Genomic DNA, 41,352 nt, shown 5'->3' on the forward strand with positions numbered 1-41,352 from the left:
GCTACCTTGGAGGTGACTGATTGCGGCGTGAGCAAAAAGAGTGCAACCGCTATAAGTGATTCATACAATGTGGTCATGAGACCTGTTGACCCTTCCCCATACAGTGAAATGAGTAAGGAACCCACAATTAAGCCGATGGCCGCCCCTGCTTTCTTCCCTTCTTTCAGCAATCCGCCTAATAAACCTGAAAAGGCAAGAAGACTCATCTGATAAAGGTTTCCAATGTTGGCGAGACCGAGAATTAATCCTGTCACAACACCGACCGTACAACCAATACTGGCTCCGCCAATAAAAGCAAAGGTCAGCACTACATAACGTGACAAAATATGCTCTGCCTGCATCCCTTGAAATGAGATCCCAGCAAGTCCAGTTAAAACTGAGGCAATTAAAATCATAAAACAAATAATTTCTTCGACCTTTAAAGAGTGTTTAATTTTCCTAACTGTAAAAATCGGCAGGCTTTGAAGAAAAATCAGTGTCAAAATGAAGGCAAGTCCTGCTTCGACACCCGCCATGACGTAATCATAGCTTTGCACAGCACCTTGCTCTAGGTAAACAAACGCTCCTCGGGTAATCAGCATCGAAAGAACAATGACAACCGGTAATGTTTTCACTGGGTCTTTGATGATGAAAGAAACCACCTTTGACACAAGGAGAAACATAAGCAGCGATGCAAACACAAACAATGCATTTTGAGGTGATATCGTCATCGCCCCAGCGAGTAAAGCGAGACAAGCAAGCATTGCCTTATCTCTTTTAATAAACAGCATGGAACCAAAGAAAGGCAGAGCAAACGGCATAATTTCAGATAATATAAAGGCTCGTCCTAATAAAAAGCCTAGAACAACATAAATAAACCCTTTATAGAAAAAAAGAGAATGCGTGTGATGAAGAAACAGGTTTTTCATCTTTTTTAACCCCGCACTGATTCTTTCAAACCCCGCTCCTGTTAAATCAGTTCTTCTTTCTAGTTTTTCCATCTTCTCATCCCCCACCTGATATTCGTTGCTTGTCATTATAGCGAAGGTGAAAAAGAAATTTTGTCAAAAGAAGTTGTCGTTTCCATAAAACGTTCGACGCTTTATTCGTCAAAGAGGCATACTTTCTTGAAAGTCGATGTCTTTCATCAGAATTTTACGAAAGCACAAAAAAACAGCTTTCCTATAGAAAGCTGTTTCGAAGATGACCCGTACGGGATTCGAACCCGTGTTACCGCCGTGAAAGGGCGGTGTCTTAACCGCTTGACCAACGGGCCTTGCTTTATGTTCTAGTTAAAAGGATAGCGGCGGAGGGGATCGAACCCCCGACCTCACGGGTATGAACCGTACGCTCTAGCCAGCTGAGCTACACCGCCATAATAATAATGCGCTAAGAAGCACAAGAACTATAATACAAAGGATTCGCTTGTCCGTCAATAGAAAGTTTTAAATTAAATGACGAAATCTCAAAAAATGTAGGATAGGTCATGAAAATAAGCACCTGCTGAACAGCAGATGCTTTGTTGTGAAAATATATAGAAAGCAGCAACAAGTTAACCTCTTCTTGCTCCGCGCCCCCCACGTTTTGATTCCGTGTTACGTTTTAAAGATGTTAAGCGATCTTCGCTATCTTTTAAGAATTTGTTCATTTTTTGTTCAAACGATTCCTTCGGACGGAAATCATTTCTGCTTGGTCTTGATTGTTGTTGAGGACGATCTTTTGCTTTTTTAATGGACAAGCCGATTTTACCGTCTTTTTCAACGTTAATCACTTTCACTTCAACTTGTTCACCGACTTTTAAATGCTCATTAATATCTTTTACATAGTTATCGGCTACCTCACTGATATGAACGAGACCAGTTGAACCGCCTGGCAACTCCACAAAAGCTCCAAAATTTGTAATGCCCGTAACTTTCCCTTGTAACTTGCTGCCAACTTCAATCGACATAAAAAAAGTGCTCCTCCTTAGACTTATAAAAAAATCTCATTTGTTCAATTATACATAAACTGAATTTTAAGTGTCAACAAGGCTAATCGCTCTTATTGCCCACATCAAAGATTTTTTCGCCTTTTTTGGACATATAATAGTCCCGTCGTGCCAGTTCGAGTACGTATTCCTTGCTTTTCAGCTTCTTAATTTCATCAGAAATATCTTCCTGCTTTGTTTGTAATTGCTTCAACTCTTTTTCGAGCGCAACCTTCTTCTCTTCTTTTTCCTTTAGGGAAGACGATTGCGACCAGAGGGCACTTGTCACCAAGACAGCAAACATGAGCACGATCACACCAAACACGGTAAGCCTTCTAAGGAGTCCGCGACGTTTGCGTTTTAAGCGCTGTGCTTGCTGTTCCATTTGTTTTTGGTAATCATTTTGAATTTGTGCGATATTTCTTTTTCTCTTGTTCAAGGTTGAAGGCCTCCTCTCTTACTTTGTCCAGAATTGTTTCCATTTCGTTTTGATGGTACCAGATAATTTCTTGGCCCCTTGTAAAATTCCTGCTCCTTTTGAGAAAAACAATCTCATTGATGTTCGCCATTTTTCGGGAATCCGATGAATAATGGTCACATTGAGTAACCAGATGAGCGGATAACAAACAATCGACAGCACCTTCCACACGAGCTGAAACGTAAAACGAACTAGACGTAAGAGCGAGTGGAGCAAGAACAGAATAGCACTTATGACCAATGTGATCATCCAGCGGATCGGCTGGAAGACAATCGACATGACCAGCCTTTTCAGGAAGAGAACGGTCTGATATACACACATCATGATAAACTTGAGAATCTTGAGATACAGATGTTTCATCAATGCCTGATACATCGAGAAACCTAGTGCAACGGCTAGAAAAATATAAAGCCTGAATTCTCCCTCATTTGTCAGCAGCAGGACGTAAAAGAATAAGAGACCCTGCACCATCCAAAAAAGGAGATCGTGTATAGCCAAAAGCCATTTTGCTGTTTTATCCCGGTTCACAAACAGCTTGTACGTATCAAGCGATGCGCCCAGCCAGATGCCCATCGCCGCCATGGAAAGCATCGTATAAAACTGGACTGTCAGCGTCATTTAAACAGCTTGCTAAAAAATCCTTTAGCTTTCTCCCCGTGCTGCTCATCAACATAGATTAAATCAAAGACACGCCCTTTGATCGACACAACGCCCTTTTCGACGTCTAGGTTCTTCATTTGCAGATTTTCTCCGCGGATGGCGAGAATCCCCATGACCGTCTCCAGCAGAAATTCCTCACTATCAAAGCTTTCCACTTGTTTGACACCAGTGATATCTAAATGCTTTCTGTTTCGCATTGTGACATTGTGCTCCGCGTCTGATGACAGCTTCGTGCCTTGAGGTTGATTATAATATTGATTCATTTATACATCCCCCATATCTCATACTTGCATGTTACTGCATTGTATGTGATAAGAGGGTCATTTAGAACAAGCCCTATTCTGCTGTTTTTTCTTCTTTTAGCACAGTATACATGCCAGCCGCTTCTTCTTTTTTCGTCGTGTCCTTTAACTCGTTGACTTGAACAGTCACTAGCTTTTGACCAAAGCGGATTTGCAGCTCATCTCCTTCTTTCACGTCAGAGCTTGCTTTCGCCTGTGTTCCGTTAATAGAAATTCTGCCTTGATCAGCTACTTCCTTTGCCAATGTTCTTCTTTTAATTAAACGGGACACTTTTAAAAACTTATCTAGTCTCATGTATGTTCACCTCTTTCTATACGTTTCGCATCGTTCCAGAGATCGTCCATTTCCTCTAGCGTTAAGTCATCTAATGAACGGCCCATGTCCTTTGCTTTTTGTTCGATATGCTGAAAGCGCCGCATGAATTTTGTGTTGGCAGAAGCGAGCGCCGTTTCAGGCTCTAGGTGATAGAACCGTCCAATATTGACGAGAACAAACAAAAGATCTCCAAATTCATCTTTCATCTGCTTCGTTGCACCTTCGTCCGTCTTCTCTGCCACTTCAACGAGAAATTCCTGCTTTTCTTCTTCGTATTTGTTCCAAATATCTTGAACATCTGTCCAATCAAAGCCTACCTTGGCGGCTTTCTTTTGGAGCTTATATGCCTTTGTTAGTGCTGGAAGTGTCGCCGGAATCGATTGCAAAATAGAACCGGTCCGCTCTGGCTTCTCCTGCTGCTTGATTTTTTCCCAGTTGGCCACCACATCTGCTGCCTCAGAAACATTTGTGTCACCAAACACATGCGGGTGTCGCCGAATCATTTTTTCTGTGACATGCTGAATGACGTCATCGATTGAGAAATAACCGTCATCTTCGCCAATTTGAGCGTGGAGTAACACCTGCAGCAGCACATCGCCGAGCTCTTCCACCATATGATCTGGGTCATCTTCATCTATCGCTTCAAGCAGCTCATAGCATTCTTCAATTAAATATGGTTTGAGTGACTCATTGGTTTGTTTTTGATCCCATGGACAGCCGCCCGGACCTCTTAATGTACGTATGACGTCACGGAAAGTGTCAAATTGTTGATAAAGCAGCTGTTCATCTTGAATCGGAGGAACATAAACACTTGTTAAGTTATTTATCGACACATCTCGATCAAGTTCAAATAAAGGAACGGCAGTAATCTGTTCCTGACTGCTTCCGGCTGCAGTCACAATATAAACTTCATAATCGTCAGGGAGCTTTTCCATCAGCGTGAGCTTCACATTCGATGCTGTCATCTGATCATATACCTGACAAATTAAGACGTGCTGGGTTAATTTCAGATCATCCGCTCTCATATCCCCTGCATCAACGAATTGTAATCCTTCGATGGGGTCAATCTGCAAGGAGTTGAATGTCGCATCTAAAAAGCTTTGTCCACCAGCGACAGACACCTCGATCCCGCGCTCTTTCTGCCCGGCGACGAGCAGCTGTACGGTCTTTTCTGCCACAAATGGATGACCAGGTACTGCGTACACAATGTCTTTTTCCGCTGCCTCTGCAAATAATATTTCGGTAATTTCCTGATACACCTGATCAAACTGATCGTGCTTTTCATAAATTTCATCAAAAAAGGTGAGAGATGGGACCTCCTGCATTAACTCTGCGGTAAGCGGATGGTCCTGCGTTCTCATATATACTTCTTTCGCCTGCTTCAGTTGCTTATATACACCTAGCGTCAGCTGATCCATGTCGCCTGCCCCGAGACCGACGACGGTAATCTTACCTGCCATTTTGATTCCCTCTCATCTGTTTAAAATATAAAATCTTTTCTCCTAATGGAATGAGTCTCCATTCCTCGTCCGTAAATACTTCTAGCTTAAGAATACTATATAAAAAGGCGAAACCACCAATAAAAACTGATGTCAGGCTCTCTAAAACGGAAAACGGACGTTTTTCAAAGGGGATAACCCAGGAAAACAGAGCCTGATATCCCATTAAGACCACAGCCATGAAGGCGGCTGATAAAAGAATTTTCACTGGAAACAGCTCTCTCCATGAAATCCATCCTTTATGCTTCAAATAAACGGCATTGAGCAAGGCTGCTGTGAGAAAAGCACATACAGTTGACCATGCGGCACCGTGGATGCCAAATAACGGAACAAGCGTAATCGTTAGAATCCACTTCACCAGCACGCTGATGATCACCACAACAGCGGGATACACAGTATGTCCGAGCCCTTGCAGTAAAGCCGCCTGCGTAATGGCAATCGACGTAAATGCAATCGATATACAGAATATTTGCAGGGCATCTGTGCCTAAATCATTACGAAAAAGCATTGTATTTACTGGTGATAAAATACAAATCAGCCCAACAGCTGACCCAATCCCTAATACCGACGTGGTCTTAACCGATGACCGCACTTTTTGCCGTATCGTTTCATGCTCCCCATTTCTCATGGCTGCCGATAAAAATGGCACAAGAGAGGTTCCGATGCTGATGGCAAACACCGTCCCTAGCTGCAAGAACGGCTGACCTCGGTCATACACACCTTTTGCCGCCTTTGCCGCCGCTTCACTGAGACCCTCACTGCGCAGCAACGCATACAGATGAAAAGCATCAATCATTTGCATCCATAAAATGAGCAAACCGCTGACACAAATCGTCAATGTATACAGCACCAAACTCTTCAAAATATCTTTTTTTCGAAGTGTCGCCTGTTTGCCTGACATACTTGCAGCAGACTGTTTTCGATAGGTCAACCAAAGGAAAAGAAGTAAAATGAGCGACGCCGCACTTCCTGCGATAGAAGAGAACACCGCGCCCGCCCCTGTTTCATAAAGCGAATAGCCGTGCCTCACGAAATAGAAGGATAAAACAAGCAGGACGCCTACCCTGATGAGCTGCTCAATCAACTGAGAAACAGCCGTTGGAAGCATCAGCCCGTCACTCTGAAAAACTCCCCTCAGCATCACAGTGAGCGGCAGAAATAGAAACACAAAAGCGCTCATCTGGATGAGCAGAATTAATTGACTATCTGCCATAAGGCTCGCCATTGTGCCTGCTCCTATGTAAAGACAAAGAAATAAGACCAAGCTCAGTAACGTGATATATACCAAGGATACCCTTGTAATGATCCGTCGATTCTCTTCCCCATGCTCACTCAGAAGCTTGGACACCATGACAGGAAAACCCGTTGTACCAAGCATGATGGCAATACCAAGGAAAGGATATACCTGCTGATAAATATAAAACCCTGTGTCCCCTACGATGTTTTGAAACGGGACACGGTAAACGGCACTTAGTACCTTTGATAACAAGCCTGCGATGGTCAAAATCACCGCACCTTGGAAAAGCCAATGCGGCTGATTCACAGCATTTTTCATGGATGACTCCTTTAAAATAGATCTACAGTTAAACGAACTCATTATATCATACGTGAATGAAAAGCCGTTTCTTTCTAAGGAGTAGACGGCACATGGCCCGATTTGTTTCATCCCATATAAAAAACCGACAAAATCAAATGATTTCATCGGCATTTTTTCGTTTTATCAAAATGATATAGAGTTATTAGACCTAATGTTCCATTTGACGGGCTAAGAAGCCAGCTGCCGTTTCTGCCGCTTTATGCTCCACTTCTCCCATTGAACGCTCTTTAGAAAATAAGACGACGGCGCCAATCGGATCTCCGTTTGCAACAATAGGTGCAATGGTATAAGCAGATACGTCATCATCAATACCATCGACAAGTTGAATTTCTTTTTTGCTTTCTTCTAACACAGAATTACGCTGATCCATTGTTCGTTCAAGTAAATCACTGATGGATTTGTTTAAGTACTCTTTTTTCGAACTGCCGGATACAGCAATATACGTATCTCGATCACAGATCAGGATGGAATGACCCAAACTGTCGAATAATGCATCAGCATATTCCTTCGCAAAGTCTCCTAGCTCACTAATCGGCGAATACTTCTTCAAAATCACTTCTCCATCGCGGTCGACGAAAATCTCAAGCGGATCTCCTTCCCGGATGCGCAATGTTCTGCGAATCTCCTTCGGAATAACCACTCTACCTAGATCATCGATGCGGCGTACAATTCCAGTTGCTTTCATTCACTGCTGCCTCTCTTTCGTTTGATGATGTGTTGGGTGAATGGAACAAAAGCGTCCACTTTATGCAACATTCACCACTTGACCCTGAGTTTAGTATCCGTCACATCAAACGTAATATACACGAGAGACAAACAAAATTTTATGAAGATGGAATGGTTTCTTTTTTCACATCTTGAAGGCCTCGAAGCATATTAAGAACAACCTCAAGCCATTCCTCCGTTTTCTTGCCTTTCGTTTGGACAGAAATAATCAGCTTGCTGCCTTCCATTCCCAACCCAATTTCACGACCATATTTACTGCCAAGCTCAAATAATTTTTGACCGTCGATTTCGCTGCTTGCTTGCTCATCAAGGGTCATTCTGACAATGCCCTTCTCCATCTTGATCAGCTCGACACGTTCCTGGACAGCGTACACCTTCATTGTCGCAATCGTAAACAAGTCTGCCACTTCTTGCGGATATTCACCAAATCGGTCGATCATTTCATCCTGAAGCTCTTTTCGCTCTTCAATCGATCCAATTGCTCTGAACTGTTTATACATCTCAATCTTCTGCTTGCCATCCGAAATATAAGTGTCTGGGATGTACGCATCAATTTGCAGATCAATTTCTGGCTCGAATTTATCTTGAGCCGTTGTATCGCCTCTTCTTTCCTCAATGGCTTCTTTCAGCATTTGAGAATAGAGGTCGAATCCAACCGAATCAATGAAACCATGCTGCTGAGCCCCAAGTAAGTTCCCTGCTCCTCGAATCGTTAAATCACGCATCGCAATTTTAAACCCAGATCCAAGCTCTGTGAATTCTTTAATGGCTTGAAGTCTTTTCTCTGCAACTTCAGAAAGAACTTTATCTTTTCGATACGTGAAGTAAGCATAAGCGACACGGTTCGAACGCCCGACTCGTCCTCTTAGCTGGTACAGCTGAGAAAGCCCCATTTTATCTGCATCGTGGACGATGAGCGTGTTCACATTTGGAATATCGACTCCCGTTTCAATAATGGTGGTACTGACCAATACATCTGATTCACCTTCAAGGAAATTAATCATCACTGATTCCAGCTCGTTCTCACTCATTTTCCCGTGCGCATAACTAACTTTTGCGTCTGGGACTAGCATAGAGATTTCGTCTGCTTTTCGTTCGATATCTTCAACACGGTTGTAAAGGAAGTACACTTGACCGCCGCGTGCTAATTCTCGCTCAATTGCTTCTCTGACTAAAGCGCCGTTGTACTCAACCACATAGGTTTGAACAGGGAATCGGTTTTCAGGCGGTGTTTCAATAACCGATAAATCCCGCACGCCAAGCATGGACATATGAAGCGTACGCGGAATTGGCGTAGCCGTTAATGTCAGTACATCGATATTGGCTTTCATCTGCTTAATTTTCTCTTTATGCGTCACACCAAAACGCTGTTCCTCATCAATGATCAACAGCCCTAAATCCTTGTAGACGATGTCTTTTGAAAGAAGACGGTGTGTGCCGATGACCATATCGATCGTCCCGTTTTTCAGCCCTTTTAACGTTTCAGTTGTTTCTTTTCTTGTACGGAAACGGCTCAGCTGCGCGATTTTGACAGGGTAGTCTTGGAATCGGTCCATGATTGTGTCAAAATGCTGCTGCGCTAAGATAGTTGTCGGAACTAGCAGGGCTACCTGCTTCCCGTCAGCAATCGCTTTGAAGGCCGCACGAATAGCCACCTCTGTTTTTCCGTAACCCACATCTCCACAAAGCAAGCGGTCCATAGGACGTTCCCGCTCCATATCCTGCTTAATTTCGTGAATCGAACGGATTTGATCATCTGTTTCCTGGTAAGGGAATGCAGATTCAAACTGGCGCTGCATCTCATGGTCAGGCGAGAAGGCATATCCTTTGCTAGCCTCGCGTTCTGCGTACAGCTTAATCAGATCATCTGCGATGTCCTGTACGGATGTTTCAACTTTTTTCTTCACGCGTTTCCAATCGCTGCCGCCAAGTTTGTACAGCTTTGGTTCTTTACCTTCTGATCCTACATATTTCTGCACTTGATCAATTTGTTCAACCGGTACATAAAGCTTGTCGCTTCCTTGATAATGAATATTTAAATAATCTTTATGAATGCCGCCAATTTCAAGCGTTTCAATTCCTAAATATTTACCGATCCCGTGGTTAATGTGCACCACATAATCGCCGACTTGAAGCTCTGAATAGCTCTTGATTCGCTCTGCATTGGTCAGCTTTTGCTTACGTGCCTGCTTTTTCACACGTTTCTTGAAGAGTTCACCTTCTGTGATCACAGCAATTTTTGATAACGGCAGTTCAAAGCCTGTTTGCAGCTCACCTTGTAAAATATACACCTGTCCGCTCACAAGCTCAGCGTCCGGTTTAGCAAGAGCAGCTTCAATGTCATAATCATGCAGAACAGACGATAGCTTTTCTGTCCGCTCTTCATCCGCACCTAAGAAGACAACTGTGTACTGCTGTTTTTTATAGCGTTCAATTTCACTCGCCAGCACATTCATCTGCCCGTGGAAATTCTGCATTTGCTTACTAGATACATTGACGATATTTTGCGGATTTGTCTGCTGGACATGTCTCAGGAACAAGGAGTAGTACAGAATGGACCTTGATTGCTGATTGATCAGTTCTTGGAACGGGAAAGAAAGAGATAAATCATGAAGAATGTTCCCTTCTTCAAGCAGACTAATTGTCCAATCGGCTTCTTCCTGTTCAAGCTGTTCTTCCATCTCCTGAATTCTGCTGATTTCATCTAAAATAATAATCGTATCCTGCGATGTGTAATCTAGCAAACTAGCAGGCTTTTCATAGAAATAGGCTAGGTACTTCGTCATTTCCTGTGTCACGATGCCTTCTAGCAGCTTCTCGCGGTCAGCAGAAATATTTTGATGAAGCAGCTCTTTTTGCTGATCTGAGTTGAATTTCTTTAAGCTCTTTGCCAGCCCTTGATCAAGCTGTTCAATGGCTCTCACTCGTTCAGGACCTCTCACAATCAGCTCTTTTGCAGGACCTATTTTGATTTCTTGAAGGGTTTCTAATGAACGCTGTGTATCTGAATGAAACGTTCGAATCGAGTCTACTTCTGTATCAAACAGTTCAATACGGATTGGATGATCTTCCGTTAACGCATAGATGTCGATGATTCCTCCGCGCACACTAAAATCTCCGGGCGCTGCAACCATCGACGTCCGGTCATAACCAATTTGTACGAGCTGTTTTGAAAACGCCTCCAAATCAATTTCTTCACCGATCTTTAAATGGATCTGACTCTCCTTCCAGAGCTCAACTGGCGGAAGCATCCTGCGCACCGCAGCAGCGGGAGTGACGATAATGGGATTTTCTCCATTCGCAAGCCGGTTCAGGACATCTAAACGCTGTGCTCTCAGCTCAGGGCTTGCCACTGCAATTTCTGAAGCGATAAGTTCATTGACAGGATAAAGAAGAACCGAGCGATCCGGCATCACACTTGCTAAATCATCTGTTACCTTCTGTGCCTGATATAAATTGTGAGTCACAATAAACATTGGCCGCTTCAGTTCGTCTGATATCGCGGCTGTAAATAAAGATCTGACGGAGCCTGATAGTCCGGCAAGCAGCTGTTCTTTTAACCCTTCCTTTAGTCCATTAAAAATGGACTGAAAATCATCACTTTGTTTGATAAATGATTGTATGTTTTTCATTTGGCTCCTCCTCCCTGTTTGTTTAAAACAGAAAAACGCTTTGGTCTAATATCTACACCAAAGCTTTTTTATTGAATAAAAGTATGATACTGATGGTAATCAGGATTTCTTTCGAGCGCCTCTTGGCAATCCTCACAAATGGTTTGTACATGTAAATCACCATTTTCCCTATAAGAAATCATATCGTTTCTTTCCTCATTTGTTAAGTGATGAAATCCAAGTGCTTCACTTTGGACAGCGGATTCATCTAGACTGCCAACCTTTACACCACAGTGGCGGCAGTAATAATGCAAAGCCATACGTGATCCTCCCATGCTGAGATTTTATGATCAGTATGTGCTTTGCTCATCATTCTTATACCTTCTTGTTAAAATCATTCATCACTTCTAAAAATGGCTTTTTTAAAGCTGCTTCACAGGCCTCGACAGATGATTGAATGGCTGATGCGATGTCAGGCTGTTCCTCTTCTGAGAAACGTCCTAGTACGTAGTCAACGACCTTCATGCCGTTTTGAGGACGTCCAATGCCGATACGGAATCGGTCAAATTCAGGTGAACCTAAATGCTGAATCAATGATTTGATTCCATTATGCCCGCCTGCACTTCCTTTTGTACGTAAGCGAATTCGGCCAGTTGGCAAATCAAGATCATCATAGATCACTTTCAAATGTTCAAGGGGAATATCGTAATAGTCCATCAGCGGACGCACACATTCTCCTGATAAGTTCATATATGTAAGCGGCTTTACAAGTAGAACCTTATGCCCCGAAACAAACCCAGTTCCAAATTGTCCATGGAATTTTGATTGATTTAAAGGAATGTCCCATTTTTTCGATAGTTCATCTATTGTCATAAACCCGACATTATGTCTTGTTTTTTCATATTCTTTTCCTGGATTACCTAATCCAACGAATGCAATCATGAAACCAATAACCTCCTTTGTCACACAGCACACGCCTAAAAAATGAGCCAATCAGATTGCCTCATGTAAAACGTATGAATTCTTTTCATTCTAGCACAAAAGACGCAACCGCGGGAGGGTTACGTCTCTAAATGACCAGTTATTCTCCATCGTCATCCTTTTCTTTAATAGCCTCAGGCTCTTGCGGCTCCTCTTCGCTATCTGGCTCAGGAACCTCTGATTGCTGAGGCGGCAGAATGGATGCAACGACTTCTTCTGGATCGTTATTGATTTGATAAGATGACTGAACAGGCAGATCAGCAACTGTTAAGACATCATTAACTTCTAAGTTTGTAATATCAGCTTCAATATTCTGCGGGATATCTTTTGGTTTCGCTGTAACAGATAGTTCAAATAGTGGCTGCTGAAGCACACCGCCATCTTTTACCCCTTTAGACTCGCCAATCAGCTGCACTGGTACATCCGCGTCAATTTCACGCTGTAAGTCAACGACTTGGAAATCAGCATGGACAAGTTCGTTTTTCAGCGGGTCTGTTTGTAACTCTGTCACCATCACAGATTTCGTTTCACCACCCACGTCTAAGGTAATGATTGTATTCTTCCCTTCATCACGTAAGGTTTTTAATAAATCGATGCTGTCTAATGAAACAGCCAGGCTGTCTGTATTTTTTCCGTATATGACACCAGGAACGTGTCCTGAATGACGGATTTTTTGCAGTGTGGAACGTTTGAAATCAGTTCTTTTATTTGCTTTTAAAGTTGCCATATTCAGCACCATCCTATTTCTTTTTTGTCACTACTCTCATAATTACCCATAACCGAATCATTTTAAACATGTTTGCCTGTGATTGACGAAAGCAAAAAGACCCTAAGCTGATGCCTAGGGCCTTTTTCAATAATAAAATTAGCTGAAAAGGTAGCTCACAGATTCTTCTTCATGTACACGGATGATGGCTTCTGCAAGCAAAGGCCCAACTGAAAGCGGAATGAATTTTCCAACTTTCTTGTCATCAGTTAATTGAATACTGTTTGTCACAACCAATTCTTTGATTTTAGAGTTTGTGATGCGTTCTACTGCTGGTCCAGACAATACTGGGTGCGTACAGCAAGCATAGACTTCAGCCGCTCCATTTTCCACAAGTGCATTGGCTGCAAGTGTAATGGTACCAGCTGTATCAATGATATCATCGATCAGAATAGCCGTTTTCCCTTCAATGTTACCAATAATGTTCATGACTTCAGCAACGTTTGGCTTTGGACGGCGTTTGTCGATAATTGCGATTGGCGCTTTCAGGCGGTCTGCCATTTTACGCGCACGTGTCACACCACCGTGGTCAGGAGACACAACAACGATATCATTCAAGTTCTTCTGTTCGAAATAGTTTGTTAAGATTGGCACAGCCATTAAGTTATCGATTGGAATATCAAAGAAACCTTGGATTTGCGGCGCATGAAGATCAAGTGCAATAACACGTGTAGCACCTGCTGTTTCAAGCAAGTTTGCAAAAAGCTTCGCAGTGATCGGCTCACGAGGTTTTGCCTTACGATCTTGACGTGCATATCCGTAATAAGGGATCACAATATTGACAGTTTTCGCAGAAGCGCGTTTGAGCGCATCCACCATAATGAGCAGTTCCATAATATGCTCATTGACTGGCGCACTTGTTGATTGAATGACATAACAATCACAGCCGCGGATACTTTCTTCAATATTGATTTGGACTTCACCGTCACTAAAGCGTTTAACAGAGCTCTTTCCTACATCAACTCCGATACGATCGGCAATTTCTTTGGCAAGTTCAGGGTTTGAATTCAAAGAGAAAATCTTTAAATTCGCATCAGCATAACGATTAGACATGGTAAACCTCCGGGTATTTGGATTATTTTTTATGAATATTTTTCACATAATCTTCTTTATTGACTTGTCTTGCTCTAGCAATAGACAATGCATCCTGCGGTACATCTTCTGTAACCGTTGAACCGGCTGCAACATATGCCCCTTTTCCGACAGTGACTGGTGCAACGAGATTTGAATTACAGCCAATAAAGGCGCCGTCTTCAATCTTCGTTAAGAATTTGTTTTTCCCATCATAGTTGACTGTAATGGAACCACAGCCAAGGTTTACATCAGTTCCGACCTCTGCGTCTCCAATGTAGCTTAAATGAGATGCTTTGCTGCGGTCTCCGAAAACTGTTTTCTTGATTTCGACAAAATTCCCGATTTTCACTTCATCGCCAATTTTCGACAACGGGCGAATATGAGCAAACGGTCCAATTGTCACATCAACTCCAACCTCACTATCGCAGACGACAGATTGCTTAATGACTGTTCGATCTCCGATGATGCTGTCAACAATTTCAGTGTTTGGCCCGATAGTGGCGTCTGCACCGATTTTTACATTCCCTTTGATGACCGTCCCAGGATAAATAACTGTATCTTCACCGATGACAGCATCTGGCGAAATATACGTGTTCTCAGGATCAATCAAGGTCACACCATTCTTCATATGCTGATGATTAATACGTCGCTTCATGAATTGCTCTGCTTGTGATAGAGCGATACGGTCATTAACTCCAAGTGTTTCTTCAAAATGCGGTGTTTGATAAGCTGCAACTGTTTGCCCTTCATTTTTTAAAATTTCAATGACGTCTGGCAAGTAGTATTCACCCTGTGCATTTTCATTCGACACTTGCTCAATCACACGGAAGAGATCTTCATTTGAAAAGCAATAAGTCCCTGTATTAATTTCATTCACTTGACGCTCTGCATCGTTCGCATCTTTATGCTCCACAATTTTTACGACAGCACCTGTTTCGTCACGAATAATTCGGCCATAGCCTGTCGGATCATCCGCATGTGCTGTTAAAATAGTGACTTTCGCTTGATGTTTTTGATGCTCGCTTAACATGGCTTCCATTGTTTCCGCTGTCAATAATGGCGTATCACCACAAATGACAATGGTTGTTCCCTTTTCCTGCGCGAGGAACGACTTTGCTTGTTTGACGGCATGGGCTGTTCCCAGCTGTTCTTCTTGAAGTGCATACTCACTTCTGTTTCCAAGCTGCTCTTTGACGTCCTCTGCTCCATGACCGACAATCGTCACTAGCTTGGCTAAAGAAAGCTTTAACGCTTCATCTGCCACATGCTCGACCATTGGCTTTCCGCAAACTGGATGAAGTACTTTATATAGCTTCGACTTCATTCTCGTTCCTTTTCCCGCTGCTAAAATCACTGCGAACCGCTTATCCATTGATTGGCCTCCAATATCCCTATTATCCATAGAAAAATATATCCTAAATAAAGACTGATTTCAAGGATACAAAAGGAAGTACAATAATTTTCTAACAGATGAAAGACTTAAGAAACAAGAGAAAGAACGCAAAAAAGACAGCATTTAAAAGAAAACATTCATTTTCTCTTAAAGCCGTCTTTTTAGGTTTAAGTATGATTAAGAAGCTCCAGCTTCTTCATATTCAATTGTCTCTTCCTCTTCGCCTAAGCGATGATATTCATTTAATACAGCATCTTGGATTTTACCCCGAGTGCTTGAATTAATTGGATGTGCAATATCGCGAAACTCTCCATCAGGCGTGCGTTTGCTAGGCATTGCAACAAACAACCCATTGTTTCCATCAATCACACGAATATCATGAACAACAAATTCGTGGTCCAGCGTGATGGATGCAATCGCCCTCATGCGACCATCGGTATTCACGCGGCGTAATCTTACGTCAGTAACTTCCACAGTAGTTCACCACCTTTTCCCAATATAAAAGCATTACTTAGGTATTCAACGATCGTGGTGATTCTCCTGCTCTTTTTTTAAACTTTTTTTGAAATATCGGGATATTTATACATTATTTGTCATATTCGTGACGGCGCTTACATCCTTAGCATGAAAAAAGACATCATGATGATGTCTTTCCCTGCATATGATGAAACCAAACGGCTTTCATCGAGAGTGCCTGTTTATTTTACTAATGCAACTACTTCTATTTCTACAAGCGCATCTTTTGGAAGTCTTGCCACTTCCACGCATGAACGAGCTGGCTTATGTGTATGGAAATACTCACCGTACACTTCATTCACTTCAGCGAATTGTTCCATATCTTTGATGAAAACAGTTGCTTTCACGACTGTTTCAAAGGAAGCACCTGCTGCTTCAAGTACAGCCTCAAGATTACGGAATACTTGATGTGTTTGTTCTTTAATATCTCCATTAACAAAATCTCCAGCTGGGGTTAATGGAATCTGCCCTGAGCTGTAAAACATGTTATTGACAATAATTCCTTGAGAGTAAGGTCCAATGGCTGCTGGTGCATGTTTGGTTTGAACAACTTTTGTCATATCAATCTCTCCCATTCAAATACATGTTTAATCAAAACTTACGCTTTCGAATGAAAAAACTCGTGGAAGTTGCCTTCATTGATCTCAATGATTTTTTGCTTCATATCAATGGTTGAAAGCTTTAACAACGAGACATATTCATCAACAAGACGTTCATCTACGCCTTCATCTTCTAAAAGAACACCGATTCCCGCAACATTTGCATTAAATTCCTCAAGCAAATTCATCATGCCGTTAATGGTTCCGCCCGCTTTCATAAAATCATCAATGATCAACACATTGGAGCCTTTATCTAAGCTGCGCTTTGCAAGGGACATGGTTTGAATTCGGTTAGAAGAACCTGACGCATAATTAATACTGACAGTTGATCCTTCGGTTACCTTATTATCTTTTCTAACGATCACAACAGGCACATTTAAATAACCCGCAACAGAATAGGCAATTGGAATCCCCTTTGTCGCAACGGTCATGACGACATCAATCGCACGGTCCGCAAAGATGGTCGCAAACAGCTTACCGATTTTCGCAAGAATCGATGGATTGCCTAAAACATCGGTTAAATATAAATAACCGCCAGGAAGTACACGTTCAGGAGTTGATAATGCCTCTCCGATATCGTTTACTACGTCATCTGCTTCTTTTAGGTGAATTTTTGGAATATATTTCACTCCGCCAGCAGCGCCAGGTACAGTAAGCAATGTGCCGATTCCCTGCTGTTCGAAGGTCTGTTTGATAATCGTTAAGTCTTCACTAATGGAGGACTTTGCAGATTGATATCGCTCTGCAAAAAAAGTTAAAGGTACTAGTACGTGCGGGTGGGCTAACAAATAATTTGTTAAGTCCACCAATCTGCCGCTTCGACGAAACTTCATGAACTTACCCCCAGAACCCGAATAATTTATGAATAATATAACTTAATATACGGATTTAATCAAGGGCATTTTGTTCGCCGATCATGCGGACAGCGTATACTTGATCACAAAATCCTCTCAGTCCGTTATATATTCTTTGTACCTTCGATTCATATTGAATCAGGCCAAATACAGTTGGGCCGCTTCCACTCATTAATACAGCATCAGCACCGAAACGCTTCATCTGTCTTTTGATCATATCTACTTCCGGATACATCTTTAATGTCACAGACTCCAGAACGTTACCGAGTGAGCCGCACATCTCTTTATAATCTTTCGCTTCAATGGCTTCAATCATACGCTGTACATTTGGGTGTTCTACTTTGCTTGCGTCATATTGTCTATAAACTTCAGCTGTAGATACCCCAATCACCGGCTTCGCTAAAATCACCCAGCAATGCGGCGGTGTCGCGATATGCTTCAGTTTTTCTCCACGTCCTGTCGCTAGTGCTGTGCCTCCGTGTACACAAAAAGACACATCTGAGCCGATCTCCGCTCCAAGCTCAGCTAGTTCATCTAACGTGAGATTTAACTTCCACAAACGGTTTAACCCGCGAAGCGCTGCTGCAGCATCACTGCTGCCTCCAGCTAAACCTGCTGCAACAGGAATTGCTTTTGTGATGACAATCGATACCCCTTTTTGAATACCGAACCTTGTTTTGAGTAATTTAGCCGCCTGATAAGCCAAGTTACGCTGATCATCTGGCACAAATCGATTATGAGATGATACACGGATTTCATCTTTGTCCAGCTCCGTCAGCTCAAGTCGATCTGCAAGGTCTATTGTTGTCATCACCATCTCCACTTCGTGATATCCATCCGGTCTTTTTCCATGAACATCAAGTGAGAGATTAATTTTTGCCGGTGCTTTTTCTAAAATACGCAAACATTTCACCTACTTCTCCATCTAAACATAAGTATCAATATTGTATCACATTTGATGGTTCTGATGAATATTGGCTTTTACGCCCAGCACACTGACTTTTTCAACAAAAAAAGCCAGAGACACCCGAGGTATCCCTGACCATTTTTCTATCGTTGATTCTCATCCTGAGCCATGTGCTGCTGAGCTAACTCGATGGCACGTTTGACCATATTACCTGCGTCACGCGCACGAATTTCTCCCCAGCCTCCATTTTTGACGGTATCATAAAATCCAAGATCCTTCGCCAGCTCGTATTTGAACTCATCTGACATAATGCCTCGGCGTCTACCCAAACGAAACAGCCCCTTTAGTCGAGAATTCGAATCAGTGCCACTGCTTTTGTGGCTTTCTTATTTTGTATCGAATCCTTTGTTTTACCCCTTTCAAAAAATGGACAGACTCCCATTCAGAAAAAAAGGCAAAACAAAAAGCAGTAAACAAGAAGTTCACTGCCCATTAATAGGCGACTGAGCTAGCGGCATCATCGAACGTTAATTCGACCGTCTCAGTCAGTATATCTGCATAACTGTAAGAAACTCTTTCAAACGAATTCTCATCTTGATCTAATTGAATCACAAATACAGAAGGGTACGTTTCAGCTAAAATGCCCGAACGCTCAATTGTTTTACGGCGGCCTCCGTTAGCCTTTAACGTCAAACGTTTACCTAAGTTACCATCAAGCGATCTTTTGATGTCGGACAAAGTCTTCGCCATTGCATCCACCTCACTGAGATAATTATACAACAACGGCCCATTTTTGTCAAATAAAAATTAAATTATATCAACCAACACGAGCCATTGTCAACAAAATAATTTTGACAAACTTCTACCTTTTCTCCTCCCTATTTTTCTCAAATTCCGGTGAATTATGTATCCATTTGAAATTTCTTTTTACACATAAAAAAAACCAGACTGAAATCAGTCGGGTTATGTCGATTCATGGTCTTTTTTATATGGCATACCTACCCTTAAAACACCCTTCGTCTCAATGCCTCCGAGACCTTTTTCTCTTGTTAATGTATTACGAAGCACATCCCACACATTGATTCGATCTACAAATGGAGTGAAGCTGATCTTCGCAACGATATAGACGGGGTCGAGCGCATGGATGTTCACACGTGAAGGTGAGCTTGCAAAATTGGCACCTGCTTGGATCAATGATTCGAAATGAGATTGACAGGCACCAGCAAAGATCACAAGCTGATCTAAATGAGGAATTTTCTTTCTTGCTTTTTGAACCGTCTCAACGAAATGACGAGAATGGCGATAAGCACCGATATCATTTACGCCGCCTTTTTGCTTGGAATACGCGTCATGCCCTGTAATGACCAAAATATCAGGCCGATATTGATCAAGTAACGAGTCAATCACACTTGGCATTTTCTTCTCATGACAATGCACTCCGTACACAGGCACACCAATTCGTTCATATACATCTAAGCATTTCTTTAAGTATGAAGCATCTCCATCTAAATGAAGGACCTTTCCAGGCATGTGAAAATACTGCTCCTGATGCTGATATTGTCCAGAAGTATAATACTCTTGTTTTTCACGCAGCAGCTGATAATCCTGTCTTAGTAAGTCGAGCGATTCATTAATCTTCCGTTCGTCGTCCTTCTCCCTTGTCAACTGCTCCTCTTTTTGAATCAAGACGAGATCCGACATCTTAGCATCAGCAATCAGCCTCACTTCATTCCCATGCAATATGGCAGTGGCTTCGTGCTGATCTGTCTCATCAATTCGAATGATTCGAAACATAATATCCATTTGATAGGATGCCCTCGTCACCATATCTCCTATTTGAAATTGCATGCTTTTCACTCCACAATCAGGCTCATATCCTGTTGGTATCGTCTTGCCCTAAACATATTCATCTTTCATATGTGCTGTTCTTTCTAGCCTATGCCTGAACAGTTGAAGTGGTGAAGAACAAAAGAAAAAGACCTTACGATAGGGCTTTTTGTAAAACATTCGACAATCTGGCAAATTCCTCAATGGATAATGATTCTCCGCGGCGCTTTCCATCAATATCTGCTGTTTGAAGAGCTTCCTCGATGATCGCTTTATGTTTTTTTCCATCAGGAAAATTGTTCATCAAATTATTCATCAATGTTTTCCGGCGCTGGCCAAAGCTCGCTCGGATCAATTGAAAGAAAAACGCATCATTTTCTACTGAGACAGCAGGCGTTTCACGAACAGTCAGCTTAATCACAGCCGAATCAACATTTGGCTGAGGAACAAAAACCGTTTTAGGCACAACCATCACCGTTTTTGCTTCCGTATAAAATTGAACTGCGATAGACAATGAATTGTATTCCTTTGATGAAGGGACAGCTGCCATACGATCTGCTACTTCTTTTTGCAGCATGACCACGATCCCTTTCAATGGAAGGTTTTCTTCAAGCAATTTCATAATAATCGGTGTTGTCACGTAATACGGAAGGTTGGCTACGACCATCACTTCTTTACAGTCAGCAAAATTTTCTTCGATGACCTTTCTCACATCCGCCTTTAATACATCTTGATGAATAATCGTGACATTATCATATGGAGAAAGCGTATCGTTTAAAATAGGCAATAAACGCTGATCGATTTCAAAAGCGGTGACTTTCTTTGCACGTTTAGCGAGCTGCTCTGTCAATGCGCCGATACCAGGCCCAATTTCAATGACGCCGGTCTCATCTGTAACCTCTGCGTGATCGACAATGCGATCTAAAATATTTGTATCAATTAAGAAGTTCTGCCCTAAGCTCTTTTTAAAAGAGAAACCGTACTTCTTCAGTATTTCCTTCGTTCTGACGGGTGTCGCAATATCTTTATTCATCGGCTTCCTCCTGCATGACGGTCTTTAAGGCCGCAATAAAATCATGTTTGGTTATTTGGAACATGTGAAGGCGCTTTTGCAGCTGCTTCGCATTGGTATATCCTATATTTAAAAGCACTCCTAGTCGTTCGCGGCGGCGTTTCGATGCTTCGCCTCCGATAAGGCCTGCGTCAAATAAGTCGTCTAATGTAATGTCACTTTCCGATTCTTCCATTTCTTCATGGACATGGGCAAGACATTCCCGAATACTGTCCAAGGAAGCATGCTCGACACCAATTCCTTTATCCCGCTTCGCCTTCGCAAGATGCTTTGGCAAAAAAGCGTGCTTACAGCCAGGAACCGCCTCTGCGATGGTTTTACGGATCTTCTCACCAGGAAAATCAGGATCTGTTAAAATAATGACCCCTCTCGTCTCCTGAGCAAGACGCACTTGTTGTATGACTGTATCGCCAATGGCAGATCCGTTTGTTTCGATTGTATCTGCATCAACCGCCATCTTCACTCTGGCAGTGTCATCACGACCCTCCACCACAATGATTTCTTTGATTTTCATGTATTCCTCCGCTTGCAAAAACAATCTACATTTTTTGGTTAAAAAAACGAAACCTTTCATGCTGTTTTTGCGTCTAATTAATTAGAAAACAGTGCTTCTATTATAACCAAAAAAACAGAGGGTGCGCAAAGCCCTCTGTTCATATAAATGATTTGATGTGTTTATTTGAGTACTCTAATTTTCACTCGTTTATTTCCCCATTGATAAGCTGCCGACTTACTTGGGACGAACACATCAATTTTATTCCCTTTTATAGCAGATCCAGTGTCTGATGCAACGGCATAACCATAGCCTTCCACATATACTTTTGAGCCCAGCGGAATGACACTCGGATCAACTGCTATGACCTTTGCACCCGGATTCGCTTTTAAATCAAAACCTGTAGACGTTCTGCCCGTACATCCAGCACAGCTCGCTGTATAGGCTGTTGACGCCACATAAAATTCTTTTCCTGAAGACTCATTGCTTCGTGAAACCACAGGGGACGCTGTAGGCTCCTTTTTGGTCACTTGTGTACCAATAGCCACTAAACGGTCCTTACTATCTTTTTCGGTCACTTCTTTAATCAATTCTTTAGACACCACTTTGCCGTTTTCTTTCACAATGGCATAGTGCTTCTTCAATTTACCTTCTTCACCTTTTTTAAGTACCTTCTCTTTCCCTTTTTCAAGAGAATGGTCCTTTTTATGTTTGGTATCAAAAGCAATTTTCTCTTCCACTACATCGGTGACTTTTTCCACCCGAGTGATCTTTATATCTGCGCTCTTTTTAGAAAGGTTACTATGTAACGCAGGCTTGATCTTATCGTGCTTCTTGAGCTTCAGCTCTTGTTGCTTTAAAAAGTCAGCGACCGTAGTCGAAGTGGTCCACACTTTTTTATCTTTTCCTCCATCATTTAAGCTGACCTGGAAGGCCTGCTGAACCACAAGATTCATATCCTTTGTTAACTTGTCATTCTTTCCTGGAGTGACTTGATCGTGCTTCCCAATATCTATCTTCTCATTCTTCAATAATGCTCCAACCGTCTGATCTGTTGTCCATATCGTTTTCTCTTTCCCATCTAGGGTCAGATGAACCGGTATAGCCGCATCATACACAATGTTCATGTTGTCTTGAATCTTTGTATTTAGACTTGGAGAGATATGATCCTCCGCCTTGGTCCTTATGCCAAGGTCTGAAAGCAGCTGTGCTACTGTCTCTTCATGTGTACGAATTGTCTTCTCTTTACCATTGATTGAAATGGTAATAGACTGCTTAGTGAGCTCATGCGCACCGTAAGCCGTCCCAGTTCCAGCTAAAAGCAAGCAAACAACTAGTAATAAAACCTTGCCTTTTCCTAGCTTAACAGAAAACAGATTTTTCATTTTTTGTACGATGAAAAACGCCTCCTTCTCCTCGGAGAGATTATATAGAGTATCTCAAAACCTGTCAACCCTTCCACCCACTGTACAAAAATGCTCGATTGTAAACCTATTATGGGAGATTTATGGAAAGAAGGGAAGAAAGACTTATCGACAACTTATCCTATGAGGAGGCGCAAACGTGTAGAACTTTTTCGTTATGTTTCACAATTGGACAAGCTTAAACAAGGATTGACATCATATACTGTCAGTTTATACGGAAAACTTTTTTTGCATTTTTTGTTGTCAATTCGGCAAGCTCTTCAAAGCTGATTTCTCTCAGCTCCGCAATCTGTTCTGCGATATATTTGACATAACTTGGCTCGTTACGTTTCCCCCTAAATGGCACTGGCGTTAAGTATGGGCAGTCTGTTTCAATCAAAAGCCGGTCACTTGGTATCTCTTTTACAACTTCTTTTGGCTTTTTGGCATTTTTAAATGTCACGGGTCCACCGAATGAGATGTAAAAATTCATATCCATACACACTTTTGCAGTTTCTAAGCTGCCCGTAAAGCAGTGCATAATACCTCCAACCTCAGCTGCTCCCTCTTCCTTTAAAATCGTCACGACATCTTCCGTTGCGTCACGGTTATGAATAACAATTGGAAGATTCACTTCCTTCGCAAGAGCAATTTGGCGTCTAAAGACTTCCTTTTGTACATCTTTTGGTGACTTGTCCCAATAGTAATCCAGACCCATTTCTCCAATCGCAACCACTTTTTCGTGTTGAGATAAATCTTTAATCCAAGCCAAATCTTCATCTGTCATATCAATAGCATCGACTGGATGCCAGCCGATAGCTGCATATATGAAATCATACTCTTCAATTAATTCCATCGCTCTCGTAATTGTCGGACGGTCAAACCCCACCACCACGATTTTTTCAACTTTTTCACTTTTCGCTCTTTCGATCACCTGCTCTAAGTCTTCATTGTATTGTTCTGCATTTAAGTGGGCATGTGTATCAAATAACATTGTTGATTGCTCCTTTCGACAATTCTTCTAAAAAACAAAAGGTGTTCGACGAAATGTTACACGTGGAACACCTTTGTTGATTTATAAAATTTTTGTTCCATTTGCTAGAGATTGATCTACTTCAAGAACCTGCAATTTCCCGCCTGTTTCCCCAGTTAAAATCATTCCCTGGGAAATTTCCCCTCTGAGTTTAACTGGTGTAAGATTCGCTACGCAAACGAGCTTTTTCCCTACTAATTCCTCTGGTTGATAGTGCTTGGCAATCCCTGAGACTATTTGTCTTTTTTCAAATCCAAAATCAAGCTGAAGCTTTAAGAGACGATCCGCTTTCTTCACTGGGGCTACTTCCAATACCTGTGCAACTCGAAGATCGACTTTTGAGAAATCATCAAATGCAATTTCTGCTCCCAGCTCAGGTAATTCCGTTTCTTCGATTTCCACTTTCTCTTCTTCTACCTTAGGTGCACTTCCCTGCATTTTTTCTTTAATGTAGGCTACTTCTTCTTCAACCTCTAAACGCGGGAACAAAGGCTCGCCTTTTTGTACCGTCGCATGTTGAATTGCACCAAATGATAGGATACTATCCCAGCTTTTGAGCTTCTCTTCTTCAATTCCAAGCTGGAAGAAGATTTTCTCAGGTGTTTTCGTTAGGAATGGCGTTAAGAGGACTGCTGTGATTCGAAGTGATTCTGCTAAATGATACATAACAGAATGCAATTCTTTTCGTTTTGTTTCATCCTTTGCCAGCACCCATGGAGCTGTTTGATCAATATATTTATTGGTTCTGCTGATTAATGTCCAAACATTTGAAAGAGCCACAGAGAATTCAAGGTTTTCCATCGCCTCTTCATAGGCTTTGACGGTTTGCTCAGCGACTGCTTTCAGCTCTTCATCAAACTCATTAACAGGGCCCTTATAGCTGCTTAAAGTGCCGTCAAAATATTTTTGGACCATCGCAACTGTACGATTAAGCAAGTTACCTAAATCATTGGCAAGGTCATAGTTTACACGTTCCACGAATCCTTCTGGTGTAAACACACCATCCGCACCAAATGGTACTTCGCGAAGCAGATAATAACGGAGGGCATCGAGGCCATAGCGATCAATTAATGTGACCGGATCTACCACATTCCCTTTTGATTTAGACATTTTGCCATCTTTCATGAGCAGCCAGCCGTGTGCGAAAATTTGCTTCGGTAGAGGCAGATCTAATGCCATCAACATAATCGGCCAATAAATCGTATGGAAGCGTACAATTTCTTTTCCTACGAGATGTACGTTGGCAGGCCAATATTTTTTATATTTCTCATCTTGATCTGTTCCATAGCCAATCGCAGTTAAATAGTTGAATAACGCATCAATCCATACATAAATGACGTGTTTTGGATTGTTAGGAACTTTAATTCCCCAATCAAAGGTTGTTCTTGATACGGCTAAATCCTCTAAACCTGGTTTAATGAAGTTATTAATCATTTCATTCTTTCTTGATTCAGGCTGAATAAACGATGGATTCTTTTCGTAATAATCGAGCAAACGATCCGCATACTTACTCATACGAAAGAAATATGATTCCTCTTTAATTAATTCAACAGGGTGTCCGCTGTCAGGACTTTTCCCGCCAATGACTTCCCCTTTCTCATTACGCTCAACATCAATAAGCTGTGTTTCCGTATAGAATGTCTCATCAGGAATACTGTACCAGCCCTCATATTGATCTAAATAAATATCGCCTTGATCAAGAAGTTTTTGGAAGACCTGCTCGATGATTTTCGTATGTCTTTTTTCTGTTGTACGGATGAAGTCATCATTCGAAATGTCGAGTTTCTTCCATAATGATTTAATGTCTTCAACGACTGGATCTAAATACTCGATTGGTGTGATATTTTGTTCCTCAGCTTTTTGCTGAATTTTTTGTCCGTGCTCATCTGTACCCGTTAAATACATCACATCATAGCCTTGAAGACGTTTATAACGAGCCATAGCATCTCCTGCTACTGTCGTATAAGCATGTCCAATATGTAATTTTCCGCTCGGATAGTAAATAGGTGTGGTCAAATAAAACGTTTTTTTCTTTTCCGGCATGTCGGAACCTCCTGCGTGTGTGTAAATGTCAAAAACTCCCGCCCAATGGACGAGAGCGGTTATCATCATTACATGAAAATGTGTCAGATCAATTCATTTAATTTTGCACTTGTGCTTTCTCTATGATACCATCTTAGCCTTTAAGATCAAGCATATATACATAGAACGAGATGAAATGATCGAAAAAGATGAGTTTTTCGAAAAAAACGACAAACCCGTCGACATTTTGTCGAATATTGTCGTATGAAATCTATTTCCAGATTTACAATTGGCTAAATTAGGGCAAAAGTCTTGTTAATCTGATCTCGTCATTTCTTATATTTTCATAGAAAAAGCCTACAAAATCCTTATACAGCAGTAGTTTCAAGGTCTTTTGACTTTAAGAGTCATATTTTACAAACAATAGTAAACAAAATGATTGACGATTTATGGAAACCTTGTTATGCTAGGAATGTAAGGAATTTGTCGAATAATGACGAAGATAATATTATTTTAGTAATAAGAACTTTTTGGGAGGAGAATGAAGATGAAATCTACAGGTATTGTACGTAAAGTTGACGAATTAGGACGCGTGGTGATTCCAATCGAACTTCGCCGTACGCTAGGAATCGCTGAAAAAGACGCTTTGGAAATTTATGTTGATGATGAAAAAATTATCCTAAAAAAATATAAACCAAACATGACTTGCCAAGTAACAGGTGAAGTATCAGACGATAACCTTAAACTTGCTAATGGTAAATTAGTTCTTAGCCGTGAAGGTGCAGAGCAAATCATTAACGAAATCCAAAACCAACTTCAATCACAAAAATAAGTTTCATATAAAAAAGGTTCTTGCACCGTTTGCAAGAACCTTTCTTTATTGTTCAATATGATAGGCATCGTATATCGTGCGCTTTGGCACACCACGTTCGACAGCTGTACGTTTAATGGCTTCCTTCGACGTTAATCCTTCCTCTATGTAATGAATCACATGTTCTTTTTCAGATAAGGACGTCCACCATGCTTCTTCATTCAGCTCTTCTTCAGCTTGATCATTTCCTTGCACTACAAGACAGAACTCACCCCGAATTTGATTCTCCGCAGCCCATGTCAGCACAGATTCTAAATCCCCACGAATAAACTCTTCGAATTTTTTCGTTAGTTCTCTCGTAATGGCGATGTTCCGATTTCCCCACACTTCCTTCATCAAAGTCAGCGTTTCTTTTAACCGATGAGGCGCTTCATAGAAAATGATCGTTTCTTGGCGTTTCTTCAAGGCTTCAAGCTGCTTTTTCTTTTCTTTTTTTTGACGGTCGAGAAAACCATAAAAGAAAAATGGCTGAGGCGCGATTCCTGATGCAATGAGTGCCGTTAGTGCAGCATTTGCGCCAGGTAACGGAATGACATAGCCTCCGATGCTAGTAAAATCTCTTACCACTTCAGCCCCTGGATCTGAAATCGTCGGTAAACCAGCATCACTCACGAGCGCGATACTTTTCCCTTCTTTTAGCCATTCGATTAACTTGTGGCCGCTGCTGTCTTTGTTATGCTCATGATAACTCGTTAAGGGTGTATCAATTTCGTATACATGACAAAGCTTTTTCGTTTGCCTTGTATCTTCTGCGGCAATATAGTCTACATCTTTTAACGTTTGTATCGCTCGGAACGTCATATCTTCTAGATTTCCAATCGGGGTTGGGACGAGATAAAGAATGCCCATGTCAGATTGACCATCAAAGCTTTTCTGTGTCTTTTTCATGTGCCGCCTCCTTTTCCATTCGCATTTCTTCTATATACATGTCTTTCTTTTTCCGTGTCCACGTTTTGAAACGATATTCTTGCTGCATGGCTTCTCTTTTGGTTGCAAAACATTCATGATAAAAAAGCTCAACCGGCCGTCTCGCTCTTGTATACTTTGCTCCTTTTCCACTATTGTGGGTCATCAATCTTTTTTGTAAATCATTTGTATAACCTGCATACAGGCTGCCATCTACACATTTTAATACATAGAAGTAATGATTATGCTTCTCCATACAGTATCGTCCTGATTTCATCTGTATACTCCTGATCTTCCCCATAAACAAAAAGAGGCGGGAGAATTTTCAGATCTGGTTTTCCATCTTTTATGCCCTCTACCAAGATGGTATTGGCTTCTTTCCCTTGTTTGGGATAAACAAATTGAATTCGTTTCGGCTCAATTCGGTATTTCTTCATTAATTCCACAATCTCAAGCAGCCGTCCTGGTCGATGAACCATCGCCAGTTTCCCCCCTTGCTTTAGCAGCGTGGAAGAAACACGAATCACATCTTCTAATGTACAATGAATTTCATGCCGGGCAATCGCCAAGTATTCATTTTCATTGATTTCATCCTTAGAAGGTGTTTTAAAATATGGCGGGTTACATGTAATCACATCAACTTTATGGTTGCCGTAGCGTTCCGGCATATCATTCAAGTCACCATGAATCAATTCGATCTGGTGCGCAAGTTGATTATACTCCACACTTCTTTTGGCCATATCAAACAACCGTTCTTGAATTTCAACACCCGTAATCGAGGCCTTAGATCGAGTCGAAAGCAGCAATGGCACAATGCCATTTCCGGTACAAAGGTCAATGATTTCCCCTTTTTGGATTGGCACATAAGCAAATTTAGCTAATAACACTGCGTCCAATGAAAAGGCAAACACAGTTTTACTTTGAATAATCTTCATATCTTCGGCGAGCAGGTAATCTAAACGTTCATCTTCTCTTAACGAAACCATGATGTATCCTTTCTTTTCCTGTGAAAAAGGCTTCCGATTCAGCGGAAGCCTTTTCTCATTTTTTATTTAAAAATGACAGACAGAACAAACAGTCTCCCTCTTTACGAATGCTCCCATAATGTACATTACAAATATGGAAGCCCTCCTGATATAATCGGGCCAGGTTATCATGACCTTCTCCTATATCAGAATGACTTGCCTTCTGGGCAGAATCATTCTCTGCCTCAGACGATTTATCTCGATCTGACTGATCCAGACGTTCACGCAAGTGCTGATTCTCCATCTGCAGCTGATGATTTTCTTCAATCACTTCACCGATATGATTTTTCAAATCACCTAACTGGCGATAAAGAGAACCGATTTGTTCTTCTAAATTAATCACCGTATCAAATAGTTCCTTTTTATCCAAGGTGGCACACCTCGTTACTCAGTTGTTTGTGCAGATACAACGCCTTCTTGTAATAATTCTTCCCATGTATATTCTATCACTTTTTCTTGCCCGGTTAATTCAACTTGCAAAATTCGTTCTAAAATATTGAGCCCCACTACCTTTGCAGAGCCATTAGACGTCTGAATCGTTTCGCCGATATCCGGTAATTGTTCCTTCGCTGTTTCATACTCATCATTCTCATATTTCAAGCAGCACATCAAGCGGCCGCATAGTCCTGAAATTTTTGTAGGATTTAACGATAGATTTTGATCCTTTGCCATCTTAATCGACACTGGTTCAAAGTCTCCTAAGAATGTCGAACAGCAAAGCATTCGCCCGCAAGGACCAATGCCTCCAAGCATTTTTGCCTCGTCTCTTACACCAATCTGGCGAAGTTCAATTCTCGTTTTGAAGATTGATGCAAGATCCTTCACTAGCTCACGGAAATCAACTCTGCCATCTGCTGTGAAGTAGAAGATGACCTTGTTGCGGTCAAATGTAAACTCAACATCGACCAGTTTCATTTCCAGCCCATGTTCACTTACCTTCTGAAGACATGTATCAAAGGCTGTCATCGCTGCTTCTTTGTTTTCCTCAACGATGAGTCGGTCTCGTTCGTCTGCTACACGAATGACTTTACGCAGAGGGAGAACCACATCGTGTTCATCTACTTTTTTGTTGGCGATGACCACTTGTCCGTACTCAACCCCTCTGACTGTTTCTACAATGACACAACTATCATTTTCTATATGAAATCCATTAGGATCGAAATAATAGATTTTGCCCGCTTTTTTAAAGCGAACACCAATTACGTTGTACAAGCTTATCCCTCCTGCAACATCAACACCAATTGCTCCATCAGCCCTTGGGCATTCACGTTGGATTGAAGTCTCTTTTTCGCTTCTAATACAGCAAGGATCTGGCTGGTCACCATCTGCTGTGTGGAATGCAGCGCATGCTGCTTCATTGTCTGGAATAAGTCTTGATAAATGACTTTATCTTCATTTCCTATTTGAATCGACAATACATCACGATATATAAATAAAAGCATATCCAGACCTGTTTCTTGAAGGTCTTTCTCTTTGAAAAAAGGCATCCATTGATCCTGAATATAAAAAAATGCATGTTCTTTTCGCTGGTGTAAGACTTCATACAATTTTATCACTTTCGCTCTAGACTCTGCAAACTGATCATTTCGACTTAATTCGAGTGCTTCTGCTAAATTATTGGTTAAATTCGACAAAAGCCTTGCGAGATGCTGAGATACGCCTTCTTGTAAAAGCTGCTGCTCCAAGGATTGTGGCTGCAGCGGCTGAAAGCTGAGCATCTGACATCTTGAAATAATCGTATCCAGCATTTTATGCGATTGCTCAGTGATTAAAACCGCCATCGTTTCCCGATTGGGCTCCTCTAGGAACTTCAATAAACTGTTCGCGGCATTGACCGTCATTTTGTCCGCATGAAGAATAATATACATTTTCCGGTGAGATTCTACACCCGCTTTTGTAAATTCCTCCTGCAGTGCCTGCACTTGCGCCTTCTTAATTGATTGGCCATCGGGCTGCACAAGATGTAAATCGGGATGGTTTCCTGATGCAATCCTTTTGCAGTTTTGACAGGATTCACATGGTTTCACTCCTGATTCCAAACAAAAAAAGCTCTTAGCCAACAGCATCGCTGCATCCAGCTTACCGGTTCCTTTTTTCCCTTCAAATAAGTAGGCATGCGCAAGTCGGTCTTTTTCAATACTATTAAAAATCAGCCGCATGACGCGCGGCTGCAAATCATTCATGTCATCCCAGCTAATTGCCATGTTATCACTCTCTATGTGTAAAGGTTAATCAATAAACCTTTTATTTCTCCAATACGTTCAAGCAAATCAATAGATGGTTTCTCTTGGTCCATCATTTCCTCGGTTAATTCAATCAGCTTTTCATCTAAGGCTTTGACTAAAGCAAGTGTACGTGTGTTGCCATAAATGTCAAAGCTTCTTGATGTTTCTATATTTAATCCATTATCGACTGTCTCTTTCACAAAGCGCTTCACCAGTCCTTTAAACCTAGCCAAATCCTTTAGGTTTCGTGACTTCGCCAGCTTTTTACCGAACACTTCGATATCACTGAGCATGACCGTCAGCTGTTCTAAGCGCAGTTTGCCGCTTTGCGTCTCCATCGAAGCTTTAAAGGAAGCAGATGTCTGGTTTCCTTTCAATGCTTGAAGTTCACGCTTTTCTAGACGCAGCCGCATATCTTGATTAATTTTCACAGCAACCCATCCTTAAAATTGATGAAATTGTTCTACTGGCAGAATAAAAACAGTAGCTCCGCCAACTTCAACCTCAACAGGGTATGGTACGTATGAATCTGCATTTCCACCCATTGGGGATACAGGCGCAATCATTTGATCACGTTTACGGCAATTTTCTTTTATAAGCTGTAATGCTTTATCCACTCGGACATCATCACAACCAATAATAAAAGTCGTATTCCCAGACTTTAAAAACCCACCAGTTGAAGCTAATTTTGTCACGCCGAAATGATGTTCAGTCAATATTTTCAACAACTTGCTGCTATCTTGGTCCTGTACAACGGCAACAATTAATTTCATTTGATTGGCCTCCTTTATTTTAGGCACAGATGACATGCCGATGTCTTCCTCTATATTATAACAACGATTGGGAATTAGGTCATATTTGATTTTGCTTTAATGTGTCCTGAATTAATTGGAGGACTTCTTCATAGACAGCCTGCATCGGCTGAGAAGCATCCACTACACGGAATCGTTCTGGTGATTGTGCAATAAGCAGTTCATAGCCTTCTCTGACCAGCTGGTGGAAATTCAGCGTCTCCATGTCTAATCGATTCTTTTCTCTTCCCTGGTTGGCATCAATTCGCTTTAGCCCTTCCTCAGGTGTAATAGAAAAATAAATGGTCATTTGCGGCATCGTGCCATTAATAGCAAAATCGTTAATTGATTTTACTGCTTCAATCCCAAGCCCTCTCGCATAGCCTTGATAAGCAAGGGAGCTATCAACAAAACGATCACATAAAACTGTCTGCCCGCGCTGTAATGCCGGTTCTACCTTCTCAGCCAAATGCTGCCTTCTTGCCGCTGCATATAGCAAAGCTTCTGTTTTCGCGTCCATTTTTGTGTTTTTTTCATTTAAAATGACTTCACGAATCTGTTCTGCAATGTCAATGCCGCCAGGCTCACGTGTCGCCATCACTTCATATCCTTGGCGTTCCATTTCTTCATACACTTTTCGAATCACTGTCGTTTTTCCGGCACCCTCTGGCCCTTCAAACGTAATAAACATACCGCTCATAGTGTCTCCTCTTCTATATAAACATATAATTTTCTCTGATGAATCACCTGACTCGCTTGAACATGAACCTGATGTCCTAGCAAACGGCTTAAAGCCGCGATTTGATCGATTTCAATACGTTCTCCCTTAACGATCAAAGGAATACCCGGTGGATATGGTATAACCGATTCTGCACTAATCCGGCCTGCTGCATGTTCAAATGGGACGGCTTCTATATCCTGTCTATGCTCATTGTTTTCAATAGCCAGTGCCTCTCTTTGGATATGATCTTTTCCTTTGAGATATGAATTGCTTTGATTAAGGGCCTGCTCTATTCGGTTAAAAGGAATATCCTTCTTCTGTTCTAAACCAAAGACAAGTAAAACCTGATGTTCGTCCGCAAGCTCTGGGTGAACCTCCACTGATTCAAGCACTCGTTTCAGTTCATAACCCGTCAGCCCTTTTGTTGATCGAATCACACATTTTAATGGATCGTTAGAAAGCAATTCAGACTCGACTACTTCAAGCTGAGGTATACGGTTGAACTCATTTTTCAGCTCTGCCAGCCCTTTCATCATTCCATCCAGGATCCCTTTTTTCTTGATCTCCTCGACATAGGCCCTTGCCACATCTAATGAGGCCATAATTGGATAGGATGGAGAACTGCTTTGAAGCATCGTGAGGAATGTTTTCAAACGTTTTGCATCCATTCGCCCCCCCTGAAGATGAAGGTAGGAACCCATTGTCATGGCCGGAAGGGTTTTATGTGCTGATTGTACCACCACGTCAGCTCCATAGGAAAGAGCAGATGGAGGAAAAGCGCCGCCTAATACAAAATGTGCACCATGTGCCTCATCAACCAAAACGATCATGCCTGCTTCGTGGCACATGTGAATCAGTTTTGATAAATCAGCTGCATGACCATAGTAGTTCGGATAAGTCAAAACGATCGCCCGGCAATTAGGATGTTTGGCTATGGCTTTTTTGACTGTTTCATCTGTCACATGTGTTGGAACATGTAGATGTTGATCTATCTCAGCTTCTACCATAATAGGCGTTGCTCCTGCAAGCTCAATCGCATGGTAAACAGACTTATGACAATTTCGCTGGACGAAAATCTCATCTCCCGCACGACAGGCTGTCATCACCATCGCTAAATTTCCGACAGTTGTCCCATTCACAAGGAAAAAGCTTTGATCTGAACCATATAGCTTTGCCAATAAATGTTCAGCCTCTTGAATCACACCAGTTGAATGATGAAGATCATCTAATCCTTCAAGCTCTGTTACATCCAGCTGAAGAATTGAGTCATAATAAGTCCGTGCCTCATCAAAAAAGACATCTCCATTGTGATGTCCTGGAACGTGGAAAGAATAAGGTTTCTTTTCCGCATGTTGTACTAATGCTGTATATAAAGGTGTTTTCAAACAAATCGATCCTTTTCACTTTCGATATCTTATGTCTATTATAACGTTCATACAAGGGAACCGAAAGATGGATTCTCATTCCTTTATTGGCTGGTGATTTGTCAGCTGCTGTTCTGCCTCATACATGCTGTTTTTCAATTGAGCACGCTCTTGGCTTCCATGCTCTTTCACCTGTAACGTTTCCTGTAAGGTTTCTGCTAATTGGCGTTGAACCTTTTTCAACGTATCTATAGGTGCAAAAGCTGCTTCTTCAAGACGTTCTCCCTGCTGCTTTGATACCTTTTCGTATGTTTTTTGGATACGATTCTGAAGAGCTGAATTGGCACGCTGCTGAATATGCGTTAACGCAATCGACATTTGGTTGATCCATAGAGGAATGGATGCAGAAACAGTTGATTGAATGTGATTGGCCAATGTATGATTCGTATGCTGGATCATTCGAATTTGGGCATTACATTGCAACGCAATTTGCCGGCTTAACAGCAAATCATATTTCCGTTCCTTCAACCTCTCCATATACTCTTCTGCATTGAATTCCTGACTCATCAATTTCTCCTCTATAGTCCGATTACCAATATGCTGAGTTTCTGATATGATCTGCTTTTCTAAAGTTGTCATTTTCGCTTCAACTGCTGCAACCTGCATCGTCATCTCTTGGAAATAAGTTTGATTTTCTTCAAATAAACGCTCTAATAACATATGATCCGAGATTAATCCGCCTTTTGCATAACGAAGTCTTGCTGATAATCTCTCGATCTGTGATTTTGCATGTTGAAAACGCGATATGATTTCCTGAGTAGAACGCTTCTCCCGCTGAAACAACTTCAAAAAAAAGCCCTGCTTCTTTGGCAGTAAATCCTCAGGTTCTACTATATGCAGCTGGTGCAAAAAGGCCTCAAGCACATCTCCTATTTGATCGATATCTTTTTTCTCAACATATTTCATCATTTGTTGTGATTGTTCCAATAATCGTTCCTGAACACGTGTACCATAGAAAAGCAGCTTTTGCGGATTGTCAGGGATCTGCTCGGCACGCTGTATGGCTTCTTGTTTCTCCTCATCAGATAAGGTATCAAACACCCGAAACTGAAGATTTGTAGTGGAAGCAGTTGATGATCGGATGTGATCTTCTGGTTTCATTGCGTTTGACTCCTTTCATTATTTCTTTATCATTTTATCTGCCACTTCAAGCTCAATATGAAGAGCTTCTATGTCTCTTCCTAATACTTGCTGCAAATCATTCGTCAATTGCTTTTGCAGCTCTGTCAGCGTCACTCGAGTTTGGCTAAGTGTCATTTCCAGCTCATGACTGCGATCAGGCTGATTATACAATAGTGCATATTTTTCAGTTAGTTCAACAACAGAATCCAAGCTTTCGAAATAAAAACGCTGTGCATCATAAAACCGGTTCGGCTCTTTTTTTGTAATCGTATAGATTCGTCGTGCAAGTCTGAGAATTTCATAATTATGTTTGATCGTTTGTACGTTTTTCACAGCAAATAAAGCTTTCTTTAAACGTACAAGCTTTTGTCCTGCTTCTTTTAAATGCTGTTTGATATATACATAATCACTACGAGACAGTCCGTGTTTCTTTAAAAACAACTGGAAAGCAACCCATCTGCTCCCTGCAAACATCACGCCCCACCCTATCATCGCATACAGTATCGATAATCCAACATGATGATGGAAAACCCCAATACTGACGGTTAAAATCACAAGCGAAAAAAAAGTAGAGAGGATGGCCCATATAAATGTATAAAAAATTGATTTCATGTTCATCGACTCCTATGAATAATCAGGCTCTCTGTTTATCTTATTATTAATTACGGATGATGTCCAAACTAAGTTCCAAAAAACAGGCCCAATCCTTCATTGCTCATAAAAAAAGACCATCTAATGGTCTATGAATACAAAGGCGGCGTATGAAGATTTTTAAGCTTTCTAACATAATCGGCATAGCTAGGATCCGAGGTCGATGTAGAAATTAACTTTCGCTCACATTCTCGGCACAAAAACTGATGATATAAATAAATTCCCTTTGTTTTTTTCTCTTCACAAATCAAACAAATCGCTTCTCGCTCTTTTTTGCTCATTGTGACACCTCCACTTATAGCTTCAGTATGCCCTAGTGCTTTCAATTGTATACAAAATTAAGAATGTTTTAGATGGTAGTTTAGTATATGTATCCATGTCAGATCGAGTGTTTGTTCCTTTTCTTAAAAAACAAAAAAGACCAGTTCCAAATGGAACTGATCCTGATAGAAGCTTGGCGGCGTCCTACTCTCACAGGGGGAAACCCCCAACTACCATCGGCGCTGAAGAGCTTAACTTCCGTGTTCGGTATGGGAACGGGTGTGACCTCTTCGCTATCGCCACCAAACCTGATGGAGAGAATGTTCTCTCAAAACTAGATAACAATGTTCATGCTTCACAAATGAATATAGGTTAAGTCCTCGATCTATTAGTATCTGTCAGCTCCACGTGTCACCACGCTTCCACCTCAGACCTATCAACCTGATCATCTTTCAGGGATCTTACTTCCTTGCGGAATGGGAAATCTCATCTTGAGGGGGGCTTCATGCTTAGATGCTTTCAGCACTTATCCCGTCCGCACATAGCTACCCAGCGATGCCCTTGGCAGAACAACTGGTACACCAGCGGTGCGTCCATCCCGGTCCTCTCGTACTAAGGACAGCTCCTCTCAAATTTCCTGCGCCCGCGACGGATAGGGACCGAACTGTCTCACGACGTTCTGAACCCAGCTCGCGTACCGCTTTAATGGGCGAACAGCCCAACCCTTGGGACCGACTACAGCCCCAGGATGCGATGAGCCGACATCGAGGTGCCAAACCTCCCCGTCGATGTGGACTCTTGGGGGAGATAAGCCTGTTATCCCCGGGGTAGCTTTTATCCGTTGAGCGATGGCCCTTCCATGCGGAACCACCGGATCACTAAGCCCGACTTTCGTCCCTGCTCGACTTGTAGGTCTCGCAGTCAAGCTCCCTTGTGCCTTTACACTCTGCGAATGATTTCCAACCATTCTGAGGGAACCTTTGGGCGCCTCCGTTACATTTTAGGAGGCGACCGCCCCAGTCAAACTGCCCACCTGACACTGTCTCCCTGCCCGATAAGGGCAGCGGGTTAGAAGGTCAATACAGCCAGGGTAGTATCCCACCGATGCCTCCACCGAAGCTAGCGCTCCGGTTTCCAAGGCTCCTACCTATCCTGTACAAGCTGTACCAACATTCAATATCAGGCTGCAGTAAAGCTCCACGGGGTCTTTCCGTCCTGTCGCGGGTAACCTGCATCTTCACAGGTACTATAATTTCACCGAGTCTCTCGTTGAGACAGTGCCCAGATCGTTGCGCCTTTCGTGCGGGTCGGAACTTACCCGACAAGGAATTTCGCTACCTTAGGACCGTTATAGTTACGGCCGCCGTTTACTGGGGCTTCAATTCGCACCTTCGCTTACGCTAAGCGCTCCTCTTAACCTTCCAGCACCGGGCAGGCGTCAGCCCTATACTTCGCCTTACGGCTTCGCAGAGACCTGTGTTTTTGCTAAACAGTCGCCTGGGCCTATTCACTGCGGCTTCTCGGGCTTTAACACCCTAAGAAGCACCCCTTCTCCCGAAGTTACGGGGTCATTTTGCCGAGTTCCTTAACGAGAGTTCTCTCGATCACCTTAGGATTCTCTCCTCGCCTACCTGTGTCGGTTTGCGGTACGGGCACCTCTCACCTCGCTAGAGGCTTTTCTTGGCAGTGTGGAATCAGGAACTTCGCTACTAAATTTCGCTCGCCATCACAGCTCAGCCTTTACGGGAAACGGATTTGCCTATTTCCCAGCCTAACTGCTTGGACGCGGATATCCAATACCGCGCTTACCCTATCCTCCTGCGTCCCCCCATTGCTCAAATGGTGAGGAGGTGGTACAGGAATATCAACCTGTTGTCCATCGCCTACGCCTTTCGGCCTCGGCTTAGGTCCCGACTAACCCTGAGCGGACGAGCCTTCCTCAGGAAACCTTAGGCATTCGGTGGACGGGATTCTCACCCGTCTTTCGCTACTCATACCGGCATTCTCACTTCTAAGCGCTCCACCAGTCCTTCCGGTCTGGCTTCACAGCCCTTAGAACGCTCTCCTACCACTGTTCGTAAGAACAGTCCGCAGCTTCGGTGATACGTTTAGCCCCGGTACATTTTCGGCGCAGAGTCACTCGACCAGTGAGCTATTACGCACTCTTTAAATGGTGGCTGCTTCTAAGCCAACATCCTGGTTGTCTAAGCAACTCCACATCCTTTTCCACTTAACGTATACTTTGGGACCTTAGCTGGCGGTCTGGGCTGTTTCCCTTTCGACTACGGATCTTATCACTCGCAGTCTGACTCCCAAGGATAAGTCATCGGCATTCGGAGTTTGACTGAATTCGGTAACCCGGTAGGGGCCCCTAGTCCAATCAGTGCTCTACCTCCGAGACTCTTACCTTGAGGCTAGCCCTAAAGCTATTTCGGAGAGAACCAGCTATCTCCAGGTTCGATTGGCATTTCACCCCTACCCACACCTCATCCCCGCACTTTTCAACGTGCGTGGGTTCGGGCCTCCATTCAGTGTTACCTGAACTTCACCCTGGACATGGGTAGATCACCTGGTTTCGGGTCTACGACCACGTACTCATGCGCCCTATTCAGACTCGCTTTCGCTGCGGCTCCGCATCTTCTGCTTAACCTTGCACGGGATCGTAACTCGCCGGTTCATTCTACAAAAGGCACGCCATCACCCGTTAACGGGCTCTGACTACTTGTAGGCACACGGTTTCAGGATCTATTTCACTCCCCTTCCGGGGTGCTTTTCACCTTTCCCTCACGGTACTGGTTCACTATCGGTCACTAGGGAGTATTTAGCCTTGGGAGATGGTCCTCCCGGATTCCGACGGAATTTCACGTGTTCCGCCGTACTCAGGATCCACTCTGGAGAGAACAACATTTCAGTTACAGGGCTGTTACCTTCTTTGGCGGGCCTTTCCAGACCTCTTCGCTTATATCGTTCCTTTGTAACTCCGTATAGAGTGTCCTACAACCCCAAGAGGCAAGCCTCTTGGTTTGGGCTGTTCCCGTTTCGCTCGCCGCTACTCAGGGAATCGCATTTGCTTTCTCTTCCTCCGGGTACTTAGATGTTTCAGTTCCCCGGGTATGCCTTCTCATACTCTATGTATTCAAGTATGGATACTACTCCATTACGAGCAGTGGGTTTCCCCATTCGGAAATCTCCGGATCAAAGCTTGCTTACAGCTCCCCGAAGCATATCGGTGTTCGTCCCGTCCTTCATCGGCTCCTAGTGCCAAGCATCCACCGTGCGCCCTTTCTAACTTAACCATTTCTTACTTTAGAAAGAATCACTATGTGTGATGAACTTTGCATTGCATTCAATGTGAATGTATTACTTATTGTTATCTAGTTTTCAAAGAACAATCCTGTCTCGCTAGAGACATGTTTTGAAGGAATGATCCTTCAAAACTAAACAAGACGAAAACGCACGCTGCTCCATATATCCTTAGAAAGGAGGTGATCCAGCCGCACCTTCCGATACGGCTACCTTGTTACGACTTCACCCCAATCATCTGCCCCACCTTCGGCGGCTGGCTCCATAAAGGTTACCTCACCGACTTCGGGTGTTGCAAACTCTCGTGGTGTGACGGGCGGTGTGTACAAGGCCCGGGAACGTATTCACCGCGGCATGCTGATCCGCGATTACTAGCGATTCCAGCTTCACGCAGTCGAGTTGCAGACTGCGATCCGAACTGAGAACAGATTTATGGGATTGGCTAAACCTTGCGGTCTTGCAGCCCTTTGTTCTGTCCATTGTAGCACGTGTGTAGCCCAGGTCATAAGGGGCATGATGATTTGACGTCATCCCCACCTTCCTCCGGTTTGTCACCGGCAGTCACCTTAGAGTGCCCAACTAAATGCTGGCAACTAAGATCAAGGGTTGCGCTCGTTGCGGGACTTAACCCAACATCTCACGACACGAGCTGACGACAACCATGCACCACCTGTCACTCTGTCCCCGAAGGGAAAGCCCTATCTCTAGGGTTGTCAGAGGATGTCAAGACCTGGTAAGGTTCTTCGCGTTGCTTCGAATTAAACCACATGCTCCACCGCTTGTGCGGGCCCCCGTCAATTCCTTTGAGTTTCAGTCTTGCGACCGTACTCCCCAGGCGGAGTGCTTAATGCGTTAGCTGCAGCACTAAGGGGCGGAAACCCCCTAACACTTAGCACTCATCGTTTACGGCGTGGACTACCAGGGTATCTAATCCTGTTCGCTCCCCACGCTTTCGCTCCTCAGCGTCAGTTACAGACCAGAGAGTCGCCTCGCCACTGGTGTTCCTCCACATCTCTACGCATTTCACCGCTACACGTGGAATTCCACTCTCCTCTTCTGCACTCAAGTTTCCCAGTTTCCAATGACCCTCCCCGGTTGAGCCGGGGGCTTTCACATCAGACTTAAGAAACCGCCTGCGAGCCCTTTACGCCCAATAATTCCGGACAACGCTTGCCACCTACGTATTACCGCGGCTGCTGGCACGTAGTTAGCCGTGGCTTTCTGGTTAGGTACCGTCAAGGTGCGAGCAGTTACTCTCGCACTTGTTCTTCCCTAACAACAGAGCTTTACGATCCGAAAACCTTCATCACTCACGCGGCGTTGCTCCGTCAGACTTTCGTCCATTGCGGAAGATTCCCTACTGCTGCCTCCCGTAGGAGTCTGGGCCGTGTCTCAGTCCCAGTGTGGCCGATCACCCTCTCAGGTCGGCTACGCATCGTCGCCTTGGTGAGCCATTACCCCACCAACTAGCTAATGCGCCGCGGGTCCATCTGTAAGTGACAGCCGAAACCGTCTTTCATCCTTGAACCATGCGGTTCAAGGAACTATCCGGTATTAGCTCCGGTTTCCCGGAGTTATCCCAGTCTTACAGGCAGGTTACCCACGTGTTACTCACCCGTCCGCCGCTAACATCCGGGAGCAAGCTCCCTTCTGTCCGCTCGACTTGCATGTATTAGGCACGCCGCCAGCGTTCGTCCTGAGCCAGGATCAAACTCTCCGAAAAAGTACAAAACCGAAGTTTTGTTTTTCGTCAGCGTTTGACTGACTACCTATGAAGTATCATAGGATTTTTTTATAAAAACTCGAATTAACAGGTACGTTTTGTCTTGTTTAGTTTTCAAAGATCATGTTCAAAATGGAGCGGGTGATGAGAATCGAACTCACGACATCAGCTTGGAAGGCTGAGGTTTTACCACTAAACTACACCCGCGTGGTTTGTATTGGCGCGCCCGAGAGGAGTCGAACCCCTAACCTTTTG

The 41,352-nt window shown here is 42.9% G+C and carries 40 protein-coding genes, 3 tRNA genes, 3 rRNA genes and 1 pseudogene; 1 reads left to right on the forward strand and 46 read right to left on the reverse strand.

The genetic code is table 11. The annotated features are described in order from the left end of the window. The 29 genes and pseudogenes from AOQ70_RS13125 to metG form a co-directional block, all read right to left on the reverse strand. Positions 1-980 (reverse strand): annotated as a pseudogene (locus tag AOQ70_RS13125) (stage II sporulation protein E); the annotation flags it as partial. A gap of 203 nt (positions 981-1,183) precedes the next feature. Next, positions 1,184-1,255 (reverse strand) — tRNA-Glu (locus tag AOQ70_RS13130). Between the two features lie 25 nt (positions 1,256-1,280). Continuing rightward, positions 1,281-1,354, reverse strand: a tRNA-Met gene (locus AOQ70_RS13135). A 177-nt stretch (positions 1,355-1,531) separates the two neighbouring features. Then, positions 1,532-1,927, reverse strand: a complete 396-nt coding sequence (locus AOQ70_RS13140) for a S1 domain-containing RNA-binding protein (protein WP_008357409.1) — start codon at positions 1,925-1,927, stop codon at positions 1,532-1,534. 82 nt (positions 1,928-2,009) lie between these two features. Then, positions 2,010-2,384, reverse strand: coding sequence for an FtsB family cell division protein (locus AOQ70_RS13145; protein ID WP_003217952.1), 375 nt, complete (start codon positions 2,382-2,384; stop codon positions 2,010-2,012). An 18-nt stretch (positions 2,385-2,402) separates the two neighbouring features. Beyond that, positions 2,403-3,041, reverse strand: a complete 639-nt coding sequence (gene yabQ / locus AOQ70_RS13150) for a spore cortex biosynthesis protein YabQ (protein ID WP_059376740.1) — start codon at positions 3,039-3,041, stop codon at positions 2,403-2,405. Next, the gene (gene yabP / locus AOQ70_RS13155) at positions 3,038-3,346 is read right to left on the reverse strand and encodes a sporulation protein YabP (RefSeq protein ID WP_024425646.1); all 309 of its coding nucleotides are present in this window, start codon (positions 3,344-3,346) and stop codon (positions 3,038-3,040) included. The genes yabQ and yabP overlap by 4 nt, the downstream gene beginning before the upstream one ends. 73 nt (positions 3,347-3,419) lie before the next feature. After that, positions 3,420-3,680 (reverse strand): RNA-binding S4 domain-containing protein, encoded by a 261-nt coding sequence (locus tag AOQ70_RS13160; protein WP_008341839.1) that lies wholly within the window; start codon positions 3,678-3,680, stop codon positions 3,420-3,422. Continuing rightward, positions 3,677-5,161 (reverse strand): nucleoside triphosphate pyrophosphohydrolase, encoded by a 1,485-nt coding sequence (gene mazG / locus AOQ70_RS13165; protein WP_059376741.1) that lies wholly within the window; start codon positions 5,159-5,161, stop codon positions 3,677-3,679. The genes AOQ70_RS13160 and mazG overlap by 4 nt, the downstream gene beginning before the upstream one ends. Next, a complete protein-coding gene (locus AOQ70_RS13170; RefSeq protein ID WP_059376742.1) occupies positions 5,151-6,755 on the reverse strand; it encodes a putative polysaccharide biosynthesis protein in 1,605 nt (534 codons plus the stop codon). Before AOQ70_RS13170 ends, mazG begins: the two co-directional genes overlap by 11 nt. Positions 6,756-6,945: 190 nt before the next feature. Continuing rightward, positions 6,946-7,482, reverse strand: a complete 537-nt coding sequence (spoVT, locus tag AOQ70_RS13175) for a stage V sporulation protein T (RefSeq protein ID WP_003217990.1) — start codon at positions 7,480-7,482, stop codon at positions 6,946-6,948. A 139-nt stretch (positions 7,483-7,621) separates the two neighbouring features. After that, positions 7,622-11,155, reverse strand: coding sequence for a transcription-repair coupling factor (gene mfd / locus AOQ70_RS13180; RefSeq protein WP_039175917.1), 3,534 nt, complete (start codon positions 11,153-11,155; stop codon positions 7,622-7,624). Between the two features lie 68 nt (positions 11,156-11,223). Then, a complete protein-coding gene (locus AOQ70_RS13185; RefSeq protein ID WP_003217967.1) occupies positions 11,224-11,454 on the reverse strand; it encodes an anti-sigma-F factor Fin family protein in 231 nt (76 codons plus the stop codon). A gap of 55 nt (positions 11,455-11,509) precedes the next feature. Further along, the gene (gene pth, locus AOQ70_RS13190) at positions 11,510-12,076 is read right to left on the reverse strand and encodes an aminoacyl-tRNA hydrolase (protein ID WP_058838220.1); all 567 of its coding nucleotides are present in this window, start codon (positions 12,074-12,076) and stop codon (positions 11,510-11,512) included. A gap of 139 nt (positions 12,077-12,215) precedes the next feature. Continuing rightward, complete coding sequence (locus tag AOQ70_RS13195) at positions 12,216-12,842, reverse strand: 50S ribosomal protein L25/general stress protein Ctc (RefSeq protein WP_039175914.1); 627 nt, start codon at positions 12,840-12,842, stop codon at positions 12,216-12,218. 138 nt (positions 12,843-12,980) lie between these two features. Further along, positions 12,981-13,934 (reverse strand): ribose-phosphate diphosphokinase, encoded by a 954-nt coding sequence (locus AOQ70_RS13200; protein WP_024425641.1) that lies wholly within the window; start codon positions 13,932-13,934, stop codon positions 12,981-12,983. 22 nt (positions 13,935-13,956) lie between these two features. Then, entirely contained in the window at positions 13,957-15,327 is a 1,371-nt protein-coding gene (gene glmU / locus AOQ70_RS13205; RefSeq protein WP_059376744.1) for a bifunctional UDP-N-acetylglucosamine diphosphorylase/glucosamine-1-phosphate N-acetyltransferase GlmU, read from the reverse strand. A gap of 198 nt (positions 15,328-15,525) precedes the next feature. Further along, complete coding sequence (gene spoVG / locus AOQ70_RS13210; RefSeq protein WP_008357439.1) at positions 15,526-15,822, reverse strand: septation regulator SpoVG; 297 nt, start codon at positions 15,820-15,822, stop codon at positions 15,526-15,528. 224 nt (positions 15,823-16,046) lie between these two features. Beyond that, on the reverse strand, positions 16,047-16,424 hold the full coding sequence (ridA, locus tag AOQ70_RS13215) for a 2-iminobutanoate/2-iminopropanoate deaminase (RefSeq protein WP_024425639.1): 378 nt from the start codon (positions 16,422-16,424) through the stop codon (positions 16,047-16,049). A 38-nt stretch (positions 16,425-16,462) separates the two neighbouring features. Then, the gene (gene purR / locus AOQ70_RS13220) at positions 16,463-17,296 is read right to left on the reverse strand and encodes a pur operon repressor (protein WP_024425638.1); all 834 of its coding nucleotides are present in this window, start codon (positions 17,294-17,296) and stop codon (positions 16,463-16,465) included. A 55-nt stretch (positions 17,297-17,351) separates the two neighbouring features. Beyond that, positions 17,352-18,221 (reverse strand): 4-(cytidine 5'-diphospho)-2-C-methyl-D-erythritol kinase, encoded by an 870-nt coding sequence (gene ispE, locus AOQ70_RS13225; protein WP_019743558.1) that lies wholly within the window; start codon positions 18,219-18,221, stop codon positions 17,352-17,354. 146 nt (positions 18,222-18,367) lie between these two features. Further along, positions 18,368-18,553: a small, acid-soluble spore protein, alpha/beta type gene (locus AOQ70_RS13230; protein WP_012008653.1), complete on the reverse strand. Its 186-nt coding sequence runs from the start codon at positions 18,551-18,553 to the stop codon at positions 18,368-18,370. 163 nt (positions 18,554-18,716) lie between these two features. After that, positions 18,717-18,974: a biofilm formation stimulator Veg gene (veg, locus tag AOQ70_RS13235; RefSeq protein WP_024425637.1), complete on the reverse strand. Its 258-nt coding sequence runs from the start codon at positions 18,972-18,974 to the stop codon at positions 18,717-18,719. A 213-nt stretch (positions 18,975-19,187) separates the two neighbouring features. After that, positions 19,188-20,072 carry a sporulation peptidase YabG gene (gene yabG / locus AOQ70_RS13240; protein ID WP_024427198.1) on the reverse strand — a complete coding sequence of 295 codons (885 nt, stop codon included), beginning with the start codon at positions 20,070-20,072 and terminating at the stop codon, positions 19,188-19,190. Between the two features lie 133 nt (positions 20,073-20,205). Then, a complete protein-coding gene (rsmA, locus tag AOQ70_RS13245; protein WP_039175905.1) occupies positions 20,206-21,084 on the reverse strand; it encodes a 16S rRNA (adenine(1518)-N(6)/adenine(1519)-N(6))-dimethyltransferase RsmA in 879 nt (292 codons plus the stop codon). After that, positions 21,077-21,637 (reverse strand): ribonuclease M5, encoded by a 561-nt coding sequence (gene rnmV, locus AOQ70_RS13250; RefSeq protein WP_017359323.1) that lies wholly within the window; start codon positions 21,635-21,637, stop codon positions 21,077-21,079. The genes rsmA and rnmV overlap by 8 nt, the downstream gene beginning before the upstream one ends. A 161-nt stretch (positions 21,638-21,798) precedes the next feature. Beyond that, entirely contained in the window at positions 21,799-23,001 is a 1,203-nt protein-coding gene (locus tag AOQ70_RS13255; protein ID WP_047203887.1) for a G5 and 3D domain-containing protein, read from the reverse strand. Between the two features lie 244 nt (positions 23,002-23,245). Next, complete coding sequence (locus tag AOQ70_RS13260) at positions 23,246-24,013, reverse strand: TatD family hydrolase (RefSeq protein ID WP_039175897.1); 768 nt, start codon at positions 24,011-24,013, stop codon at positions 23,246-23,248. Between the two features lie 81 nt (positions 24,014-24,094). Beyond that, the gene (metG, locus tag AOQ70_RS13265) at positions 24,095-26,095 is read right to left on the reverse strand and encodes a methionine--tRNA ligase (RefSeq protein WP_059376746.1); all 2,001 of its coding nucleotides are present in this window, start codon (positions 26,093-26,095) and stop codon (positions 24,095-24,097) included. Positions 26,096-26,615: 520 nt separating this feature from the next. Between metG and AOQ70_RS13270 the strand changes: the two genes are divergently transcribed. Then, positions 26,616-26,906, forward strand: a complete 291-nt coding sequence (locus AOQ70_RS13270; RefSeq protein ID WP_087975202.1) for an AbrB/MazE/SpoVT family DNA-binding domain-containing protein — start codon at positions 26,616-26,618, stop codon at positions 26,904-26,906. A 45-nt stretch (positions 26,907-26,951) separates the two neighbouring features. On the opposite strand, the gene rsmI is transcribed toward AOQ70_RS13270, so the two are convergent. From rsmI to AOQ70_RS13355, 17 genes are all read right to left on the reverse strand, one after another. Continuing rightward, on the reverse strand, positions 26,952-27,833 hold the full coding sequence (rsmI, locus tag AOQ70_RS13275) for a 16S rRNA (cytidine(1402)-2'-O)-methyltransferase (RefSeq protein WP_058838216.1): 882 nt from the start codon (positions 27,831-27,833) through the stop codon (positions 26,952-26,954). Further along, entirely contained in the window at positions 27,808-28,107 is a 300-nt protein-coding gene (locus tag AOQ70_RS13280) for a GIY-YIG nuclease family protein (RefSeq protein ID WP_059376749.1), read from the reverse strand. The genes rsmI and AOQ70_RS13280 overlap by 26 nt, the downstream gene beginning before the upstream one ends. Further along, on the reverse strand, positions 28,094-28,837 hold the full coding sequence (locus tag AOQ70_RS13285; RefSeq protein ID WP_024427205.1) for a tRNA1(Val) (adenine(37)-N6)-methyltransferase: 744 nt from the start codon (positions 28,835-28,837) through the stop codon (positions 28,094-28,096). The genes AOQ70_RS13280 and AOQ70_RS13285 overlap by 14 nt, the downstream gene beginning before the upstream one ends. A gap of 55 nt (positions 28,838-28,892) precedes the next feature. Next, positions 28,893-29,246, reverse strand: a complete 354-nt coding sequence (gene yabA, locus AOQ70_RS13290; RefSeq protein ID WP_039175883.1) for a DNA replication initiation control protein YabA — start codon at positions 29,244-29,246, stop codon at positions 28,893-28,895. 14 nt (positions 29,247-29,260) lie between these two features. Next, positions 29,261-30,088, reverse strand: a complete 828-nt coding sequence (locus AOQ70_RS13295) for a PSP1 domain-containing protein (RefSeq protein ID WP_024425628.1) — start codon at positions 30,086-30,088, stop codon at positions 29,261-29,263. Between the two features lie 2 nt (positions 30,089-30,090). Further along, positions 30,091-31,080: a DNA polymerase III subunit delta' gene (gene holB / locus AOQ70_RS13300; protein ID WP_024427206.1), complete on the reverse strand. Its 990-nt coding sequence runs from the start codon at positions 31,078-31,080 to the stop codon at positions 30,091-30,093. A gap of 11 nt (positions 31,081-31,091) precedes the next feature. Next, positions 31,092-31,532, reverse strand: a complete 441-nt coding sequence (locus tag AOQ70_RS13305) for a YaaR family protein (RefSeq protein ID WP_039175878.1) — start codon at positions 31,530-31,532, stop codon at positions 31,092-31,094. Positions 31,533-31,544: 12 nt separating this feature from the next. Beyond that, positions 31,545-31,874: a cyclic-di-AMP receptor gene (locus tag AOQ70_RS13310; RefSeq protein WP_024425625.1), complete on the reverse strand. Its 330-nt coding sequence runs from the start codon at positions 31,872-31,874 to the stop codon at positions 31,545-31,547. Between the two features lie 79 nt (positions 31,875-31,953). Beyond that, a complete protein-coding gene (gene tmk / locus AOQ70_RS13315; RefSeq protein WP_058838215.1) occupies positions 31,954-32,592 on the reverse strand; it encodes a dTMP kinase in 639 nt (212 codons plus the stop codon). Then, positions 32,589-33,998 carry an aminotransferase class I/II-fold pyridoxal phosphate-dependent enzyme gene (locus tag AOQ70_RS13320; RefSeq protein WP_059376751.1) on the reverse strand — a complete coding sequence of 470 codons (1,410 nt, stop codon included), beginning with the start codon at positions 33,996-33,998 and terminating at the stop codon, positions 32,589-32,591. The genes tmk and AOQ70_RS13320 overlap by 4 nt, the downstream gene beginning before the upstream one ends. A 75-nt stretch (positions 33,999-34,073) precedes the next feature. Beyond that, a complete protein-coding gene (locus AOQ70_RS13325; protein WP_059376753.1) occupies positions 34,074-35,138 on the reverse strand; it encodes a toxic anion resistance protein in 1,065 nt (354 codons plus the stop codon). 18 nt (positions 35,139-35,156) lie between these two features. Then, on the reverse strand, positions 35,157-35,771 hold the full coding sequence (locus AOQ70_RS13330; protein WP_039175866.1) for a 5-bromo-4-chloroindolyl phosphate hydrolysis family protein: 615 nt from the start codon (positions 35,769-35,771) through the stop codon (positions 35,157-35,159). 128 nt (positions 35,772-35,899) lie between these two features. Beyond that, positions 35,900-36,091, reverse strand: a complete 192-nt coding sequence (locus AOQ70_RS13335) for a sigma factor G inhibitor Gin (protein WP_024425620.1) — start codon at positions 36,089-36,091, stop codon at positions 35,900-35,902. A 171-nt stretch (positions 36,092-36,262) separates the two neighbouring features. Further along, a 5S ribosomal RNA gene (gene rrf / locus AOQ70_RS13340) occupies positions 36,263-36,378 on the reverse strand. Between the two features lie 61 nt (positions 36,379-36,439). Next, positions 36,440-39,367, reverse strand: a 23S ribosomal RNA gene (locus AOQ70_RS13345). Positions 39,368-39,549: 182 nt separating this feature from the next. Continuing rightward, a 16S ribosomal RNA gene (locus tag AOQ70_RS13350) occupies positions 39,550-41,097 on the reverse strand. The 16S, 23S and 5S rRNA genes sit together here with 1 tRNA gene alongside, the layout of an rRNA operon. Before the next feature lie 133 nt (positions 41,098-41,230). Then, positions 41,231-41,304, reverse strand: a tRNA-Gly gene (locus AOQ70_RS13355). Positions 41,305-41,352: the final 48 nt, after the last annotated feature.

It is taken from the genome of Bacillus sp. AM 13(2015) (genome assembly GCF_001518755.1).
In the GTDB taxonomy this organism is placed as follows: Bacteria; Bacillota; Bacilli; order Bacillales; family Bacillaceae; genus Bacillus; species Bacillus safensis.

Coding starts and splice junctions, on each gene's coding strand:
- AOQ70_RS13140 (WP_008357409.1), bottom strand. CDS start 1,927: ATGTCGATTGAAGTTGGCAGCAAGTTACAAGGGAAAGTTACGGGCATT.
- yabQ (WP_059376740.1), bottom strand. CDS start 3,041: ATGACGCTGACAGTCCAGTTTTATACGATGCTTTCCATGGCGGCGATG.
- yabP (WP_024425646.1), bottom strand. CDS start 3,346: ATGAATCAATATTATAATCAACCTCAAGGCACGAAGCTGTCATCAGAC.
- AOQ70_RS13160 (WP_008341839.1), bottom strand. CDS start 3,680: ATGAGACTAGATAAGTTTTTAAAAGTGTCCCGTTTAATTAAAAGAAGA.
- mazG (WP_059376741.1), bottom strand. CDS start 5,161: ATGGCAGGTAAGATTACCGTCGTCGGTCTCGGGGCAGGCGACATGGAT.
- AOQ70_RS13170 (WP_059376742.1), bottom strand. CDS start 6,755: ATGAAAAATGCTGTGAATCAGCCGCATTGGCTTTTCCAAGGTGCGGTG.
- spoVT (WP_003217990.1), bottom strand. CDS start 7,482: ATGAAAGCAACTGGAATTGTACGCCGCATCGATGATCTAGGTAGAGTG.
- mfd (WP_039175917.1), bottom strand. CDS start 11,155: ATGAAAAACATACAATCATTTATCAAACAAAGTGATGATTTTCAGTCC.
- AOQ70_RS13185 (WP_003217967.1), bottom strand. CDS start 11,454: ATGGCTTTGCATTATTACTGCCGCCACTGTGGTGTAAAGGTTGGCAGT.
- pth (WP_058838220.1), bottom strand. CDS start 12,076: ATGATTGCATTCGTTGGATTAGGTAATCCAGGAAAAGAATATGAAAAA.
- AOQ70_RS13195 (WP_039175914.1), bottom strand. CDS start 12,842: ATGGCAACTTTAAAAGCAAATAAAAGAACTGATTTCAAACGTTCCACA.
- AOQ70_RS13200 (WP_024425641.1), bottom strand. CDS start 13,934: ATGTCTAATCGTTATGCTGATGCGAATTTAAAGATTTTCTCTTTGAAT.
- glmU (WP_059376744.1), bottom strand. CDS start 15,327: ATGGATAAGCGGTTCGCAGTGATTTTAGCAGCGGGAAAAGGAACGAGA.
- ridA (WP_024425639.1), bottom strand. CDS start 16,424: ATGACAAAAGTTGTTCAAACCAAACATGCACCAGCAGCCATTGGACCT.
- purR (WP_024425638.1), bottom strand. CDS start 17,296: ATGAAGTTTCGTCGAAGCGGCAGATTGGTGGACTTAACAAATTATTTG.
- veg (WP_024425637.1), bottom strand. CDS start 18,974: ATGGCGAAGACTTTGTCCGACATCAAAAGATCGCTTGATGGTAACTTA.
- yabG (WP_024427198.1), bottom strand. CDS start 20,072: ATGCAATTTCAAATAGGAGATATGGTGACGAGGGCATCCTATCAAATG.
- rsmA (WP_039175905.1), bottom strand. CDS start 21,084: ATGAATAAAGATATTGCGACACCCGTCAGAACGAAGGAAATACTGAAG.
- rnmV (WP_017359323.1), bottom strand. CDS start 21,637: ATGAAAATCAAAGAAATCATTGTGGTGGAGGGTCGTGATGACACTGCC.
- AOQ70_RS13255 (WP_047203887.1), bottom strand. CDS start 23,001: ATGAAAAATCTGTTTTCTGTTAAGCTAGGAAAAGGCAAGGTTTTATTA.
- AOQ70_RS13260 (WP_039175897.1), bottom strand. CDS start 24,013: ATGTTATTTGATACACATGCCCACTTAAATGCAGAACAATACAATGAA.
- metG (WP_059376746.1), bottom strand. CDS start 26,095: ATGCCGGAAAAGAAAAAAACGTTTTATTTGACCACACCTATTTACTAT.
- AOQ70_RS13270 (WP_087975202.1), top strand. CDS start 26,616: ATGAAGATGAAATCTACAGGTATTGTACGTAAAGTTGACGAATTAGGA.
- rsmI (WP_058838216.1), bottom strand. CDS start 27,833: ATGAAAAAGACACAGAAAAGCTTTGATGGTCAATCTGACATGGGCATT.
- AOQ70_RS13280 (WP_059376749.1), bottom strand. CDS start 28,107: ATGGAGAAGCATAATCATTACTTCTATGTATTAAAATGTGTAGATGGC.
- AOQ70_RS13285 (WP_024427205.1), bottom strand. CDS start 28,837: ATGGTTTCGTTAAGAGAAGATGAACGTTTAGATTACCTGCTCGCCGAA.
- holB (WP_024427206.1), bottom strand. CDS start 31,080: ATGGCAATTAGCTGGGATGACATGAATGATTTGCAGCCGCGCGTCATG.
- AOQ70_RS13310 (WP_024425625.1), bottom strand. CDS start 31,874: ATGAAATTAATTGTTGCCGTTGTACAGGACCAAGATAGCAGCAAGTTG.
- tmk (WP_058838215.1), bottom strand. CDS start 32,592: ATGAGCGGTATGTTTATTACGTTTGAAGGGCCAGAGGGTGCCGGAAAA.
- AOQ70_RS13325 (WP_059376753.1), bottom strand. CDS start 35,138: ATGAAACCAGAAGATCACATCCGATCATCAACTGCTTCCACTACAAAT.
- AOQ70_RS13330 (WP_039175866.1), bottom strand. CDS start 35,771: ATGAAATCAATTTTTTATACATTTATATGGGCCATCCTCTCTACTTTT.
- AOQ70_RS13335 (WP_024425620.1), bottom strand. CDS start 36,091: ATGAGCAAAAAAGAGCGAGAAGCGATTTGTTTGATTTGTGAAGAGAAA.